This is a genomic window from Streptomyces sp. NPDC005496, from assembly GCF_042872045.1.
Classification (GTDB): domain Bacteria; phylum Actinomycetota; class Actinomycetes; order Streptomycetales; family Streptomycetaceae; genus Streptomyces.
Window position 1 is genome coordinate 1 of the sequence record NZ_JBIAJQ010000013.1, and the last position, 55,850, is coordinate 55,850.

Consider the following 55,850-nt stretch of genomic DNA (forward strand, 5'->3'; position numbering starts at 1 on the left):
GGGTTGCGGCCGGGGGCCGGGCCCCGCGCGGGGGCGCGGCCGCGCCCCGCCCCCCCCCCCCCGCCGCCGGCCCCCCCCCCCCCGCCCGGGGGGGGGGGGGGGGGGGGCGGCCCCCCCCCGCCCCCCCCCCGCGGCCCGCTTTCGTTCCGCTCCCCCGACACGCGGGGTGCTCTACAGCCGCTGGCCGCGCAGCAGGAACCACGCCGCCACGGCCGTGGCGAGCAGTACCGCCGCGCCCACGCCCGACGCGAGCGCCAGTCCCTCGACGAAGGCGCCCCGGGCCGAGGACAGCATGGCCTCGGCGGTGTCGGCCGGCAGTCCGGCCGCCGCCTCGACGGCGCCGCCGAGGGATTCACGCGCCGCCTCAGGGGTGCCCGCGGGACCGGCGAAGTCCCGGTAGACGCCGGTCACGATCGAGCCGAGCACGGCGATGCCGAGGGCCGCGCCGAGTTCGTACGCCGTCTCGGAGACCGCGGACGCCGCGCCCGCCTGCTCCTTGGGCACGCTGGAGAGGATCACGTCGGCGGTGACGGTGAACGAGAAGCCCGCGCCGATGCCGACGACCAGGAGCGCGGCGCCGATCAGCGGGTAGCCGGTGGACTCGCCGAGCAGGGTGAGCACCGCGAGCGCCGCGCCCACGGCGGCCAGACCGCCGGAGACGACCGCGCGCACCGAGAAGCGCCGGGCGACCGTGCCCGCGATCAGTCCCGCCGCGACCGCCCCGACCGCGGCCGGGATCTCGGCGAGCCCCGCCTCGAACGGCGCCCGGCCCTGCACGAGTTGCAGGTACTGCGAGAGGAAGAAGACCAGCCCGGACAGTCCGAGGATGGTCAGCAGGTCGGCCAGCACGGCCCCGGAGAACCCGCGGTGGCGGAACAGCCGCATGTCCAGCAGGGGTGCGGGCAGCGTGAGTTGGCGGCGCACGAAGCCGAGGAGTGCGGCGGCGCCCAGCAGGCCGACGCCCGACGACGTCCAGGTGGGCCCGTGCGTGGCGGCCTCCTTGACGGCGTACACGATGCCGATCATGCCGACCAGCGAGAGGACGACGCTGATCAGGTCCCAGGGACCCGGGTCGGGGTTGCGCGACTCGGGCAGCAGCTTGATGCCGACGAGGACGAGCACCGCCATCACGGGCAGGTTGATGAGGAAGACCGAGCCCCACCAGAAGTGTTCGAGCAGGAAACCGCCGACCACCGGGCCGACCGCGGTGCCGGCGGAGGCGGTGGCGCCCCAGATGCCGACGGCGAGACTGCGTTCGCGCGGGTCGTGGAAGAGGTTGCGGATCAGGGCGAGCGTGGCCGGCATCAGGGTCGCGCCCGCGACACCGAGGAGGGCCCGCGCCAGGATCATCATCTCCGGTGACGTGGCGTAGGCGTTGAGCACCGAGATCGCGCCGAACGCCGTGGCGCCGACGAGCAGCAGGCGCTTCCTGCCGATGCGGTCGCCGAGGCTGCCCATGGAGACGAGCAGGCCGGCGATGACGAAGGAGTAGACGTCGCCGATCCAGAGCAGCTGGGTGCCGGAGGGCTGCAGGTCCTCGCTGATGTAGGGCGTGGCGAGGCCGAGGACGGTCGCGTCGACGGCCACCAGCAGCACAGCGAGGACGAGGACGGAGAGGGCGAGCCAGCGCCTGGGGCGCCGCTCCACCTCCGCCGCGACGGTCCGCTGGTCGGTGCTGGTCATGGTTCCACTCTCCGTAGTGCGCCGCCGAGCAGCAGCTCGACGATCATGAATTGGAAGTCGTTGGCGGCCACCCGGCCGTCCATCACGGCCCAGGCACCCGAGCCGATCAGCCCGTAGAGGGCCTCGGTGAGCCAGGCGGGGGTGAGGTCGATGCGGAACTCGCCGCTGTCCTGGCCGCGCCGGAACAGCGCGGCGATGCGGGCGTCGAGCCGGGCCCAGCCCTCGTGCTGGGTGTCCCCCTCGAACAGCTGGTTCTCGGTGACCAGGAACGCCAGCAGGCCGGCCGCCGGCTCGATCTCCCGCACCAGCCGGCGTACGGCCTCGCTGGCGGGCCCCTCGTCCAGCCGGGCCGCGTCGAGCGCCGCCTCGCACTCCCGGATGCCCAGGTCCTCCAGCGCGCGGACCAGGGCGTCGCGCCCGGCGAACTGGCGGTGCAGCGTGGCACGGCTGATCCCGGCCGCCTTGGCGACCTCGTCCATGGTGGAGGTGGCTTTGCGGGTCAGCAGGGCTGCGGCGCTGCGGAGTACGTGGTCACGGTCGACGGCCATGAGACAAGGGTAGACCATATGAGACAATTTTGTCTCACTGGAGGCATGCGGAGCTCACCGTCGCGGGGTGCGGCGGTGAGTCCGGTGCTCAGTGCCAGGGCAGTTGGGCGCGGCGCTCCCAGTAGGCGTACGGGTCCTCGGCGAGCGCGTCCAGCCGGGCGGACTGTCCCTCGTCGAGGGTGACGACGGCCGCGTGCAGGTTGGAGGCGAGCTGGCCGGTGGTGGCCGCGCCGGACAGGACGACGTCGGCCCAGGGCCGGTGCAGAACGGCGGCGAGGGCGACGGCGTCGGCGGTCAGCCCCGTCTCCCGAGCGATGTCCTGGACCGCGCCCGGCGCGTGCGGGGCGGCCAGGCGCCCGTTCGCCATGCCCTCCTTGACGATCACTGCGAGCCCCGCGGCGTGCGCCTCGGCGAGCGCGGGCCCGGCCGAGGTCTCCAGCACGTTGTACGTGGCCTGGACGGTCCGGAAGAGGGGCTCGCCCTCCACCGTGACGGCGAGCGCGGCGCGGATGGCGTCGGCCTGGGCGGGCCCGCTGGTCGAGAACCCGACGGACAGGCCCCCGGCCGCGGCCTCGGCGAGCCGCGCGTGCAGTTCCTTGTCGGTGAGGGCCGGGCTGTCCGGGGTCACCGAGTGGATCTGGTAGAGGTCGAGGCGGTCGCCCAGCAGCGCGGCGGTCTCGGCGCGCTGCCTCTCGTAGGTGGCGAGACCGTGGTCCTTGACCTCGTGCGCCTCGGCGTCGGTGCGCCAGCCGGCCGTGTAGGTGTAGCCCCACTTGCTGCCGACGACGACGTCGTCGACCTCGGGACGGGCGCGCAGCCAGTCGGCGAGGAACTCCTCGGAGCGGCCGTAGGAGCGGGCCGCGTCGAAGTAGCGCACGCCCTGGGCGTACGCGGCGTCCAGGAGTTCGTGGGTGCGCTCGCGCAGGGCGTCGACGCTGCGCTCCGCCGGCAGGTCGTCCTCGCGGCCGAGGTTGATGTAGCCGGGGCGGCCGACGGCGGCGAGGCCCAGGCCGATGTGGGCGGTGGGCGTGGTCGCCGAGGCGAGTCGGGCGAAGGGCATCGCGGGCTCCGTTGGGGTCGGCTCCTTGACGGCTTGCGACCAACGTAACCCGCGACGCCCTCGCGGACGCGGGGTGCTACTTCTTCGCGGTGGCCCAGGCGTGCTGCGCGGCCAGGTCCGCCTTGACCTCGGCGAGCTGTACGGCGACCGCGCTCGGCGCCGTGCCGCCGCGGCCGTTGCGGGAGGCCAGCGCCCCCGGCACGTTCAGGACACCGCGCACCTCCGGCGTCAGGTGCGGGGAGATCTTCGCGAACTGCTCGTCGGTGAGCCCGTCGAGCTCGACGCCGTCGGCCTCGGCGACCTTCACGCACTCGCCGGCGACCTCGTGCGCGACGCGGAACGGCACGCCCTGCCGCACCAGCCACTCGGCGATGTCGGTGGCCAGCGAGAAGCCGGCCGGGGCCAGTTCCTCCATGCGCTCGCGGTTGACGGTCAGCGTGGCCATCATGCCGGTGAAGGCGGGCAGCAGGACCTCCAGCTGGTCGCAGGAGTCGAAGACCGGCTCCTTGTCCTCCTGGAGGTCGCGGTTGTACGCCAGCGGCAGGGCCTTGAGCGTGGCCATCAGGCCCGTCAGGTTGCCGATGAGGCGGCCCGACTTGCCGCGCGCCAGCTCCGCGATGTCCGGGTTCTTCTTCTGCGGCATGATCGACGAGCCGGTGGAGAAGGCGTCGTGGAGGGTGACGAAGGAGAACTCCTTCGTGTTCCAGATGATGATCTCCTCGGCGATGCGGGAGAGGTTGACGCCGATCATCGCGGTGATGAAGGCGAACTCGGCGACGAAGTCCCGGGAGGCGGTGCCGTCGATGGAGTTGCCGGAGCTGCCGTGCTCGAAGCCGAGGTCCGCGGCGACCGCCTCGGGGTCCAGGCCGAGGGAGGAACCCGCGAGCGCGCCCGAACCGTACGGCGACACGGCGGTCCGCTCGTCCCACTGGCGCAGCCGCTCGGCGTCCCGGGACAGGGACTGCACGTGGGCGAGCACGTGGTGGGCGAACAGCACCGGCTGGGCGTGCTGGAGGTGGGTGCGGCCGGGCATCGCCACGTCGGGGTGCGCCTCCGCGAGGCCGACCAGAGCGTCCTGGAGGTCGGCGATCAGGCCGCCGATGATCCGCGCGTGGTCGCGCAGGTACATCCGGAAGAGGGTCGCCACCTGGTCGTTGCGGGACCGGCCGGCGCGGAGCTTGCCGCCGAGGTCCGGGCCGAGGCGCTCCAGAAGGCCGCGTTCGAGGGCGGTGTGGACGTCCTCGTCGGCGATGGTTCCGACGAACTCGCCGGAGGCCACGTCCTGTTCGAGCCGGTCCAGTCCGTCCAGCATCCGTCCGAGCTCGTCGGCCGTGAGCAGGCCCGCCTTGTGGAGCACGCGCGCGTGGGCACGGGAACCGGCGATGTCGTAGGGCGCGAGCCGCCAGTCGAAGTGGACGGACGCGGACAGCTTCGCCAGGGCCTCGGCGGGACCGTCGGCGAAACGACCGCCCCAGAGCCGTACGTCACCGCTGTTGCTGCTCACTTGCTCTGCTCCTCAAGGCTGTGGGTGTGCCGCCGCCTCCTCGCGCGTGCGGGCGGGCGGTGGTCTTCACGCTGTCGGTCGGGCGAGGTCCCGCGTCGCGGCGAGCTTCGGCGACAGGGGTCTCCCGGTGCGCCGGCCGGGGGCGACGGTGGTGCCGGGGCCACCCGGGCGGGCGGTCGCGGCGCGCTCCGTCACGGTGTTCCCTTCGTCGCGCGAACCCTGTCATGCATGAGTATGCAGAACTCTGCATGATTCGTCAATCGAGCACCCAGGAGGGAACGCCGCGCCCTGGTGAACGACGCAACACGCTCTCTCGTATGCCTCATCGGGCGCAGGCGCCACGTTCACACCTCCCGTCGGCCGGGAAGACGGGGCTCCGGCGCCGACGGCTTCGCCACCGCCGTCGGATGCCACCGAGCCCCAGGGACCGGCTCCCTGGCCGCCCGCGCTCCCGAGGGCGCGGGCGCCGTGGCCGCCCCGTGCGCCGGCCGGGGCGGCCACGGAAGGGCCCGGCCCGCCACCACCGGCGCCGACGACCGCCGTTCGCACTCATCGGAGTCGACGCCCGCCACCACCCACGTCGGCACGTCACCGGCCCGAGCGGTCGCCTGACCCGCGGAAACGTAACCCTCAATTCCTTAGACAGGCAAAGGATCGTGCCCGATAATCGTTAGACATGGGAAAGACTTACGAACGCATAGACGGCAGACTGCGCACCTTCATCGAGGCGCAGCCCATCTTCTTCACCGCGACCGCGCCCCTGTCCGGGGACGGCACCGTCAACCTCTCGCCCAAGGGACTCACCGGCTCCTTCGCGGTGATCGACGAACTGACCGTCGCCTACCTGGACTTCGCCGGGAGCAACGCCGAGACCATCGCGCATCTGCGGGAGAACGGTCGCATCACCCTCATGTGGTGCGCCTTCCAGGGCCCGCCGAACATCGTGCGCGTGCACGGCCGGGGAGAGCCCGTCTTCCGCGACGACCCGCGCTTCCGGGAGCTGTTGGCGCACTTCCCGCACATCGACCCGGCGCAGCACGGCCTCCGCGCGGTCGTCGTGGTCACCGCCGCCCTGATCCGGGACACCTGCGGGTACGCCGTCCCCTTCATGTCGTACGACGAGGACCGTGATCTGCACGCCAAGCGCTTCGCCCGCGAGGACGACGCCTCGCTGGACGCGTACTTCCACAAGAAGGACCATGTGGCGACCAGCCTGGACGGCCTACCCGGGCTGCCGTTGCCGCTGCCCCCCAGTACCGTCTGAGCCATGCGCCTCGCTGCCGCCGCACTCGCGTCCGCGTCCCTGTTCGCCCTGGCCCCGAGCGGCCCGCCCGCGCTTCCGGAGCTGATGGCGGACACCGGCGGCGGCAGCCAGCTCATCACCGCCCGGGCCGCCCGGACCTCCGCCACGACCGGCACCGTCATCTGGTGGGAGCGGCGCCGCGGGCGCTGGGTCGAGGCCGGTTCCGCGCCGGCCCGCTTCGGCGCCGCCGGGCTGACCGAGGGCGCCTCGCGTCGGCAGGGCACGAACACGACCCCCACCGGCCTGTACGACCTGCCGTACGCGTTCGGGATCGAGGCCGCGCCCGGCGGGACGGCCACCCCCTACCGCCGGGTCCACCGGAACTCGTGGTGGTGCCAGGACAACAACTCCCGCGCCTACAACCGCTGGACCGAGCCCCGCCCCTCCGACTGCCGGGCCGCGGAGTCCGAGCACCTGATCTCCTACCGGGACCAGTACGCGTACGCCTTCGTCATCGGCTTCAACTACGAGCGCCCGGTGCGGGGGCGGGGCGCCGGCATCTTCCTCCACGTCGACGGGCGCGGGGCGACGGCGGGCTGCGTGTCCGTGCCAGCGTCGGCGATGCGGCGGATCCTGCGGTGGGCGGACCCGGAGCGGGAACCGCACATCGCGATCGGGACGGCGGGCGGGGCGACCGCGATCACGCGGTACTAGCGAGCCGTTCGGACGCCCCCGCGGGTGTGCCACGCGCCGGTCCTCGTACCGGACCGGCCCCCGGCGCCGCAGTTGGGCGCGGGACCTCTGAACGGACCGCCGTCGTGGGCCGTATCTCTGGGCCAGGGGGCCACTCCCCTCGCCCCGTCCCCACGGAGGAACACGGAGGAACCGTGTCCACGATCGCCGGTGGTCGCGCCGCGCGGCGCCAGACCATGCGCCGTATCCGCCCTCGACGCTCGCCCGCCGTCCCGTTGCTGATCGCCGTCTGGGCCGGTGCGGCCGGGGTGATCTGGCTGTGGTGGAGCAACACCCCGTCCATCGCGGACGGCAGCGGGAAGGTGCTCAACGCCGGCCGGATCACCGGGCTGCTCGCCGGGTACCTGATGGCGCTCGTGGTGCTGCAGATGGCCCGGGTGCCCGCGCTGGAGCGCCGCGTCGGCTCGGACCGGGTCGCCCGGTGGCACGCGATGAGCGGCCGCTACACGCTCTGCCTGGTCGTCGCCCACCTGGTGCTGATCATGTACGGGTACGCGCTCCAGGCCGGCCGCACCTTCACCGGGGTCGTCCAGCAGACCGTCGACTCGGTCCAGCAGCTGCCGGACATGGGCAAGGCGGCGATCGGCACGGGCCTGCTGCTGTTCATCGGGCTCATCTCGATCGGTCCGGTACGGCGCAGGATCCCGTACGACCTCTGGTACCACGTGCATCTGCTCACGTACGCGGCCGTGTTCCTGACGTTCTGGCACCAGCTGTCCACCGGCAACGAGTTCGCCGTCGAGCCCACCGCGAAGACCGTCTGGTACGGGCTGTACGGGTCGGTGACCGCCCTGGTCCTCTGGTACCGCGTCTTGGTGCCGGTCCGGCTGAACCTGCGGCACCGGATGCGCGTCGAGGCGGTCATCGAGGAGACGCCCGGCATCGTGTCGGTGCTGATCCGGGGCCGCCGGCTGCACCGCATGGGCGCCGAGGCGGGGCAGTTCTTCCGCTGGCGCTTCCTCGCGCCCGGCATGCGGCTCAGCTCGCACCCGTACTCCCTGTCGGCGGCGCCGCGCCCGGACATGCTGCGGATCACCGTGAAGGCGATCGGCGACCACAGCGCGGCGCTGCGCGATCTGGAGCCCGGCACCCGCGTCTGGGCCGAGGGACCCTACGGGGCGCTGACGGCGGCCCGGCGCAGCCGCGGCAAGGTGCTGCTGGTCGCGGGCGGCGTGGGCATCACCCCGATGCGGGCGCTGTTCGAGACGCTGCCCGGCGCGGCCGGCGACCTGACGCTGCTGTACCGGGCCAACAGCACGCAGGACCTGGCCCTCTGGGACGAGCTCGCGGCGATCGCCGAGGAGCGCGGGGCGCGGCTGATGTACGCGGTGAACAGCCCCGACGGGGAGCGCCCGGACATCTCCGCGGAGACCCTGCGGCGCAAGCTGCCGGACATCGAACGCCACGACGTCTTCCTGTGCGGCCCGCCCGGCTTCGCGCAGCAGGTGTACGAGGCACTGCGCGGCGCGGGGGTCCCCGCCCGCCGTATCCATCACGAGTCGTTCGAGATGTGAGCGACGGGAGTCAGGAGCGATGAAGAAGAGCCACCCCATTCGGCGCGTCGTGCTCGCCACCGCCGCCACCGTGTCCGGGATCGTCCTGCTGCTGTCGCTGAAGCCCGCGTCCGATCCGGCCGCCGCGTCGGCGGGCGGGGCGCCCCAGCAGTCGGTGGCGGGGCAGGAGTCGCCGCAGGGCGGCAGCTCCCAGCAGTCGTCGCAGGCCCGTACGGTCACCGGCGCTGTCGCCAGCACCCAGTACGGGCCCGTGCAGGTACGCCTCACCCTCGCCGGCGGCAAGATCACCAAGGCCGAGGCCGTCCAGGCACCCAGCGGCGGACGCAGCACCCAGGTCACCGACGCCGCCGTACCCCGCCTCAACCAGGAAGCGGTCGCCGCGGGCACCGCCGACATCGACACCGTCTCCGGCGCCACCTACACCAGCGCCGGATACAAGCAGTCTCTCCAGTCCGCCCTGGACAAGGCCGGATCCACCGGGAGCGGGGCTCCCGCGTCGAAGGCTCCCGCCGCGCAGGCCCGGACCGTCACCGGCGCTGTCGCCACCACCCAGTACGGGCCCGTCCAGGTACGCCTCACCCTCGCCGGCGGCAAGATCACGAAGGCCGAGGCCGTCCAGGCACCCAGCGGCGGACGCAGCACCCAGGTCACCGACGACGCCGTACCCCGCCTCAACGAACAGGCCGTCACCGCCGGAACCGCCGACATCGACACCGTCACCGGCGCCACCTACACCAGCGCCGGATACAAGCAGTCCCTCCAGTCCGCCCTGGACAAGGCCGGTGGCTGACACGGTGGCCGAGCCGGCACGGACCCCCGCCGTGGTGCGGCACGCGGAGGAGGTCATGGGGACCGTCTTCTCCTTCGACGTCCGCGGTGGGGAGCCCGCCGCCGTCGAGGCCGCGCTGCGCGAGGCCGTGGCCGGACTGCACTGGGTGGACGAGCTGTTCAGCACGTACCGCGAGGACAGCCAGGTCTCCCGGCTGGCCCGCGGGGAGCTGACGGAGGCGCGGTGCGATCCGGTGGTCGCCGAGGTGCTGGAGCTGGGCGCCGAGGCCGAGCGCGCGAGCCACGGCTGGTTCAGCCTGCGGTACGAGGGACGGCTCGACCCGACGGGGATCGTCAAGGGCTGGGCCGCCGAACGGGCCGCCCGGTGTCTCGCGGGGGCCGGGGCGAGCGGGGTGAGCGTCAACGGCGGCGGGGACGTGCAACTGCTCGGCGTGCCCGGACCCGAGCGGTCCTGGCGGGTCGGGGTGTCGGACCCGCTGCGGCCGGGCGGGCTGGCGGCCGTGATCTCCGCCGCCGCCGCGGACGAACTGGCCGTCGCCACCTCCGGCACCGCCGAGCGCGGCGACCACATCGTCGATCCCCGGACCGGCCGGTCCGCGGTCACCGACCTGGTCGCCGTCACGGCCGTGGCACCCCGCCTGACCTGGGCGGACTGCTGGGCCACGGCGGCATTCGCGATGGGCTCGCGGGAGGGCCTCGGCTGGCTGGAGTCCCTGCCGGACGTGGAGGCGCTGCTCGTCACGGCGGGCGACGAGGTGCGCTGCACCAGCGGGCTGGCCGGGCGCCTCGGGTGATCCCGGCCCCGCCGCCTCCCGTTCCGGCCCGGCGGCTGTCGCGCGTCGCGTCCGCCGGCCCCTCTCCCCTGAGTGCGAGCGGCCGGCGGCCCCGGAGTCTCCCGGCCCGGGCTCGGGCAGACGCCCCGCGTCTACTGCCCTCGGCGGCGGCGCCAGTAGTCGCGCGCGCTCGCCGACTGGGCCCACATGGCGAAGGCCGCAACTCCTGGGACCGCGATGATGAGAAGACCGTAGGCCCACTGGTTCATGGCTCCCCCTCCGTTCCGGCTGAGGACACCGGCTTCCTCGTCCGGGACGAGCACGCACCTCTGCCGGCGGGGATCGCCGTCGAGCCCCGTGCGAGCAACTGCCCCCGCTCGCGCCGCCCACGCGGGGCACGGCCGCGTCGCGAGGGGGCCGCCGGGTCAGTGCCCGTTCTGGGCCAGCCGCAGCAGATGGTCCGCCAGGGCCTGCCCGCCGCTCGGCTCCCGGCTGATCAGCATCAGCGTGTCGTCGCCCGCGATGGTGCCGAGGATGTCGTGCAGTTCGGCCTGGTCGATGGCCGAGGCGAGGAACTGCGCGGCACCGGGCGGAGTCCGCAGGACCACGAGGTTCGCGGACGCCTCCGCGGAGATCAGCAGCTCGGCCGAGAGCCGCCGCATCCGCTCCTCCTTCGCCGACTCGCCCAGCGGCGCGCGCGGGGTGCGGAATCCGCCCTCGCTCGGTACCGCGTAGATGAGGTCGCCGTCGTTGTTGCGGATCTTGACCGCGTTCAGCTCGTCCAGGTCCCGGGAGAGCGTCGCCTGGGTGACGGTCAGCCCGTCGTCCGCGAGAAGCTTCGCCAACTGGCTCTGCGAGCGCACCGGTTGCCGGTTGAGGATGTCCACGATCCGGCGGTGGCGTGCGGTGCGGGTCTGCGGCACGGCGGGCCCCGCGTGCTCGTGCTCGTGCTCGTGCTCCTGCGCCTGACTCATCGTCGTCTCATTCTCCGGATCGTCCGTCCCCGTCGAGGGCGTCGAGGACACCGGGCAGGGCCCGGAGGAACGCGTCCACGTCGTCCTCGCCGAGGTTCAGCGGGGGCATCAGCCGTACGACATCGGGGGCGGGCGCGTTCACCAGGAGGCCGGCGTCCTGAGCCGCCTGCTGCGCCTGGGACGCGAGCGGCTCGGTGAGCACGATACCCAGCAGCAGGCCGGCGCCCCGGACGTGGTCGATCAACGGGTGCCCGAGGGACTCGATTCCGTCCCGGAGCCTCTCGCCCGCGCGCTTGACGTTCTCCAGCAGTCCCTCGGACTCGATGGTGTCGAGCACGGCGAGTCCGGCGGCGCACACGACGGGGTTGCCGCCGAAGGTCGTGCCGTGCTGACCGGGCTTCAGCAGCTCGGCCGCGCGGCCGAAGGCGACGGTCGCGCCGAGCGGCAGTCCGCCGCCGAGGCCCTTCGCGAGGGTGACGACGTCCGGCAGGACGCCCTCGTGGGCCTGGTAGGCGAACCAGGAGCCGGTGCGGCCGATGCCGGTCTGCACCTCGTCGAGGACCAGCAGGCTGCCGGTGGCGGCGGTGATGGCGCGGGCGGCCTTCAGATAGCCGGGGGGCGGCACGACGACGCCGTTCTCGCCCTGGATCGGCTCGATGATCACGAGCGCGGTGTCCTCGGTGACCGCTTCGGCCAGGGCCTGCGCGTCACCGTACGGCACGTGGGTGACGTCGCCGGGGAGCGGCAGGAACGGTTCCCGCTTGCCGGGCTGGCCGGTGAGGGCGAGCGCGCCCATGGTCCGGCCGTGGAAGCCGCCGTCCGTCGCGACCATGTGCGGACGCCCGGTCAGCCGGCCGATCTTGAAGGCGCCCTCGTTGGCCTCGGCGCCCGAGTTGCAGAAGTAGACGCGGCCCTCCCGCCCGAAGAGCTGGAGCAGCCGTTCGGCGAGCGCGACGGGCGGCTCGGCGACGAAGAGGTTGGAGACGTGGCCGAGGGCGGCGATCTGGGTGCTCACGGCCTCGACGACCGCCGGGTGGGCGTGCCCGAGCGCGTTGACCGCGATCCCGCCGACGAAGTCGAGGTACTGGTTGCCGTCGGCGTCCCACAGCTTGGTGCCCGCCCCGCGGACGAGGGGCAGGCGCGGGGTGCCGTAGTTGTCCATGAGCGCGCCCTGCCAGCGCTGTGTCAGGTCCTCGTTGGCGGTCATACGGCGTCCCCCTCTTCCTCGTCCGGCACGACCATCGTGCCGATCCCCTCGTCGGTGAAGATCTCCAGCAGGATCGAGTGCTGGACCCGGCCGTCGATGACCCGGGCGGTGTTGACGCCGTTGCGTACGGCGTGCAGGCAGCCCTCCATCTTCGGCACCATGCCGCTGGCCAGCTCCGGGAGGAGTTTCTCCAGCTGGCTCGCGGTGAGCCGGCTGATCACCTCGTCGGAGTCCGGCCAGTCCTCGTAGAGGCCCTCGACGTCGGTCAGGACCATCAGGGTCTCGGCACCAAGAGCCGCAGCGAGTGCCGCAGCCGCCGTATCAGCATTGACGTTGTAGACATGTCCGTCGTCCTGGGAGCGGGCGATCGAGGAGACGACCGGGATCCGGCCGTCGGCGAGCAGTGCCTCGATCGCGCCCGTGTCGATCTCGGTGATCTCGCCGACCCGGCCGATGTCGACGGACTCACCGTCGATGCGCGGCCGGTGTCTGGTGGCGGTGATGGTGTGGGCGTCCTCGCCGGTCATCCCGACGGCGAACGGCCCGTGCTGGTTGAGCAGTCCGACCAGTTCGCGCTGCACCTGCCCGGCCAGCACCATGCGGACGACGTCCATCGCGTCCTCGGTGGTGACGCGCAGGCCCGCCTTGAACTCGCTGACGATGCCGTGCCGGTCGAGGGCGGCGCTGATCTGCGGTCCGCCGCCGTGCACGACGACGGGCTTGAGGCCGGCGTGCCGCAGGAACACCACGTCCTGGGCGAAGGCGGCCTTCAGCTCGTCGTCGATCATGGCGTTGCCGCCGAACTTGATGACGACGGTCCGGCCGTGGTGCCGGGTGAGCCAGGGCAGCGCCTCGATGAGGATCTGCGCCTTGGGCAGGGCGGTGTGCTTCCGCGTGGTGCTCATGAGGAGTACGCGCTGTTCTCGTGGACGTAGTCGGCGGTGAGGTCGTTGGTCCAGATGGTGGCGGTCGCGTCGCCCGCGGCGAGGTCGGCGACGACGTGCACCTCGCGGTAGCGCATGTCGACCAGTTCGCGGTCCTCGCCCACGCCGCCGTTCTTGCAGACCCACACGCCGTTGATGGCGACGTTCAGACGGTCCGGTTCGAAGGCGGCCCGGGTGGTGCCGATGGCGGACAGGACGCGGCCCCAGTTGGGGTCCTCGCCGTGGATGGCGCACTTGAGGAGGTTGTTGCGGGCGATGGAGCGGCCCACCTCGACGGCGTCCTCCTCGCTCGCCGCGTTCACGACCTCGACCTTGATGTCCTTGCTGGCGCCCTCGGCGTCCCGGATCAGCTGCTGGCCGAGGTCGTCGCAGACCGCCCGTACGGCTTCCGCGAACTCCTCGTAGGCGGGCGTGACTTGGGCGGCGCCGGACGCGAGCAGCAGCACGGTGTCGTTGGTGGACATGCAGCCGTCGGAGTCGACCCGGTCGAAGGTGACCCGGGTGGCGTCGCGGAGCGCCCGGTCCAGGGTCGCGGTGTCCACGTCGGCGTCCGTGGTCAGGACGACGAGCATGGTGGCGAGGCCGGGGGCGAGCATGCCGGCGCCCTTGGCCATGCCGCCGACGGTCCAGCCGTCGCCCTGGCGCACCGAGGTCTTGTGGACGGTGTCGGTCGTCTTGATGGCGATGGCGGCCTTCTCGCCGCCGTGCTCGGAGAGTTGGGCCGCGGCCAGCTCGACTCCCGGGAGGAGCTTGTCCATCGGCAGCAGCACGCCGATCAGACCGGTCGAGGCCACGGCGACCTCGCCCGCGTTCACGTCGAGCGTCTCGGCGACCTTCTCGGCGGTGGCGTGCGTGTCCTGGAAGCCCTGCGGTCCCGTACAGGCGTTGGCACCGCCGGAGTTGAGGACGACCGCGGAGACGAGTCCGCCCTTGAGGACCTGCTCGGACCAGAGGACCGGCGCGGCCTTCACGCGGTTGGAGGTGAAGACGCCCGCGGCGGCGAGGCGGGGCCCGTTGTTGACCACGAGGGCCAGGTCGGGGTTGCCGTTCTCCTTGATCCCGGCGGCGATGCCCGACGCCGTGAACCCTTGTGCTGCCGTGACGCTCACGGTGCGACTCCGATCGTGGAAAGACCCGTGTCCTCGGGAAGCCCGAGGGCGAGGTTCATGCTCTGGACGGCACCGCCCGCGGTGCCCTTGGTCAGGTTGTCGATGGCGCTGATCACGATGATCCGGTGCGCTGCGGCGTCGAACGCGACCTGGATCTGAACGGCGTTGGAACCGTGGACGGACGCCGTGGCGGGCCACTGCCCCTCGGGCAGCAGGTGCACGAACGGCTCGTCCGCGAACGCCTTCTCGTACGCGGCCCGTACGGACTCGGCGGTGACGCCGGGCAGGGCCTTGGCGCTGCACGTGGCGAGGATGCCGCGCGGCATCGGCGCGAGGGTCGGCGTGAAGGAGACCGAGACGGGCGAGCCCGCGGCCGCGCTCAGGTTCTGGATCATCTCGGGGGTGTGCCGGTGGCCGCCGCCGACGCCGTACGGCGACATGGAGCCCATGACCTCGCTGCCCAGCAGGTGCGCCTTGGGCGTCTTGCCGGCGCCGGAGGTGCCCGAGGCGGCGACGATCACGGCCTCGGTCTCGGCGAGCCCGGCCACGTACGCGGGGAAGAGCGCCAGTGAGACGGCCGTCGGGTAGCAGCCGGGCACCGCGATGCGCTTGGACCCCTCCAGCGCGGCGCGGGCACCCGGCAGTTCGGGGAGGCCGTACGGCCAGGTCCCGGCGTGCGCGGAGCCGTAGAAACGCTCCCAGTCCGCGGCGTCCTTGAGCCGGAAGTCGGCGCCCATGTCCACGACGAGGACGTCGGGACCGAGCCGCTCGGCGACGGCGGCGGACTGCCCGTGCGGCAGCGCGAGGAAGACGACGTCGTGGCCGGCGAGGACCTCGGGGGTGGTCTCCTGGAGGACGCGGTCGGCGAGGGGCAGCAGGTGCGGCTGCAGTGCGCCCAGGCGCTGGCCCGCGTTGGAGTTGCCGGTCAGAGCGCCGATCTCGATCCCGGGGTGGACCAGGAGCAGACGCAGCAGTTCCCCGCCCGCGTATCCGCTCGCTCCCGCCACTGCCGCACGTACCGCCATGAAACCCTCCTCTTGGATGGCATGACTATACGTTTCGCTGCACGTTTATGCAATCCGTTCCGGTGCACGCCGGCCGCGAGACGCACCGGGGCGCGGGAGCCGCCCGCCGGTTCCGCCAGCTCCCGTGGCACTGGGCGCCCGGTGGATTCCGTCGGCGATCACGCGCCGTATCTCGCACGCCTGCACGAGCCCGGCACCCTACGATCACCCGGGAGGGCAGCCGAAGGGGTGGAAATGCCGGAAGACGTGGGTGACGAAGACGGAGCGGCGGCGGCGGCGGTGCGGTTGTCGCACGGTGTGCCGCTCGGGGACGCGCTCGCCGTCGCGGACCCCGGCGCCTGGCTCGCGCTGGACGCGGGAGTGCGCGCGCTGCCCCGTCACCGGTTGCGGCACCTGTCCTGGTGGAACCGCTCCGCGTCGCAGCTCTCCGGCCGGCCCGGGCTCGACGAGTCCCGGCTGGCTCTCGCCCTCTGCCACTGGGACGGGCGGGTCCGTCAGGAGGCGGTGCACCAGGCGGCCGGGTACCCCGCGGTCTGCTGCCCCTGGTCGTGATCCGCTGCGCCGACTGGGCGGCCCCGGTCCGCGAGGCCGCCCGGCGGCTGCTGCGCGAGGCGCTGGACCTGGACGCGGCCCTCGCCCTCGCGCCGCTCGTCCTCCGTGTCGGCCGCCGCGACAGGGGTGCCTTCGGCGTCGACGTCCTCGGCGAGGCCCTGCGCCGGGCACCCCTGGATCGCCTCGAACCGCTCTTCGCCGACCACGACCGGGCCGTGCGGAGGTTCGCCTACGGGCCGGCCGTGGAGGGCCGGCTGATCGGCCCCGCCGAGCTGGCCCGCGTGGCGGCCGAGGACGAGGACACCGTGGTCCAGGATCTGTGCGCCTCGGCGGCGCTCACGGCCGTGGGGGACGAGGACGTGTACGAGGAGGTGCTGCTCCCCCTCTTGTCCGCGCGCAACCCGCGTACCCGCTCGGCCGGGGTCACCGCGCTGCGGCGGGCGGGGCGTCCGGCTGAGGCGGAGGCGTTCCTGGCTGACCGGTCGGCGCTGGTGCGTGCGTGCGCCCGCTACGTCGTACGGCAGCACGGAGGTGACCCGGCCGCCTGGTACCGGAAGCGGTGCGCGGCGCCGGAGGGTCTCGGTCCGCCGCCCGGTGCGGTCAGCGGGCTCGCCGAGTGCGGGGAGGGCGCGGACGCCGGCCTGCTGTGGCCGCTGCTCGCGCACCCGGCGGACGGGGTGCGGGCGCGGGCGGTGGCGGGGCTGCGGGCGCTGGACCGGGTGGACACGCACCGCTTGCGCCCGCTCCTCGACGACCCGGCCCCCGGGGTCGTCCGCGAGACGGCCGTCGCTTTGCTGCCCTACGTGGCGGAAATCCCCGCCGACCTGCTGCTGGAACGCACCGGTTCCGCATGGCCTCGGCACGTCCGCATCGGTGCGCTGCGACTGCTCGACGCGCTGGGCGGCCTCGCGGCGCTGCGGGCGGCGGTCGGTCTGCTGGAGGATCCGGACGAGACGGTACGCACCCGGGCCGGGCGGTCCGTACAGGGCTGGCGGCCGTCCGCGCACCTCCGGTTCCGTGACCCGGAGGTGGGCGAACTCCTGCAAAGAAGCCGCCACTTGATGAGCGAGGCCGCGCTCCGCCGCCGCAAGTGGGAGGCCGGGGTTGGCAGTTGAGTACGGCCACCGGGCGCACCAGGGCCGTCAGCCTCATCACCGGGTGACGCGGGAGACCGGCGGGGACGCGACCGCCGACGGCGCCTGCGGGGACCGAGACCTCTGAAGTCCCGTTCCGTCAAGGCCTGTCAGGCAGGGGCCGGGGGTTCCGCGCCGGGTCCCGCGTGCAGCCAGACCCGGAGGGGGCCGACGGGTTCGAAGCCGTGGCGGAGGGCGGCCGTGAGGTCGTCGCCGTGCTCGTAGCCGACCACCGGCAGGCCGGGATGCAGCCGGTGCAGCGCCTCCAGGACGAACGGCCAGGCCGCGTCCGGGCCGCCCTCCTCGGCGAAGACGTTGGAGACACCGACCACCTGCTCACTCCGGCCGGCCACCGCGCCGGCGGTCACCCGGCCGTCCGGTGAGACCCCGGCCAGCACGTGGACGGCGGGGTCGTCGAGGAGTCCGGGACGGAACACGTCCGCATGCCCGTCGCCGTCGTCCCAGGCCAGCGCCCAGGCGCGCAGGGTGGCCGGGTCGCGGACCACGTGCCACACGGGGCCCGCGACGGGCTCTGCCGGGGCCGTCGCCGGGCGGTGGATCCACTGCGCCTCGAACAGCACCCGGAAGCCCGCGGCGCCGAGGTCGAGGTCGGCGAAGGAGTCCTTGACGGAGGCGCCGGGCGCCGTGGTGTCGATCCGGGCCGTGAGCGCCTCCGGGTCGGCGCCCGGCACCAGGGTCACGGCATCCGGGTAGTACGGCGGCGTACGGGACGGTGAGGCCCACGCCTGTGCGGTGAACTCGCCCGCCAGGCCGTGCGCCCGGCTCATGGCCGCGCACCACTCGGCGTTGTTGCGGGCGGCGGACTCGGCGAGCAGCGGTTTCGGCATCGTCACAAGGGCGGATCCTCGCCCGTTCCGGCCGGACCCGTCCAAGGGTTTTCGGGGACGCCCGGGGTCCCGGGCTTGCCGGTTCACTGGCCGGGGCGACTGGCGGACGGCTTGCGGGTTCACTGTCCGGGGCCCTCGGCGTACGGGACCGGCCAGTTCAATGGCGGCGACGCTCGGCTTGCGGGGCTTGCGTGTTCACTGTCCAGGACACCCGGCGAACGGGACCGGCCGATTCTCTGGCCGGCGCCCTCGGCGTGCGGGACCGTCCGACCCTCTGGTCGGGACACCCGGCTTACGCGGCTTGCCAGTTCACTGTCCGGGCCCCGCGTGCGTCCCGGTGGCGTCCGAGATCACGGGCGCCCGGTGACCAGCCGCGTACGCCACGCCTCATGGCGGCCCCGTGCCCCGAACGCCGGGATCGTACGGCCCACGGTCCCGGCCCGCCGTCGGTGGCGGGCCGGGGCCGTGGGGTCAGGCGTCCAGGACGGCCAGGTCGACCTCGCGGAGGCGGTCCGGTTCCGCGATCACCTCGATCTCGGTGATCCCGCCGTCGGTGACCGTGAAGGCGAGCACGAGGCGAAGCCGTCCGAGCGGAGCCATCGCGAGGCCGACGCGTCCGCCGACCAGCGCCGGCTCGGTGGCCAGGGCGCGCTCCATGGCGGCCATCGCGCCCTTGGCCACGACCTGCGCGCCGCTGACGACGATCGGCTCCGGGCTGGGGATGACGGCCTTGTCGGCCCGGAGCACCACATCGGGGTGGAGCAGGCTGACCAGCGCGTCGAAGTCGCCGCCCCGGGTGGCGGCGAGGAACGCCCCGACCACTTCGCGCTGACGGGCGAGATCGGCCGCGGGAACCGTGCCGCCGCCCCTGACCCGGCGGCGCGCACGGCTGGCGAGCTGCCGCGTCGCGGCCGGCGAACGCTCGATCATCGGGGCGATCTCGTCGAAGGGCACGGAGAACATGTCGTGCAGCACGAAGGCGAGACGCTCGGCGGGCGCCAGTGTGTCGAGCACCACCAGCATCGCGAGCCCCACCGAGTCGGCCAGTTCCGCCTCCCGCACGGGGTCGCCCCCGGACTCCGGCTGGACGACCGGGTGCGCCACCTGCCCGTCGAGGGGGTCCTCGCGGCGGTGTTCACGCGACCGCAGCATGTTCAGGCAGACCCGGGCCACCACCGTGGTGAGCCATCCGCCGAAGTTCTCGACCTTCGTGACATCGGCGCGGCCGGCCCGCAGCCAGGCCTCCTGGAGGGCGTCGTCGGCCTCGCTGAGCGAGCCGAGCATCCGGTACGCCACCGACCGCAGATGGGAGCGCCGCTCCTCGAAGCGCTCCGTCAGCGATTCGTGTCCGTCCACCGTGTCACATTCCTTCGTCGCCGGGTGTCAGAGCAGTAGATCCGCACAGCGCAGTCGAAAGTACCGGGAGAACGGCTCCCGGACCGAACAGTTCAGGAGTTGCCATGACGACCTCCCCGATCCTGGTCACCGGCGGTACGGGCAACCTGGGGCGCCACGTCGTCCCGATGCTGAGGGCGGCCGGCCGCGAGGTACGGGTGCTGAACCGCAGCGGCGGCGCGTCCGGCGACGGCGTCGAGTACGTCGCCGTCGACCTGCTCACCGGCGAGGGCCTCGACGCGGCGCTCGCCGGGGTGGAGACCGTGCTGCACCTGGCGGGCGGCAACAAGGGCGACGACAAGGTGGCCCGGAACCTGGTGGGGGCCGCGCGGCGCGCCGGAGTGAAGCACCTCGTCCACATCTCGGTCATCGGGGCGGACACCGTGCCCCTGGGCTGGTTCAGGACCCAGCGGGCGGCCGAGACGGCGATCATGGACTCGGGTGTGCCGTGGACGATGCTGCGGGCGGCCCAGTTCCACGACCTCGTCCTCATGATGGCGGAGAAGATGGCGCGCATGCCGGTCGTGCCGGTGCCCGGCGGGCTGCGGTTGCAGCCCGTGGACTCGCGCGAGGTGGCGGCCCGGCTGGCGGAGCTGACGCTCGATCAGCCAGCCGGTCTGGTGCCCGACTTGGCGGGTCCGAAGGTGTACCCGCTCGGCGACCTGCTGCGCGGCTATCTTGGCGCGCGCGGCAAGCGCCGCCCGCTGATGCCGGTGCGGATGCCCGGGAAGGCGGGCCGGGCCTACCGCGCGGGCGAGAACCTCGCGCTGCGGGGCAACGACGTGGGCGAGCGGACCTGGGAGGCCTTCCTCGCCGAGCGAGTGGGCTGACACCGCGGGACCGGGCTCCGCGACGGGAACGCGAGCCACCTCGCCCCGGGACTGACGCGGACGCGCGCCTCTCCGGGCGGCACATACGCAGTCACCTCACCCCGGCCCGGGACCGACGGGAACGCACTCCACCCCGGCCCGCCGCCGTCTGGCGGCCGGCCGGCGCCCTGCCACCCGACGGCACCCGGAGGGCCACGCCGACTTCCACAGCTACCACGTCCCGCCGAGTGGTTCGATGGCACGGACGTCGACCAGCACTTCGAACGGCAAGATAGGGAGGGGGCGGAAGCGCGGTAACAGGGGTTCACCCCCTCGCGCCGTGCCGCCGGTACGCGGGTCGGATGTGACGGAGAGCGGGACGGGATGGGCGAGTTCAGGCCGGTGGCCGACGTGCTGGCGTTTCTGGCCGGAAGCTGGCGGGTGGAGCGCCGGGTGGTGGACCTCGCGGCGGGCACCGAGGGACGGTTCACGGGCACGACGGTCTTCTCGCCCCTGGAGGACGGCGGGGACGGTCTCCTGCACCACGAGTCCGGCACCTTCGTGTGGCAGGGCACGCCCCGGCCCGCGGAGCGGACGCTGTGGTTCCTGCCCGGGGGCCGGGCGGGCACCGCGGACGTACGGTTCTCCGACGGACGCCCCTTCCACGACCTCGACCTGTCCACGGGCCGCCATGTCGCCGTCCATCCCTGCGCGGCGGATCACTACCGGGGCGAGTTCACGGTCGACGACGCCGGTCGCTGGCGCACGGTGTGGCGGGTGGGCGGCCCCGCCAAGGACCTCGTCCTGACCACCGACTACGTCCGGCCGGACCAGGACACCCTCGGCCAGGGCCACGGTCACTGACCCCGGGCTGCCGCGACCGGAGCTACGACACGTACGGCCGGCAGGGCTTCAGACGCGTTGCAGTCCGGACTCAAGACGCAGGTTCCATCGTCCGTTGTGCCCGGTCAGGGTGACCGTCGACAGGGGGCGGACGTCGATGTTCCAGTACGTCGCCGGCTGGGCCTTCAGGGCGTAGACGAGCGCGGCCCGCACCACCGAGGGTTCGGCGACTGCGACGATGCGGCTGCCGTCGTCGGCGGGCCGGGTGTCGAGCCAGCCGCCCACCCGGGAGATGAAGGACATCAGGGACTCGCCGCCGTGCGGGGCGGAGCGCGGATCGGCGAGCCAGGAGTCGACTGCCTCGGGTTCGCGCGCCATCGCCTCGCCCAGGGTGAAGCCGCGCCAGCGCCCCATGTCGCAGTCCCGCAGCGCGAGCTGCACCAGCGGCGCGTAGCCGAGCGCGTCGCCGGTCGCCCTGCTGCGCGGGGTGGGCGAGCAGTAGCGCAGCTCCGCCGCGGCGAGCGGCACCAGCTCGTGCGCGGCACGCTGCACCTCGTCCCAGCCGGCCTGGTCCAGCGGCCGGTCGTCCTCGAAACGCTCGGCGAGCAGCGAGGAGCTGCGCGCGGCAGCGACGAAGGTGACCCGAAGATGCATGCGGCGATGGTGAAGTGCGAAAGTCCGCAGGTCAATAGGTGTAACTGAGGGTACTGACGAGAACACGCCACTCTCCCGGGGGCGGTCGGGGCGCCCTCGTGGAGCCACCTCGGCGCCCGGCACGGGTCCGCCGGCCGGAGGGGACCTACAGCACTTCGTCGCAGGCCGCCCGCAGCCGTCGTACGCCCTCGGCGATCTCGCCCGTGCCCGCGACGGCCGCGAAGCTCAACCGGACGTGTCCGGCGGGCGGTTCGGCGCTGAAGTAGGGACGACCGGGCGTCACGGCCACGCCCGCACGGAGGGCGCCCGCGACGAGCGCGGCCTCGTCCGCGCCGTCGGGCAGGCGCAGCCAGAGCTGGTAGCCGCCCAACGGGATGTGCGGCAGGGCGAGTTCGGGCAGGTGCAGGCGCAGCGCTGACGTCATGGTGTCCCGGCGGGTCTTCAACTCGGCGGAAACGGACCGCAGATGGCGGGGCCAGGCCGGGGAGCCCACGAGTTCCAGTGCCGCCTCCTGGAGGGGCCGCGGCACGAAGAAGGTGTCGACGACCTGAATCGCGCGCAGTCGCTCCAGGACCGGGCCGCGGGCGGCGAGCGCGCTCACCCGGAAGCTCGGCGAGGTCGCCTTGGTCAGCGAGCAGACGTGCACCACGACCCCGTCGGTGTCGTCGGCGGCGAGCGGCCGCGGCAGCGGTCCCGCGTCCTCGTGGACCAGCCGCCGCACGAAGTCGTCCTCGACGACGAACGCCCCCGCCGCGCGGGCGATGCGCAGCACCTCACCGCGGCGCTCGGGTGCGAGCACGGCGCCGGTCGGGTTCTGGAAGAGCGGCTGGCAGACGAAGACCCGGGCGCCGGTCGCCCGGAACGCGTCGGCCAGCAGCGCGGGCTGCACCCCGTCCCGGTCCACCGGCACCGGCACGGGTCGCAGGCCGGCGGCGCGGGCGATGGCGAGCATGCCCGGATACGTGGGCGATTCGACGAGGACAGGGGCGCCGGGCGGCGCGAGCGCGCGCAGGGCGGTGGTGAGGCCCGACTGGCCACCCGCGGTGATCAGGACCTCCGCCGCGGAGACGGCTCCGCCGATGCCCCGGGCGAACCACTCCCGCAGCTCGGTGAGGCCCTCGACGGGCGGTCGCGCCCATGCGCCGGGCCGCCGTCCCGCCCGTGACAGGGCCGCGCCCATGGCCCGCTCGGGCTGCAACGAGGGGTGGAGGTAGCCGCCGTTGAACTCGATCACGCCGGGCGGCGGCGCGGCCAGCGACACCAGCACGCCGGAGGCGTCCACGGTGCGCGGGACGAGTTCGGTGGCGGCGTCGGCGCTGAGCGACACGGTCTGCCAGGCGGTGTCCCCGCCGGCGGCGGGGGCGGTGCGCGGCTGCGCCCGGAAGGCCCCGGCTCCCGGCCGCGTGACCACCAGTCCCTCGGCGGCCAGCTGCGCCAGCGCCCGCGAGACGGTCACGGGACTGACCCGGAACCGCTCCACCAGGGCCCGGCTCGACGGCAGCTTTCCACCGGGAGAGTAGCGGTCGAGCTCGCTCCGCAGCCTGCTCGCCAGATCACCCACACTGCTACGCTCTTGCATGACAGCACAGGATAGCGCTACTGCCCCGACATCGATAGCGGTCAGCACCCCCGGCGACACCGAGACCGGCACACTCGGCGCAGCTCGCGGCGCGGGCCCGGAGCACCGGAGCACCACACCCGGCCACGGCGACGCTCGCGCCGACGCCCGCACCGGCACCTTGCTGGCCGCCCTCGGCGTGACGGCGTTCTCGCTCACCTTCCCCGCCACGGCCTGGGGCCTGGAGGGGTTCGGCCCCTGGTCGCTGGTCGCCGTCCGCAGCGTCCTCGCGGCGCTGGTCGCGGGCGGCTGCCTGCTGGCGCTGCGGGTGCCGCCGCCCGGCCGCCGACACTGGGCGGGGCTCGCGGTCGTCGCCGGAGGCGTCGTGCTCGGGTTCCCGCTGCTGACGACGCTCGCGCTGGAGACGGCCACCACCTCGCACGCGGCCGTCGTGGTCGGACTGCTGCCGCTGACGACCGCGCTGCTCTCCGCGCTCCGCACCGGGGCGCGGCCCTCCCGCACCTTCTGGGCCGCCGCGCTCGCCGGGGCGGCCGCCGTGATCGCGTTCACCGTGCAGCAGAGCGGCGGCACCCTGACCGGCGCGGACGCGTACCTCTTCGGCGCGCTGCTGGTCTGCGCGGCCGGATACACCGAGGGGGGCCGGCTGGCCCGGCTGATGCCGGGCTGGCAGGTCATCGGCTGGGCGCTGGTCCTGTGCCTGCCGCTCTCCGTCCCCGGCGCCCTGGTCGCGCTGTCGTACGAACCCGTGCGGCTCACCGGGCACAGCGTGACCGGGCTGCTGTGGGTGGCGGCCGGTTCACAGTTCCTCGGGCTGGTCGTCTGGTACCGCGGCATGGCCGCCATCGGCGTCCCCAAGGCCAGCCAGTTGCAGCTGGCACAGCCGCTGCTCACACTGGTGTGGTCGGTGCTGCTCCTCGGCGAGCACCTCACACCGGCCGCGCCGCTGACGGCCGCGGCCGTCCTGGTCTGCATCGCGGTCACCCAGCGGACGCGGGGTTGACCGCCGCGCACGGGCCGGTCCAACCGGCCCCGACGGCCGTAGACTTGCGGCATGGACCGCTACTCCCGCACGTGACGAGGAGGCCCTCACATGCGTGCAACCGTGGGCGACCAGCTGGTGACGCACGGCAGGATCGTCGGCCAGCACGACAAGGTCGCAGAGATCACCGAGGTCATGGGTACGGAGGGCACCCCTCCCTACCGGGTGCGCTTCCAGGACGGGCACGAGGCAGTGATGTCCCCGGGACCCGACTCCGAGATCCGGCACAAGGACTCCATGAACTGACCGGCGGCGCGGCGCCGCGCCGGTCCGCTGCCGGCGCCTTCGGCGCCGGGCCGATCCGGTCCTGCGCCGGGCTCTCGACGTAGGTGCCGTTCCCGTCTGCGTCGCTTCCGCCGGCGCCGGACCGGCCGCTCCCGCGGCGCCGCCCGCATCGACCGTCACCGCGCCCGGGAGGCCCGGGCCCGGCCGCCGTCATGCCGGGATCCGCGGTCCCCCCACCCGCCGGACCTCCCTACCCCGGCGGCTCCGCCGGGCGCCCGTAGTGGTCGGCGACCACCCGGGCCATCGCGCCGATCCGGTCCACCGCCACCTCCTTCGCCGAGAAGAAGACGTGCCCGCGCACCTGCGGAAGCCCGGCGGCGAAGGCGAGGTGCCGGGACAGCTCGGCCGGGTCCTGCCAGGCGGCGGGCTGCGCCGGGTCACCGGCCTTGTAGAGCGCCTCCCCCATGTACAGCCGCACGCCGCTGCCCCTGACGACCTCCGCCCACCAGGGCACGAGCTTCGCGTAGTCGGCGGCGGCGAAGCCGATGTTCCAGTACACCTGCGGGCAGATGTAGTCGATCCAGCGCCTGCGCACCCAGCCGCGGGTGTCCGCGTACAGGTCGTCGTACGTCTGCACCCCGGCGCGGGTGTCCGAGCCGAGCGGGTCGGTCGCCGCGTTGCGCCAGACGGCGAAGGGGCTGATCCCGAACCGGGTCCCGGGCCGGACCCGCCGGATGCCGGCGGCCGTCTCCCGCACGAGCAGGTCGATGTTGTGGCGCCGCCAGGCCGCCCGGTCCGGGAAGCCCGCGCCGTGGGCCGCGTACGCCGCGTCGTCGTCGAAGACCTGGCCCGCGACCGGATAGGGGTAGAAGTAGTCGTCCCAGTGCACGGCGTCGACCGGGTACCGGCGCACCGCGTCGAGCATCGCGTCCTGCACGAACGCCCGGACCTCCGGCAGCCCGGGGTTGTAGTGGAGCCGGCCGCCGTACGGCACGACCCAGTCGGGGTGCAGCCGGGCCGGATGCGAGGCGACGAGCCGCGACGGGTCGGTGTGGTTGGCGATCCGGTACGGGTTGAACCAGGCGTGCAGTTCGAGCCCGCGCGCGTGCGCCTCGGCGACCGCCGTACCGAGCGGGTCCCAGCCGGGGTCCCGGCCCTGGACGCCGGTGAGGTACTGCGACCACGGCTCGTACGTCGAGGGCCACAACGCGTCGGCGGTCGGGCGCACTTGGAGGATCACGGCGTTGAGGCGGCGGCTCACCGCCGTGTCGAGGTGGGTGAGGAGTTCGGCGCGCTGCTCGGCGGCGGTGAGGCCGGCCCGGGAGGGCCAGTCGCGGTTGGCGACCGTCGCCAGCCACATGCCGCGCATCTCGCACGCGGCCCGCGCCTCCGCGCCGGGACCGGCGGTGTCCCGCGCGCGGGGGACGGCTCCGGCGTCCCCGGCCGCCGGCAGACCCGCCAGTGTTGCCCACGCGGCCACCGCGAACGCCCGGCGTGACACCCGTCCCATCCGTCCACCCCCATACGCTGCGGATCCGCTCGGTCACGGATCGTCCCGGCGCCCAGCATGCCCGACCCGGACGATCGATCACCGGGACTTCCGGAGTAACGTGCTCGATCGGAGCAGGCACCGAACAACGGGGGTCCTGCGGGCCCGATGATCAGCGAAAGGGACGATGTGACCGACATCGAACGCGTCGGAGTGGTGGGCTGCGGCCAGATGGGGGCGGGCATCGCCGAGGTGTGCGCCCGTGCCGGCCTTGACGTCAAGGTCGCCGAGACCACCGGCGAGGCGTTGGAGATTGGCCGTACCCGCCTTTTCAACTCCCTCTCCAAGGCGGCCGACCGCGGAAAGATCTCCGCGGAGGAGCTGCAGGCGACCCAGGACCGGCTCACCTTCACCACCGACCTCGGCGAGTTCGCCGACCGTGACCTCGTGATCGAGGCCGTCGTCGAGAACGAGCAGGTCAAGACCGAGATCTTCCAGATCCTCGACCAGGTGGTGACCCGGCAGGACGCGATCCTCGCCTCCAACACCTCCTCGATCCCGCTGGTGAAGCTGGCGGTCGCCACCTCGCGTCCCGACCAGGTCATCGGCATCCACTTCTTCAACCCGGCTCCGGTGCAGCAGCTCGTCGAGCTGATCCCGGCGCTGACCACCTCCGAGGGGACGCTCAGCCGGGCGCAGGCGCTCGTCGAGAAGGCCCTCGGCAAGCACGCGATCCGCGCCCAGGACCGCTCGGGCTTCGTGGTCAACGCGCTGCTGATCCCGTACCTGCTGTCGGCGATCCGGATGTTCGAGTCGGGCATCGCGAGCCGCGAGGACATCGACAACGGCATGGAGCTGGGCTGCGCCCACCCGATGGGCCCGCTGAAGCTGTCCGACCTGATCGGCCTGGACACGGTGGCCTCGGTCGCGTACTCGATGTACGAGGAGTACAAGGAGCCGCTGTACGCCGCTCCCCCGCTGCTCCAGCGCATGGTCGACGCGGGCCGCCTCGGCCGCAAGACGGGCTCCGGGTTCTACACGTACTCCTGAGTCCGGCACCCGGACCTCGGCCGCCGTCGCCTGCGGCCCGTCCGCCGGCCGGACGGCGAGCGCCCGAACCGGCCACGTACGTCCCCGTATTCGGTCACGGCGGCCTGATGACTGCGGCCGTCGACCGCTTTCGGCCACGCTCCGTGACATAGGGGCGTCCGCGGGCCCGGCTCTCTTCCGAGGGCCGGGCCCGTTCCATTCACACACCGTGTGCGCGCCGGGCCCGCATATGCCCCTCGCACACGCTCCCCACGCACCCACCAGGCGAGTTGACTTTCCGTGCACATGTAAGGGATGTGATGACTACGGAAAGGAGCGGTTCTGTGACCGTCGACCCCGAGCATCCCGTGGTCCAAGGGGAACTCGCAGAGTTACGGCGCCGTCTCGACGTGGCACACGCGCGCGTCGAGGGAGGGCTGGCTCTGCTCAGCCACCGCGTCGAACAGACCGCCAAGGAGCTCGACGACCTGAGCGCACGGGTCGTCGCTCTGGAACACACCCGCTGGCCCTTGCCCGCGGTGGCGGCCGTCACGGCCGTGGGCGCCCTCGTCGTGGCGATCTGGCAGGCTCTCGGGCACTAGCCGTCCAGGGCCCGTCCAGGACGCCGGGGGCGATCAGGGCAAGGCGTCCTGCCCGAGCCTGAGGTGGTGCAGGAGAAGCAGCGCGGCTGCCATGTTGGCGGCCGGGACCTCGCCGCGGGCGACCATGTCCGGGACGAGTTTCAAGGGAACCCATTCCCGGCGGTCCGACTCGAAGTCGTCCACGGGATGCCCGATGTACGTGCCTTCGTCCGCCCAGTAGATGTGGTGCCTGGCGTCGGTGAGCCCGTTGCAGGGCTCGACGGTCATCAGCGGGCGCAGGGGTCCCGGCCGCCAGCCGGTCTCCTCCTCCAGTTCGCGGGCCGCCGCGACGGCGATGTCCTCGCCGTCCTCGACGACCCCCGCCGCCAGTTCCCATCCCCAGCTGTCGGTGATGAACCGGTGCCGCCACAGCAGCAGGACCTCGTTGGCCTCGTTCACCACCGTGGCCACCGCCACCGGCCGCAGCCGTATCAGGAAGTGATCGAGATGCCGGCCGTCCGGCAGCTCGACATCTGCGAGATTGACGCTGAACCAGCGGTTTGCATACACAGTTTGTTCGTTTCGTTTCGTCCACTGCACGGTTCTGCCACCTTCCGCCGAGTAGATGGCAATATCGCAGCAGGAGCGTCGTGGTAGCAGGCTCACGGCGGTCCGCTCGCAGCGCAGCGGCAGGCGCGGTGGTGCGCACGGGGACGGACGCACGGCCGCCCCGGCTCGGTGGGGTGCTCCCCGGTGATCTCTCCCGCGGACGCGAAGACGGGTCCGCCCGGGTCCTCTACAGCGGTACGCGCAGCGCCCCGTCGATGAGCTCGGCGGCTTCGGACGTACCCGCGCAACCGCTGGTCACCAGGTGTTCGCGTACCGCCCTCAGTCTGTCGCGCAGTCGCTGCGACTCCATCCCCCGCGCCTGCTCCGCCATCTGGACGGCGGTCGCGACCGCCTTGTCCGCGTTCCCCTGGCGCAGCTCGATCTGGCTGAGCATGGCGAGGCGGTGCACCCGGCCCCGGTCGTGCGCCGGTGTGTCCACCGCCGCCGCCGCGTGCTCGGCCGCCGCCACCAGGTCCCCGAGGCTGAGCAGCGCCTCCGCCACCTGTACGTTCACCAGGCCCGGCTGGACATAGCCGGTCTCGTCCGGCTCGTAGCCCCGCCGGATGCGCTCGGCCGCCTGCTCGGCACGCCGGATGCAGGACAACGCGCTGCTGCCGTCGCCGAGATGGGCGTACGCCTTGGCCTGCATCGCGTAGAGGTCGGAGGCGAGGGCCGGGGTGATGTGCCGGCCCGCGGCACGCAGCGCGGCCTCGGCGAAGGCGACGGACTGCCGGTACTCCCGCATGAACAGCGACTGGTTGACGAGCAGCGCTATGACGTAGGCCCCAAGCCCCCTGTCCCCGCTGGCCTTCGCCAGGCGCAGTGCCTGGTGGAAGTAGCGCTGGGCCAGTCCGTGCGCGTCGGAGTCGTAGGCGCAGATGCCCGCGATGGCGACCAACCCGCCGGTGGCGCGGTGGAGTTGGCGGCCGGTCTCGTCGGTGTAGCTGCCGCGCAGCAGGGGCGCGGTCTCGGAGTTGAGGAAGCCGACGATCCGGGTGCGCGTCGCGATCCCGCCCGCCTTGCGGTACATCTGCTCGTAGTGCGCGCGGGCCGCCCGGAGCATCTCGATGTCGGCCATCTTGACGCGATGGCGGCCGCCCCGGGAGACGTCGACGTCCTCGGGCGGGTTCTCCCACTCCCACACGGGCATCACGGCGGGCGTGCCGGTGACGGCCGGGGCGCCGAGGATGTGCGGACGCTGCTGCTCGTCGGAGCGCCACAGTGCCGTGGCCCGCTCGACGAAACCGGAGAGCGAGGTGCCGTGCGGCACGGAGGGCTCACCCGGTACGCCGAGGCCGATGTCGTCGAGGGTGACCGGCCGGTGCAGGCGCCCCGCGAGTACCTCGCAGATCAGGTCCGGTACCTGGCCGCGCGGGCGCTGCCCCTTCAACCACCGCGCCACAGCGGTGTGTTCGTAGCGCAGGGCGAGGCCGCGCGCCCGGCCCGCCTGGTTCACGTGCGCGGCCAGTCCCGCGTGCGAGATCCCCGCCTCGTCGAGGATCGCGTCGAGCAGGGTGTTGGGCTGCATGGAGGCCCTCCGGTGGCTCGGTGCCGACAGCGTAGTGCGGTCGGCTTCACACGGGGTGTGAAGGGAATGCCCGAATCCGCGGAGTACACGCGCTGTCGCGGAGCGTTTCGGGCCGGTTGACTGAAATGCCTCGCAAGAGGCCGGTCGGGCCGCCGGCTCCCCCTCGTACAGTGCGGCGGCCCGGCTCCCGCGCCGTCCGCCCGGCCGCCTGCCCGACACTCCGTGGCGGGGCGGACGGCGCGCCGACCTCACACGACGGGGTGCGCGCGCTGCCCCACGCGCTCGCCGTGCGGCTGGACGGGCCGGCGGGCGTTGCGGAGCACGAGCAGGGCGACGTCGTCGGCGGGGGTGCCGCCGGTGTGGCGCAGCAGCCGGGAGAAGACGGTGCTGAGGACGGTTTGGGGTGAGAGGGGGTGCGTACGGAGGGATTCGGTGAGCGCGGCGGACAGCGAGAAGAACCGGCCACGGGTGTCCCGCGCGTCCTCGACCCCGTCCGTGTGCAGGACGAGCGCCTCCCCGGGCAGGAGACGGCCGTGCCGGACCGGCGCCAGATCGGCGGGGAGCGGGAACGGGCCGAGCGGTGGCAGGGGTTCACCGCACGAGAGCGGCTCGACACGGGCGGGCCCGCCGACCGGCCCCGAGTCGCCGCGCAGGAGATACGGCCAGGGATGACCGCAGTTGAGGACGCTCATCTCGCCGTCGCAGCCGATCTCCAGGAGCAGCACGGTGACGAACTCCTCGGCGACCGGGTTGTCCGGTTCCGCGCCGACGGCGGGGTGTTCGGCCCGCGCCCGCTCCCGCAGGTGCCGGGCCAGGGCGCGGTCGAGCCGGGTCAGCACCCGGGCGAGGTCCGGTTCGTCGTACGCGGCCTCGCGGAAGCTGCCGAGGACGGCGGCGACGGTGGCGATGGCGGCGAGGCCGTGCCCGCGGACGTCGCCGATCACGGCCCGCACCCCGTACTCGGTGGCGACCACCTCGTACAGGTCTCCGCCGACCACGGCGCCGCGGTCGGCGGAGAGCTGCGCCACGGCGATGTCGAGGCCGCCGATCCGCGGTGGCAGCGGACGCAGCAGGACGCTCTGCGCGGCCCCGGCCACCTTGCGGATCTGCCGGAGTTCCCGCAGCAGCGTCTGCCGGACGTGGACGATGAGCCCGGTGCCGACCGCGAAGAACACGGCGCTGGTGACGATGCGGGCACCGAGCCCGTTCTGCTGGGCCAGCGGGCAGGCCAGTTTGTACGTGATGGCGCCGGCGCCCCACAGGGTCGGAAGCCCCAGCGACAGGGCGCGGCGGAGGGGCTGCCGGTCGGCCCGGCGCACCGCGCGGGCGAGCCGCCTCCGTAACACTCCCCCGTGGCCGCCGGACTGGACGGCCGCCCCGGCAGACGGCCGGAAACGCCTGCGAGGCCACACCCTGCGGACAGCCCCAGCCTTGGTACGGATCATGCCGACGGCCCCCCATCAGGCCCTGACTGCGCAGAATGGCCCGCGACGTCCGCCGACGCCTCCTGGGCCGGTCCGATTCTGTCGACCGCATGCCCCGAACGGACCAGATCGCCCGGAGTTGTCACCCGAACGAGTGAGGGGCACATCCGGCAATCCGGACGTGCCCCTCATTCGTCACCTCAGGGGTCACCTCAGGCGACCCGGGACGCTCACGCCCCGCGCAGCACCGCCCCGGTGCGGTCCGCCGCCAGGGCGACGGCCGCGTCACGGGCCGCGGAGGCCTCGTCGACGGTCAGGGTGCGGTCGGCGGCCCGGAAGCGCAGCGCGTAGGCCAGGGACTTCTTGCCCTCGCCGAGCTGCTCGCTCTCGTAGACGTCGAACAGCCGGATGGACTCGAGGAGTTCACCGGCGCCGTCACGCAGCGCTGCCTCCACGTCCGCGTGCGGGACGAACTTGTCGACGACCAGCGCGACGTCCTGGGTGGCGACCGGGAACGCCGAGATGTGCGGGCCCTTCGGCAGGCCCGCGCTCGCCTGCTCCAGCGCGTCCAGGTCGAGCTCCGCCGCGCAGGTGCGCGCGGGCAGCCCCAGCGCCTTGACGACCCGGGGGTGCAACTCACCGGCGTGGCCGATGACGCGCTCGGCGCCGTCGATCACCACGGCGAGCTCGGCGCAGCGGCCCGGGTGCCACGGCCCGTACTGACCGGTGCGCACGAGCAGTTCGGTGCCCGACTCCCGTGCCAGCGTGCGCGCCGCCTCGATCGCGTCGGCCCAGTCGGCCGGCCGGCCCTTGCCCCACCAGCCGGCCTGCTCGCGGGCGCCCGCGAGGACGACGGCGGCGTGCCGGGGCTGGACGGGGAGCGCGGCGGTCAGCGACGCGATCTCCTCGTCGGTGGGACGGCGGTCGACGGGCAGCCGGACCGCGATGCGCTGCTCCTCGCGCGGCTGGAAGACCAGGCCGGTCTCGAACAGCGCGAGGTCGTGGCTGCCCCGGCCGTCGTTGCGGCGCAGGGCCGCGAGCAGGCCCGGCAGCAGCGTCGTACGGAGGGCGGGCTCCTCGTCGGAGAGCGGGTTGGCCAGCTTGACGACCCGGCGCTTAGGGTCGTCGGCCTCCAGTCCGAGCTGGTCGAAGACGTGCTCGCCGAGGAACGGGTAGTTCAGCGCCTCGACGTAGCCGGCGCCGGCCAGCGCGCGGCCGAACCGGCGGTGCAGCCGCTGCCGGTCGGTCAGGCCCCGGCCCGCGGGGGGCTTGGGCAGGGTGGAGGGCAGGTTCTCGTAGCCCTCCAGCCGGATGACCTCTTCGGCCAGGTCGTTCGGGTCCGTGAGGTCGGGCCGCCACGAGGGCACGGTGACGATCAGCTCGTCCTGCCCGTACACGTCGCAGCCGACCTCCTGGAGGCGGCGTACGACGGTCTCGCGGCCGTACTCGACACCCGCGACCCGGTCCGGGTGGTTCGCCGGGAGGGTGATGGTGTGCGGCGCGGAGGGCGCGACGACCTGGGTGACCCCGGCGTCGGCGGTGCCGCCGGCGAGGAGGACCAGCAGGTCGACGGTGCGCTGGGCGGCGGCCGCGGCGGCCTCCGGGTCGACCCCGCGCTCGAAGCGCCGGGACGCCTCGGACGCCAGCTTGTGCCGGCGCGCGGTGCGGGCGATCGAGATCGCGTCGAAGTGCGCGGCCTCGACGACGACCTCGGTGGTGGTGCCCTCGGTGTCGTCGATCTCGGTGTCGGCACCGCCCATGACACCCGCGAGGCCGATCGGCCCGCGGTCGTCGGTGATGACGAGGTCACCGGAGTCGAGCGTGCGCTGCACGCCGTCGAGCGTGGTGAGCTTCTCGCCCTGCTCGGCCCGGCGCACGCCGATCGCGCCCTGGACACGGGAGCGGTCGTACGCGTGCAGGGGCTGGCCGAGCTCCAGCATCACGTAGTTGGTGATGTCGACGGCGAGCGAGATCGGGCGCATGCCGGCCTTCTGCAGACGGCGCTGCAGCCAGATCGGGGAGCGCGCCTCGGGGTCGAGGCCGGTGACGGTGCGGGCGGTGAAGCGGTCGCAGCCCTGCGGGTCCGAGACGCGCACCGGGTGGCCGAAGGCGTTCGGGGCCGGCACGTCGAGCAGCGCCGGGTCGCGCAGCGGCAGGCCGTACGCGATGGCGGCCTCGCGGGCCACTCCGCGCATCGACAGGCAGTAGCCGCGGTCGGGCGTGACGGCGATGTCGAGGACCTCGTCGACGAGTTCGAGCAGCTCGACGGCGTCGGTACCGGGCTCGTACTCCGGCGGCAGCACGATGATGCCGTGCGAACCGTCGTCGCCCATGCCCAGCTCGTCGCCCGAGCAGATCATGCCGTGCGAGGTGCGGCCGTAGGTCTTGCGCGCGGCGATCGCGAAGTCGCCGGGCAGGACGGCGCCGGGCAGCACCACGACGACCTTGTCGCCGACGGAGAAGTTACGGGCGCCGCAGACGATCTCCTGGGGCTCACCGGTGCCGTTGGCCTGGCCGACGTCGACGGTGCAGAAGCGGATGGGCTTCTTGAAGCCCTCCAGCTCCTCGATGGTCAGCACCTGGCCGACGACGAGGGGGCCCTTGAGGTCGGCGCCGAGCCGCTCGACCCTCTCGACCTCCAGGCCGGCGGCGACGAGCTTGGCCTGCACGTCGCGGCCGGTCTCGGTGGCCGGCAGGTCGACGTACTCCCGCAGCCAGGAAAGCGGGACCCGCATCAGATCTCCATCCCGAACGGCCGGGTGAACCGGACGTCACCCTCGACCATGTCTCGCATGTCTTCGACGTTGTGGCGGAACATCAGCATCCGCTCGATGCCGAACCCGAAGGCGAATCCGCTGTACTTCTCCGGGTCCACGCCGCAGGCGACGAGGACGCGCGGGTTGACCATGCCGCAGCCGCCGAGCTCGATCCAGCCCTCGCTGGAGCAGGTGCGGCAGGGCCGGTCGGGGTTGCCGACGGACGCGCCCCGGCAGACGTAGCAGAGCATGTCCATCTCGGCGGACGGCTCGGTGAAGGGGAAGTAGTTCGGGCGCAGCCGGGTCTTCATGTCGGCGCCGAAGAGCGACTGGACCATGTGGTCCAGGGTCCCCTTGAGGTCGGCCATGGTCAGGCCCTCGTCCACGGCCAGCAGCTCGATCTGGTGGAAGACCGGGGTGTGCGTGGCGTCCAGCTCGTCCGTGCGGTACACGCGGCCGGGGCACACGACGTAGACGGGGGGCTCACGGTCGAGCATGGCGCGGGCCTGCACCGGCGAGGTGTGCGTCCGCAGCACGACACCGGACTCGTCGCCCGAGCCGCCCGCGGGGCCCTGGACGAAGAAGGTGTCCTGCATCTGCCGGGCCGGGTGGTCGGGCGTGAAGTTCAGGGCGTCGAAGTTGAACCACTCCGCCTCGACCTCGGGGCCCTCCGCGATCTCGTATCCCATGGACACGAAGACGTCCGCGACCCGCTCCATGAACGTGGTCAGCGGGTGGCGCGCGCCCGCCGGTACGCGGTCGTACGGCAGCGTGACGTCCACCGCCTCCTCGACCAGGACCCGGGTGTCGCGCTCGGCCTCCAGCTCGGTCTGGCGGGCGGCGAGCGCCTTGCTCACGGCGCCGCGGGCCTGGCCGACGCGCTTGCCGGCCTCGGCCTTGGCGTGCGGGGGCAGAGCGCCGATCTCGCGGTTGGCGAGGGCCAGCGGCGAGGTGCCGCCGGTGTGGGCGACCTTGGCCTCCTGGAGCGCGTCGAGGTCGCCGGCGGCCGCGAAGGCGGCGAGCGCCTCGTCCCGCATGCGCTCGATCTCTTCCGGTTTCAAGGCCTCGACCTCTACAGGGTCGTACGACTTATTCGGTGCCGACATCTCTTCCCGTGCTTCCGGTTGGCTGGCGGATGGTCCCCGTCCCGACTCGGGGGACGCATCGTCCCTGAAACGGGGACGCAAAGGTGCCAAAGGCCGAGTCTAACGGGGGTGGGAGCCTCGCCCCGACTGGGCGTCCGGGCGGGCTCGGGTACGACGGCGCCCGTGGGGCCCGCTCGGCGCTACAGGAGGTACGCCGGGGTGCCCACGGGCAACGTAAATCGGAACTCGGCGCCGCCGCCGGGGGCGCGGCCGACCGTGATGGTGCCGCCGTGGGCCTCGACGATGCCCTTGACGATGTAGAGCCCGAGCCCGGTGCCGCCGCGCTTGCTGCCCCGCCAGAAGCGGGTGAAGACGCGGTTCATGGACTCCTCCGGGATGCCGGTGCCCTCGTCGCTCACGGTGACCGACGTGGCTGCGTTCGCCGTGCCGTCGTCGTCCGCGCGGTCGCGCGGGGACGCCGAGGGCGTGACGTCGATGGTGACGGTTCCCTCGCCGTGGCGCACCGCATTTTCCAGGAGGTTGCTCAGCACCTGGTCGACCTTGTCGGGGTCCGCCCACAGCTCGGGGAGCGGATGCTCGATCCGCAGCAGGAAGCGGTCGGCGGGCTGGCCCGCGGCGACGTACGCCTGGATGTGGCGGCCGACGGCGGCGCCGATGTCGACGGGCTGGCGGCGCACCTCCAGGCGCCCGGAGTCGATGCGGGAGATGTCGAGCAGCTCGGCGATGAGCCGGGTGACGCGGTCCGCGTCGGCGTCGACGGTCTCCAGCATCAGCTTCTTCTGGTCGTCGGTGAAGCGCTCCCACTTGGCGAGCAGGGTCGCGGTGAACCCCTTGACGGAGGTGAGAGGCGAGCGCAGTTCGTGGGCGACGGTGGCGATCAGCTCGGCGTGGCTGCGCTCGGTGCGGCGGCGGGCCTCGGTGTCGCGCAGGGAGACGATCACGCGGCGGACGGGACCGGTGGGCCGGGTGCGCACGTAGCGGGCGGAGACGAGCACCTCGCGGCCGCCGGGCAGCAGCAGGTTCCGCTCGGGCTGGCCGACCCGGATCGCGAGGCCGCCGTACGGGTCGGTGAGCTGCCACCAGCGGCGGCCTTCGAGGTCCTCCAGCGGGAGCGCCCGCTCCAGCCGGCGCCCGAGGGCCTCGGCGGCGGGCACCGCGGTGATCCGGGCGGCCGCGGCGTTGAAGCAGATCACGCGGCCGTGCTCGTCGGCGACGACGAGTCCGTCCGGCAGGTCGTCCGGGTCGATGCCCGGCTCGGCTCCGAGTTCGGCGAGATCACCGTGCCGGGCCGCGGGCGTGCCCCGCACGTCCCGTGCCCCCGGTGCTCTCCTCGTGCCGACACCCATCCCCGTACCCCACCTCTCGTCTGGCGCAGTGGGCCCCCGAGCCCGTCACCCTACTAGCTCTCGGTGACGGAGCGGCACCCTCCGGAGGCGCGCTGTGCACGGGCGGACGCGTAGAGACATACGGCGGCGGCGGTCGCGAGGTTCAGGCTCTCGGCCTTTCCGTGGATCGGGACGCGCACGACGGCGTCCGTGAGCGCGCGGGTCTCCTCCGGGAGCCCCCAGGCCTCGTTGCCGAAGACCCAGGCGGTGGGTCCGCCCATGGTGCCCTTGTCCAGCTCGTCGTCGAGGTCGTCCTGCCCGGCCCCGTCGGCGGCGAGGATGCGCACCCCGGCGTCCCTGAGTCCCTGGACGGCCCGCTCCACGGGCACGCCCACCGCGACGGGCAGGTGGAACAGCGAGCCGACCGAGGCCCGTACGGCCTTGGGGTTGTAGAGGTCGACGGAGGCGTCGGTGAGCACGACGGCCTCGGCGCCGGCCGCGTCGGCGCAGCGCAGGACGGTCCCGGCGTTGCCCGGGTCGCGGACGTGGGCCAGGACGGCGACGAGCTTCGGCCGGGCCGCGAGGATGTCCTCGAAGGGGGTGTCCAGGAACCGGCAGACGCCGACGAGCCCCTGCGGGGTGACGGTGGTGGAGATGTCCGCGATCACGTCCTCGTCGGCGAGGTGCACCCGGGCGCCCGCGGCCCGGGCGTCGCCGACGATGTCGGCGTACCGCTCGGCCGCCTCGACGGTGGCGAAGAGCTCCACGAGGGTGGCGTCGCCGCCGGCCCGGTGCGCGGCCGCCTCGCGCACGGCCTGCGGCCCCTCGGCGAGGAACAGCCGGTCCTTGCCCCGGAAGTTCCGCCTGGCCAGCCGCCGGGCGGCGGACACGCGCGGCGAGCGCGGGGAGATCGTCTCGGGGGCGGCGGGCATGGGTTCACCTTCGGGGTTCACGGCACGACAGGGAGGGTGGCGGAGTCTCACCGGCGCGACGGGTCCGCCTGCCCGGGACAGCCGGGGCGTCGTCCCGGCGCGGGGGCGGTGCGGGGCTGGTGCGCCCGGGCGGGGGGCTCCGGACGCAAGCGGACCCGCAGGCCGTGACGGCCTGCGGGTCCGATGCACTACCGGTTCGAGCCGGCGTCGAGCGTCAGGCGGCCTTCGGCGCGTTGACGTCCGAGGGAAGCGCCTTCTGGGCGACCTCGACGAGCGCGGCGAACGCGTTGGCGTCGTTGACGGCCAGCTCCGCGAGGATCTTGCGGTCCACCTCGATGTTGGCGGCCTTCAGACCCTGGATGAAGCGGTTGTAGGTGATGCCGTTGGCGCGGGCAGCGGCGTTGATGCGCTGGATCCACAGCTGACGGAAGTCGCCCTTGCGCTTCTTGCGGTCGTTGTAGTTGTAGACCAGCGAGTGGGTGACCTGCTCCTTGGCCTTGCGGTACAGGCGCGAACGCTGACCGCGGTAGCCGGAGGCCGCCTCGAGGATCGCCCGGCGCTTCTTGTGGGCGTTGACTGCCCGCTTGACGCGTGCCACTTGTTTAACTCCTTGTAGCGGGGCCGTGGATGTGGTCACACGGCCCGAAATCGATGGGGTCCCGGTCCAGACGTACGGCGCGTGGGCGCCGCCGCGTCACTTGCCGAGAAGCTTCTTGATCTTCTTGGCGTCGCCCGGGGCCATCTCGGCGTTGCCGGTGAGGCGGCGCGTCAGGCGCGACGACTTGTGCTCGAGCAGGTGGCGCTTGCCGGCACGCTCGCGGAGCACCTTGCCGGAGCCGGTGATCTTGAAGCGCTTGCTGGCACCGCTGTGCGACTTGTTCTTCGGCATAGCGCCGTTCTCTCCTCGTCAGTGGCGTTCCGGTGCCCGGTCGTGAAACCGGGCACGTCGGAACGTCATGTGTATGGGTTGGCATCCCTGGACCGCGTCCCGGGGCTCCCGGACTCTCGTCCTGGGGGCTCCGGGGCCGTCGCCCCGGGGATCAGGCCTCGGCGGACGCCTCGGCCGGTGCCTCGGCGGTCTCGGCGCCGGCGGTGGTGTCCTCACCGTCGGCGTCGCTCTCCGCGGCGTTCTGCGACTTGCCCGGGTTGGCCTTCGCTTCCGCCTTGCGAGCCGCCTGGGCCTCACGGGCCTCGGCCATCGCCTCGGTCTTCTTCTTGTGCGGACCGAGAACCATGATCATGTTTCGGCCGTCCTGCTTCGGGCTCGACTCGACGAACCCGAGGTCCTCGACGTCCGAAGCGAGACGCTGGAGCAGTCGGTAGCCGAGCTCCGGCCGGGACTGCTCGCGACCACGGAACATGATCGTGATCTTGACCTTGTCGCCCTGCTTGAGGAACCGGACGACGTGACCCTTCTTCGTGTCATAGTCGTGCGGGTCGATCTTCGGCCGGAGCTTCATCTCCTTGATGACCGTGTGCGCCTGGTTCTTGCGCGCCTCACGGGCCTTCATGGCCGACTCGTACTTGAACTTCCCGTAGTCCATGAGCTTGCAGACGGGCGGGCGAGCTGTCGCCGCCACCTCGACCAGGTCGAGGTCGTACTCCTGAGCAAGCTCAAGGGCCTTGGCAAGCGGAACAATCCCGACCTGCTCGCCGCTAGGACCGACAAGTCGCACTTCGGGAACGCGAATCCGGTCGTTGATGCGGGGCTCGGCGCTGATGGATCCTCCTCGGTAGCACCACACGGCGGTCTGGCGGACAGCCGCGTATGTCTCTGATGACACTTCGACCAACCGCCGTGGGGCATGAAAAATGCCCCGGACGGGACACAGGCGGGGCTCCAAGGGTTACCGGAGCACCGCCGCGGTCGACCGCGGGGCGCACTTCGGGCGACTCCATCGTCCGTACGGAACGATGGGGACCGCCTGACCGGGTGACCCGCCGTCCCGGAGGACAGTCGGGTGGGAGATCGGAGCCTCCACTTGTGGGCCGGAGCACAGGAGTGTCCGACCGGTCGTTACACAAGGTTAGCAGCTTCGGCCGGGCGCGGCTAACCGAGGCGGTCCGGGCCGCCCGCCGCGGCATCGGCGGGCGCCGGAGCGGGCGGGACGGGGCTGGGTGGGGAACCGCGCCGCCGTGGACCTATCGTGGGTGCCATGAGTGACACCCCTCCCCAGAACCCCGACTTCGACACCATGACCCGCGACATCGCCGAGGTCCCCGCGGTCGAGGTGATCGTGACGGTCGCCGTCAACCTGATGAGCGCCGCCGCCGTGAAGCTCGGTCTGACGGAGGAGGGCGAGGAGCACAAGGACCTGGACGAGGCCCGCAAGCTGGTGCACGCGCTGGCCGGGCTGCTCGACGCGAGCACCACCGAGATCAGCTCCTTCCACGCGGCTCCGCTGCGCGACGGCCTGAAGTCGCTCCAGCTGGCGTTCCGCGAGGCCTCCCTCGTCCCGGACGAGCCGGGACAGGGCCCGGGCGAGAAGTACACGGGCCCGGTCTACGGCTGACTCACACCTCGCGTACGTACAGGGGCTCGCCCGGCGGCGTCGCCTCGGCCGGCAGCAGTGCCAGGTCGAGGCCGCGCACCAGGCGGGCCCTCAGTGTCTCGTCGCCCGCCAGCCGCCCGGCGATCGCGCGGACGGTCTCGGCGGGCGCCGCGGACGGGTCGAGGACCAGGGCGAGGGTGCCGTCCGCCCGGCCCGGGCCGAGATGGGCGCGGAGCACGGCGGGCTCGGCCGCGAGGGCCGTCCGCACGGCCTCGGCGACGGCCGGGTCGCGCAGGGGGTCCGTGCTGGTCCGTCCCTCGGCGAGCGCGAGCAGCGCGGGGCCGGTCAGCTCGTAGGGCACCGGCCCGGCCAGGTCCAGCAGCAGTGTGTCCGCCTTCTCGTGCGCCACGGCCTGCAGGGCCTGGTGCAGCGGTACGGCGACGGGGCGTGCCTGCGGGTCCCAGCGGGCGAGGGATTCCGTGGAGGTGAACGCGGGCAGGGCCGTGCGGTCGCCGGCCTTCAGGGTCGGCACCGCCATGTCGCTGGTCTTCTCGTGGCGCAGTCCGTTCTCGTCCTCCTCCACCTCGCCGAGCACGGCGACGACGGGCACCAGCAGCCGGGCGCCCTTGAGTGCCTCCAGGACCGGGGACTCCGCGCCGCGGTCCTCCGCCCAGGCCGCGAGTGCCGCGCTGAGCCGGGGATCGGCGGAGCCGTCGTCGTCGGGGAAGCCGGAGTCGGGAATGTTCTTGTTCGCCACGGTCACCGACCCTATCGGTGGGCCGCCGGCGCGCTTCCGCGGCCCTGGAAACCCGGTGTTCACACCCCTCACCGGTTTCTCAGGATTCCCTTACACACATCTGACGTCCCGCTGACGGTACGCACAGTCGGCGCGGCCAGCATCGCGGGCATGAGGTCTCCCCGCTCCCGCCCTCGTGCCCGTGCGCCCCGGCGCGTCCTGCTGTACGCCGCGGTGGCCTCCGCCGTGGTCGTCGGCGCCACGGGGGCCGGGACCGCCTACGTGAAGGCCGGGGCGCACGCGGGCACCGGCGCCGTATCGTCCCCGGCGGTGGCCCCGGCGTCGGCGGCGGCCGGTGAGGAGGCGTCGGTGGAACCCGTGGCGGAGCCCTCCGCGGACCGGGACGCGCTGCTGGCCGCGGCCATGCGGGCGGTGAGCGTCGAGGAGGGTGCCGACGTGTCGGTGGCCGTGCTGGACCTGGAGTCCGGTGAGAGCGCGGCGTACCGGGACGGCACCTTCGACACGGCCAGCATCGTGAAGGTGGACATCCTGGCGGCGCTGCTGCTCCAAGTCCAGGACGCCGGACGGCGGTTGACCCCGACGGAGCGGGCGTACGCCGCCGCGATGATCGAGCACAGCGACAACGCGTCCGCGACGGCGCTGTGGGACGCGATCGGCGGAGCGGCCGGGCTGGACGCGGCGAACGAGCGCCTCGGGCTGACCGGGACGACGGGCGGGGACGGCGGGCTGTGGGGGCTGACCCGGACCACGGCGGCCGACCAACTCGTACTGCTCCGGCAGGTGTTCGGGGACGACTCGGAGCTGAGCGACGCGTCGCGGACGTATCTCCGGAAGCTGATGGGCTCGATAGCCGTCGGCCAGGACTGGGGTGTCTCGGCGGCCGCCTCCTCCACCTCCGGGTCGGGCTGGGCGCTCAAGAACGGGTGGCTGCCGCGTGGTTCGACGGGGCGATGGGACATCAACAGCATCGGGCGGATCACAGCCGGCGGGCAGGAGTACCTGGTGGCGGTGCTGTCGGACGGCAACACCACGAAGGAGAAGGGCGTTTCGCTGGTCGAGGCCGCGGCGAAGGCGGCGGTCTCGGCGCTCCGGGAGACGGGCGCGTAGCGCGTACGGTGTCCGCTCGGGCCCTAGGGCCTGTCGTTTGGATCAGGTCGGCCGTGACAGACGGTTCGTCCCGGCCGACCCGAGCGGGGTCTGGTGCGTGCAGCTGCAAGGCGGAGGAGGGAGTCGAAGCGATGGGGGTCCCCCCGCTCGAGCGGAGCCGAGAGTGGGGGAGTCGGCGACCGACGACAACGCCGCAGATGTGCGTGCCAGACCCCGCGACACCGACCTGATCCAAACGACAGGCCCTAGGAGTCGTACCCGTGGGTGGTCCTGCGGCCGCGCCACAGGACGACCGCGGCGGCGAGCAGCACCGCGCCGAGGCCGCCGGCGAGCGGTCCCGCCCAGCCGGAGGAGTCGTCGTCCTCGGCGGCGTCGGGGCCCGGGCCGAAGTACCGCTGTCCGTACGCCGCCGAGCGCAGCCCCTCCGGTTTCAGCCGGCCGCCGGCCTCGATGGCGGCGGCGGGGTCGATGAAGCCGAAGCCGCGGGAGTCGTCGCGGCCGCCGTCGGGCGCGTTGCGGGCGGTGTCCTCCAGGAGCTGCTTGATCTGGGCGGGGGCGAGCCCGGGATGGGCGGCCTTGACCAGCGCGGCGGCTCCGGAGACGAACGCCGAGGCGGCGCTGGTGCCCCAGCCCTCGTAGTACCTGTCGTCGGGGTCCGCGATCACGACGTCGACGCCGGGGGCGCTGACGGTGGCGTACCAGCGGCGGGTGGAGAACGGGGCGCGGGTGCCGACCCGGTCGACGGCGGTGGCCGCGATCACGCCGGGGTAGGCGGCCGGGTACGAGATGTGGTCGCCCTTCTCGCCACCGTTGCCGGCCGAGGCCACCACCACGGCGCCCTTCTTCAGCGCGTACTGCACCGCCTCGTCCTCGGCGGGCTCGGGGTGGGCGGACTTGGAGTCGTCGCCGAGGGAGAGGTTGATGACGTCGGCGCCGTGGTCGGCGGCCCAGCGGATGCCCTCGGCGAGGGCGTTGCCGCGGGTGTTGCGGGCCTTGCCGCGGGCGGAGTCGCCGTCTTCGAGGATGACGCGGACGGGGAGGATCTTCGCCTCGGGAGCGATGCCCATCACGCCGTCGCCGTTGCCCGCGCCGTGTCCGTGGCCGGCGATGATGCCGGCCATGGCGGTGCCGTGCCGGGCCCAGGCCCGGTCGCCGCGGCGGGCGCCGAAGCCGACCATGTCCTTGCCGGTGAGCACGTTGCCCGCCAGATCCGGGTGCCGGGCGTCGACGCCGGTGTCGAGGACGGCGACGGTGATCCCGGCGCCCTTGGTCGTGCGCCAGGCCTGCTCGGTGTGCAGGGCGTCGAGGGCCCACTGCTGGGCCCGTATGCCGTCGGCGTGGGCGCCGGTGGACGGCAGCAGGGCCAGCGAGCCGGCGAGGAGCAGGGTGAGGAGGCGGCCGGAGGCGCGGTTCACGACGGCCTCCTGGTGACCGTGGTGACCTTCTTGCGCAGGGCGCGCTCGACGCGGTCGGCGAGGCCCTGCGCCTCGTGGCCGAGGCCGGCCTGGGCGGGGGCCGTGGTGGCCCCGGACCGGGTGGCGTCGGGCGCGGGCTGCGGGGTGGCGACGGTGCGGCCGTCGGCGAATCCGGAGACCGCGTAGACGACGACGGGGGCGTCGGTGAGCACCGACACCGTCCAGGAGGCGCGCTGCCGGTCGCCGAAGCCCTCGGCCGGGGTGCCCTTCGCGGCGTACGGGCGGGGCATCAGGTCGGTGCGCCGGTCCAGGCGCTCCCGCCGGAAGCGGTTCTCCAGGGAGGTCATGCCCGCGGCGTCGGCCTTCGTGAACAGCAGCCCGACGGTGGTGACGTGGCTGCGGGTGGCGTCCGTGTAGGTGGCGCGCAGGAGCCGCAGGCAGCCGACGGGGGCGAGGGCCTTGCGCAGCAGCGGGTCGAAGGCGTCCTTGCAGCCGCTGTCGGGGGCGACGGCTATCCGGGTCCACGTGCGGTCGGCGCCGCCGGGTCCCGCGCCGTCGCCGTCGACGGTGGGCGGGAAGAGCGCGTCGACGGGGATGCCGTGCCAGAGGTTCCCGGCGGCCGCGAACGCGCCCGGCGATCCGGCCTCCGCAGCGCTGTCCCCGGTCAGCCAGCTCCCGGTCGCGGCACCGCCGATGAGCCCGAGCCCGAGGACGACGCAGGCGAGGGCCGTGAGGGTCCGGGGCCGAGTGCGGCCCTGCGGGCGCGCGGTGTCGTCGTACGTCTCGGGCTCCCCGAACGACACGTGGGGGCGCCCCTGCGCGGGGTCCGGACGGCGGGCGGCGGGAACGGCCCCGGACGGGGCGGCAGCGTCGCCGGGCCCCTGGTCGCGCAGGGGACGCAGGCGCCGGGTGGTCTCGCCGGGGGCGTCCTCGGGTACGGCGGTACGCCGGGGCGGCGCGGCGGGGGCCGCCGGCATGCCGTTCCGGCGGAGGCGGGGGTCGCTCCCGGCGGCGGCCGAGGGGGGTGCGTCGGGGAAGCGTGCGGAGGCCGGCGGAGGGGGCGGGGTGGTCGGGGTGCCGGTCGACGCGGTCTCCGGACGGCTCCGCGGCGCCCGCGGTCCGTCGGCGGAGGCGGGCCGACGGGCGGCGGTGTCTCCCGCGGACGTCCTCCCGGAGGCGGGCGCCCGGTACGGGGACCCCGGGGCGGGCGCCGGGCGCCTGCCGGGACCGGACGGGTCTCCCGGCGCGGGCGCGGGTCGGTGGCCCGGCCCGGGTCCGGACGGGTCTCCGGGGGCGGGGGCGGGTCGGTGGCCCGGCTCGGCGGTCCCGCCCGAGGCGGGTGCCGGGGTGCGGGGACGGTAGGGAGGCGGGGGCGGGGTCGCCGCCGTGCCGGGGCGGCGCGGGGCGCCGGGGCGAGAGGAGGGCATCGGCGGGACGGCGGAGTCCGCGCCGGGCGTCGGCGCCGGGGTGTCGTCCGCGGTGAAGTCCTCGCCGGGAGGCGCCGGCAAGCGGGGCGGCGACGGCGGGCGCGGCGGAATGGACGCGCGGCGCGCTTCCGTGCTCATGCACCCCCCGTTCCTCGTCCCGGGCCATCGGCCCGCGGCGGAGATCGTGCGGGTCGCTTCACACGTGCCGGGAGGAGCCCGTCCGGCACGGTCAGGCATACCCGTGCGGACGCACCGTCACCCCGGCCGCGACCGGCCCGGGCAAGGCCGTTCCTCCCTGCGTGCGCGTCACTCTACGGGTTGACGCGGGCCCGGCGGGAACCAGTCCGCAGGCCCGGGGCATCTGCCCGGAACGTCCCCCTACCCTGCGGTAATCCTGTCTGGCAGGCTTCCTGCATGACCGTCCGCGCCGCAGACCGGGCCCGCTACGACCGGGCCACCGCTCACCTCGACGCCCCCGTCGCGATCGTGGACCTGGAGGCCTTCGACGCGAACGCCGACGACCTCGTCCGCCGGGCGGCGGGCAAACCGATCCGTGTCGCCAGCAAGTCCGTGCGCTGCCGCGGCCTCCTCGAACGGGTCCTGGCACGGGACGGATTCGCGGGCCTCATGTCGTTCACGCTGGCCGAGTCCCTGTGGCTCGCGCGCTCCGGCTTCGACGACGTCCTGCTCGCCTACCCCTCGGCCGACCGGAAGGGCTACGCCGAACTGGCCGGCGATCCGAAGCTCGCGGGAGCCGTCACCGTCATGGTCGACGACCCCGCACAGCTCGACCTGATCGACGCCGCGCGGCAGGGCGGCACCGAAGTCGTCCGGGTCTGCCTGGAGTTGGACACCTCGTTCAAGCTGCTCGGCGGCCGGGTCCGGGTCGGGGCACGCCGCTCGCCGCTGTACTCGGCCGCCCAGGTCGCCGAGATGGCCCGCGCGGTGGTCCGGCGGCCCGGCTTCGAGCTCGTGGGGATCATGGCGTACGAGGGGCACATCGCCGGGGTCGGCGACTCGCTCGCCGGGCGGCCGGTGCGGTCGCGCGCCATCCGGCTCATGCAGGCCGCGGCCCGCAGGGAACTCGCGGAGCGGCGCGCCGACGTGGTGCGGGCGGTGCGGGCCGTCGCGCCCGGCCTGGAGTTCGTCAACGGCGGCGGCACGGGCAGCGTGCAGCACACCGCGGCCGAGGACGCGGTGACCGAGATCGCGGCGGGGTCGGGACTGTACGTGCCGCGTCTCTTCGACAACTACACGTCGTTCAGCGGTCGTCCGGCCGCCCTGTTCGCGCAGCCGGTGGTCCGCAGGCCGGGCGTCGGGATCGTCACGGTGCTGGGCGGCGGCTATCCGGCGTCGGGTGCCCCCGGCGCCGACCGGCTGCCGGTCCCGTACCTGCCCGAGGGGCTGCGGTACGACCCCCAGGAGGGACCCGGCGAGGTGCAGACGCCTCTGCTGGGCTCGCCCGCGGACGATCTGCTCATCGGCGACAAGGTGTGGTTCCGGCACGCCAAGGCCGGCGAACTGTGCGAGCGGTTCGCGGAGTTGCACCTCGTGGAGGGCGACTCCGTGACGGCGACCGTCCCGACGTACCGCGGGGAAGGGCAGACCTTCCTCTGACCTGACGCGACTTGGTGATGCGACTAGGCGTCATGTGACTTGGCGTGATGTGACTTGGCGTGATCTGGGCCCGGGCGCGACCCCGGCTCGGACCGGCTCTGTCCGGCACGGCCAGGGCTGGTCAACTCGGCGTACCCAACGGGCACTTGACTAGACCCGCCGAGCCCTACCGGCCCGGTCCGATGCTGCTGCCCACTCCCCCGCCGGTGTCCGCGTCCCCGACCGGCCGGATTCCCCTGGTGATCTCGTCCATGTCGGAGACGGGCGGTCCCTCGTCCCCGGCGTCGAAGGCGAAGCGGACGATGACCGGCGACTGGGAGCCGGTGCTGGAGGGGAAGGCCAGCGACTCCACGTAGCCGCCGGGGCCCACGCCGGTCCTGACCCGCCAGCGCACGAAGTACCCGGCCCGGCCCGCGACGGCGACCGAACCGGCCTTCACCAGCTCGTGCGACGTGATGCCGCGGAACGGGCGCTTGTCCAACTGGTCGCGGTCGTAGGCGTTGTTCGCCGCTTCCTCGATGTCGTTCTCCGCGAGCGCCTTGGGCGACTTCTCGTCGTTGGAGGTGACCGTGCGCGAGACGACGCGGCCGTGCCGGCACAGACCGGGGTCGCCGGGGCAGTCGTAGGTGCCCGGGGTGGTCATGACGACGTCGTCCTCGGACACGTTCTCGGCCTTCACCCAGCCGTCCACCAACGGCAGGGTGATGCCGTTGAGTTCGTCCACGACGACGGTCGGGTCACCGGCCGTGCTCGCGGAAGGGCTCGGGGAGGTGCCGGTGGGGGCGGGGGTGGGCGAGGCGCTGCCCGGCGCGGTCCTGCTCTGCGTCCCGCCGCCGTCGTCGTCCCGGCCGAGGAGCACGGCGCCCGTCACGATCGAGGCGACCAGGACGGCCCCCGCCGCCGTGAGCGCGACGACCCGGCCACGGCGCGAGCCGCCGCCCGGGGCCGGCAGCGGCTCGGGGAGGGCCTCCGGCTGACGCCGGTGGTCGGTCCACGCGGTCCCGTCCCACCAGCGCTCGGTGAGCGGGTAGGACGGGTCGCGGTACCAGCCGGGCGGGGGCGTCATGCTCATCCCGGCACTCTAGGACGTGACGCGGACACCGGTACACGGGGCTCAGTGGACGGTGTCCTCCTGGTCGGGCACGACCGAGCCGTCGTCCCGCAGGACGGGTCCGCGGCTGCCGTCCGGCCCGTTGTACGCGCTCGTCGAGCACGGGTAGGGGTCCGGCTTCGGCGGAAGGGGGTCGATGAACATCGGGTTCACCACCCAGCGCCCGTCGGCGTCGTCGTACGCCCGGCACATGACCTCGCTCTTGTTGCGGTTGAGGACGAGGTGCGCGCCGGTGGCGTCGCCGACGAAGGTGACGTCGGTGTCGGCGTCCCCGCCGGCGACGGCCGGGCGGTGCCGCCGGTCCTGGCGCTCCCAGGCCGCGGCGCCCTCGACGCCGTAGATCTCCTGGTTGATCCAGCAGCGCTTGCCGTCGATGTACGGGATGGCCTCGCCCCGGTTCTCCGGTACGTCGCCGCAGCCCTGGTTCCAGGTGGTGATCCGCCCGTGCCGGTCGAGGACGGACCGGATGGCGATGGTGTGCCGAGCGTCGACGCCGACGCCGCGCGACCAGACCTCGGTGACGGGTTCGGAGCCGGCGGAGACGATGTAGACGTCGAATCCGGCGCGGCGCAGGGTGCGGATCAGGTCGCGCTGCTGGTCGTAGTAGCGGACGTAGGCCGGGACGGTGTGGGTGCCCAGGGTGCGGGTCGCGCCGACGGGTGCCGCGAGCGCCTCGGCGCGGGCCCTGCGGGCGTACGAGGAGAGTTCGGCGACGGTGTGCCCGGCGAACAGCTGGGGCACCCAGGCGTACTGGGGCACGGTGCGCCGGTGGTTCCAGTGCCCGGCGAAGGCGGCGGCGCCGCTCATGGTCCTGCCGCCCTCGCGGATCTCCAGGATCTCGTCGGTGCAGCGGGGCCGGGTGGAGGTCGGCAGGGGCGCGCCCACCGGCACGTCGGTGCCGCAGGCCTCGGTGAGGGCGCTGTCGGCCGCGTCGGTGAGCCACGCGCTGGTGTCGTGCCAGCTCTCCGGGCGCAGGATCCGGTCGTGCCGCAGGGCCCAGGAGATGGTGGCGTCGGTGACGTCGTTCTTGGTGACCGTGTTGTCCCAGTCGAAGGCGGCGACGGGGTGGCCGCCCCGCCCGGCGCAGCTGCCCCGCTCGTCGACGACCTGCTGGAGGTGGGCGCGGTTGTCGCCGTACCAGGGCAGGTGCCGGGAGAGCTGCGGGCAGGCGGGACGCGGGTCGGCCGGTGCCGCGCCGGCGGCGGGCGCTGCCGCCAGCGCGGCGGCCGCGACCATGGTCCACGCGAGGACGTGTCGGTATCGCATGGAATGTGGACCGTACACCGGCCGGGCGGCCCGGTCAGAGAGGCGTGACGTACGCGCCCGAGATACCGCCGTCGACCAGGAAGTCGGTGGCGTTCACGAAGGAGGAGTCGTCGCTGGCGAGGAACGCGACCGCCGCGGCGATCTCGTCCGCCTCGGCGAAGCGTCCGACGGGGATGTGCACGAGCCGGCGCGCGGCCCGCTCCGGGTCCTTCGCGAACAACTCCTGCAGCAGAGGGGTGTTGACCGGGCCTGGGCACAGGGCGTTCACCCGGATGCCCTCGCGGGCGAACTGCACGCCCAGTTCGCGGGACATGGCGAGGACGCCGCCCTTGGACGCGGTGTAGGAGATCTGCGAGGTGGCCGCGCCCATCCGGGCCACGAAGGACGCCGTGTTGATGATGGAGCCCTTGCCCTGGCGGCGCATGTAGGGGATGGCCGCCTTGCAGCAGAGGTAGACGGAGGTGAGGTTGACCTCCTGGACCCGCTTCCAGGCCTCCAGGCCGGTCTCCAGGATGGAGTCGTCGTCCGGCGGGGAGATGCCCGCGTTGTTGAAGGCGATGTCGACCGAGCCGTAGGTGTCGAACGCGGCCCGGAACAGCGCCTCCACCTCGTCGGGGTCGGTGACGTCGGTCTTCACGAAGATCCCGCCGGTCTCCTCGGCGGCCGCCTTGCCGCGGGTCTCGTCGATGTCGCCGCAGACGACGTGGGCGCCCTCGGAGGCGAGCCGGCGCGCGGTGGCGAGTCCGATGCCGCTGCCGGCGCCGGTGACGACGGCGGTACGGCCGACGAGACGGCGGCAGACGGGTGCGTCAGTCGATGCGGTCACTGTGCGGGGCCCTCCGTGCTGATGAAGACGTTCTTCGTCTCGGTGAAGGCGGTGAGGGCGTCGGGGCCGAGTTCACGGCCGATCCCCGACTGCTTGAAACCGCCGAAGGGAGTCCAGTAGCGGACGCTGGAGTGGGAGTTGACGGACAGATTGCCGGCGCGGACGGCCTGCGAGACGCGCAGCGCCCGTCCGACGTCCCGCGTCCAGACGGAGCCCGCCAGGCCGTAGTCGGTGGCGTTGGCGAGGCGTACCGCGTCGACCTCGTCCTCGAAGGGCAGGACGACGGCGACCGGTCCGAAGACCTCCTCGACGGCCACCCGGGCGTCCGCGGCCACGCCGGTGAGGACGGTCGGCGGGAACCAGAAGCCGGGGCCCTCGGGCGCCTTGCCACGGATGCCGGGGGCGTCGGCGGGGACGTAGGAGCGCACGCGGTCCAGCTGCGTCCGGGAGATCAGCGGGCCCATCGCGGTCTGCTCGTCGGCCGGGTCGCCGACGGTCACGGATTCGACGGCTGGGGCGAGGAGTTCGAGGAACCGGTCGTACACGGAGCGCTGCACGAGGATGCGGGTGCGGGCGCAGCAGTCCTGGCCGGAGTTGTCGAGGAAGGACATGGGAGCGGCGGCCGCGGCGGCCTCGATGTCGGCGTCGGCGAAGACGATGTTGGGGCTCTTGCCGCCGAGTTCGAGGGTGACGCGCTTGAGGCGGGCGGCTCCCTTGGCCAGCACCTGTTTGCCCACGGCCGTCGACCCGGTGAAGACGACCTTGGCGACGCCCGGGTGCTCGACGAGTGCGTTGCCCGCGACCGGGCCCCTGCCGGGGAGGACCTGGAAGAGATGCTCGGGCAGGCCCGCCTCCAGGGCGAGTTCGGCAAGCCGCAGGGCGGTGAGGGGGGTGGTCTCGGCGGGCTTGAGGACGACCGCGTTGCCCGCCGCGAGCGCGGGAGCCGTGCCCCAGGCGGCGATCGGCATCGGGAAGTTCCACGGCGCGATGACCGCGACGACGCCGAGCGGTTCGAGGATCGTGACGTCCAGGCCGCCGGGCACCGGGATCTGACGGCCGGTCAGCCGCTCCACTCCCCCGGCCGCGTAGTCGAGGAGGTCGCGGACGTTGCCCGCCTCCCAGCGGGCGTTGCCGATGACGTGACCGGCCTCGCGGACCTCCAGCCGGGCCAGTTCCTCGAGACGGCCGTCGACGACCGCCGCGAACCGGCGCAGGAGGCGCGCCCGTTCGCCCGGCGCTAGGGCCGCCCAGCGGGTCTGGGCGCGGGTGGCCCGCGCGACGGCCGCGTCGACGTCCTCGGCGGTGGCGGCCGGGACGGTGGCGACGACCTCGGCGGTCGCGGGGTTCAGGACCTTCAGCGTGTCGCCGGCGCCGTGGCCCGCGTGCTGGTCGGACGTGTGGGACAAGGCGGGCCTCACATGCGTTCGAAGGAGCGGCGCAGCTCCCAGTCGGTCACCGCGGCGTCGAAGGCGTCCAGCTCGACCCGCGCCATGTTGCGGTAGTGCGCGACGACCTCGTCGCCGAAGGCGGCGCGGGCGATGGGGCTGTTCTCCCAGAGCTCGGCGGCCTCGCGCAGGGTGGTGGGGACATGGTCGTAGTCGGCCGCGTACGCGTTGCCCGCGCAGGGCTCCGGCAGCTCCAGTTCGTGCTCGACGCCGTACAGGCCGGCCGCGACGAGTCCGGCGACGGCCAGGTGCGGGTTGACGTCCCCGCCGGGCAGCCGGTTCTCGAAGCGCAGCGAGCGGCCGTGACCGACGACGCGCAGGGCGCAGGTGCGGTTGTCGTGGCCCCAGGCGACGGCGGTCGGCGCGAAGGAGCCGGGCTGGAACCGCTTGTACGAGTTGATGTTGGGGGCGTAGAGCAGCGAGAAGTCCCGGAGCGCGGCGAGCTGGCCGGCGAGGAAGTGCCGCATGAGGGGCGACATCCCGCCGGGCCCGTCGCCCGCCATGGCGTTGGCGCCGTCCTGGTCGGCGAGCGAGAGGTGGATGTGGCAGGAGTTGCCCTCGCGCTCGTTGTACTTGGCCATGAAGGTGAGGGAGACGCCTTCCTGGGCGGCGATCTCCTTGGCCCCGGTCTTGTAGACGGCGTGCTGGTCGCAGGTGACGAGCGCCTCGTCGTACCGGAAGACGATCTCGTGCTGGCCTGGATTGCACTCGCCCTTGGCGGACTCGACGGTCAGCCCGGCGGCCTGCATCTCGTTGCGGATGCGGCGCAGCAGGGGTTCGATGCGGCCGGTGCCGAGGACCGAGTAGTCGATGTTGTACTGGTTGGCGGGTGTCAGTCCCCGGTAGTGCGCGTCCCAGGCCTGCTCGTAGGTGTCCTTGAAGACGATGAACTCCAGCTCCGTGCCGACCTGGGCCGTGTAGCCGAGTCCGGCCAGCCGCTCCAGCTGGCGGCGCAGGATCTGGCGCGGTGCCGCGACCACCGGGGAGCCGTCCTCCCAGGCGAGGTCCGCGATGAGCAGGGCGGTTCCCTCGTTCCAGGGGACCCGGCGCAGGGTGCCGAGGTCCGGGTGCATGGCGAAGTCGCCGTAGCCCCGGTCCCAGGAGGACATGCCGTAGCCCTCGACCGTGTTCATCTCGGTGTCGACGGCGAGCAGGTAGTTGCAGCCCTCGGTGCCGTGCTCCAGGACCTCGTCGAGGAAGAAGCGGGCGGCGAACCGCTTGCCCTGGAGCCGCCCCTGCATGTCGGGGAAGGCCAGGACGACCGTGTCGATCTCACCGCCCGCGACGAGGGCGTGCAGCTCCTCGACGGCGAGCGGGGGTGTGCGGTCTGCCACGGGAAGGGCCTCCTTCGGTCAGCCGGAAGCCATAAGGTATTGCGGAGAACCATTGCTTGGGAAGGGGGCACGACCGGATGCCGCAGACGGATTCCGGCGGTGACGCGGGGGGGTTCGCGGACCGGCTGACGCCGGTGCTGCGGCCGGTGCGGGCGGGCAACGGCTTCGAGGAGGCGCTCGAACAGATCCTCCAGGTCGTCCGGCTCGGCCTGGTGCCCGGCGGCGAGCGGCTGCCGGCCGAGCGGGAGCTGGCGGAGCGGCTGGGCATCAGCCGGGTGACGCTGCGCGAGGTGCTGAAGGTGCTCCAGGACGAGGGGCTGGTCGAGTCGAGGCGCGGCCGGTACGGCGGCACGTTCGTACGGGCGCGCGCCGACGCGGCCGGCGAGGACGAGCTGCGCCGCCGCAGCCGGGCGGTCGACATCGAGGACGTGCTGCGCTTCCGGGAGGTCCTTGAGGTGGGCGCGGCCGGGCTGTGCGCGACTCACGGCCTCACCGCGGAGCAGGCGGCCCGGCTGCGCGGGGCGCTGGCGGGCACGCACGACGCCCCGCTGGCGGAGTACCGGCGGCTGGACACCCTGCTGCACCTCACGCTCGCCGAGCTGTCCGGTTCCCCCTCGCTCACGGCCCGGTACGCGGCCGTACGGGCGAGTCTCAACGACCTGCTCGACTGCATCCCCCTGCTGGTGCGCAACCTTGAGCACTCGCAGCGCCAGCACATCGCCCTGGTCGAGGCCGTGCTGGACGGGGACGCGGACGCGGCCCGGGAGATCATGCGCGAGCACTGCGCGGGGACGGCGGCCCTGCTGCGCGGCTTCCTCACGTGATCCACCGGAACCCCGCCAGGACTTGCTTTACCTCCGTCCGTCCCGCAAAGGTATGAACGTGCTCCATTGAATCCCGGAGCATGCGTCCCCTCCGTGCGGGAAGGCCCCGCCGCACCACGGCACGAGGAGAGCAGCGTGGGCAGACCGCTGATCGGTGTGAGTACGTACTACGAGACCGGCGTGCGCTGGGGCGTGTGGACGCTCGACGCCGTACTGCTGCCGGACGGCTATCCGCGTCTGGTGCGGCAGGCGGGCGGGCTCGCCGTCATGCTGCCGCCGGACGATCCGGCCTACGCCGCGCAGACCGTCGCCCGTCTGGACGGGGTGGTCGTGGCGGGCGGCCCGGACGTCGACCCCGCGCGCTACGGCGCCGAGCGCTCCCCGCTCACGGGGCCGCCCGCGCCTGCCCGGGACGCCTGGGAACTCGCCCTGATCGAGGCCGGGTTGGCGTCCGGGACCCCTTTGCTGGGGATCTGCCGGGGGATGCAGCTGCTGAACGTCGCCCTCGGCGGCACCCTCGTGCAGCACCTGGAAGGGCACGTGAAGGACGTCGGCGTCTTCGGGGAGCACGAGGTGTGGCCCGTGCCCGGGACGCGCTACGCGGACGCCGTACCCGAGCCCGCTTCCGTACCGGCCTACCACCACCAGGCGGTGGAGCGCCTCGCCGAGGGCCTGATCGCCTCGGCCCACGCGGACGACGGGACGATCGAGGCGGTCGAACTCCCCGGCGGTTCCTGGGCGCTCGGGGTGCAGTGGCACCCGGAGATGGGCGAGGACCCCCGCGTGATGCGGGCCCTGGTGCGGGCCGCGTCCGCGTGAGCGACGGGCGCCGAGCCGGACCGTCCGCGACGCCCGAGACGGCCGGTGGCGCCACCCCTGACGAGGAAGGACGCCACGGCCGTTTCCGTGCTGCGGCGGACGCGGCCCGTCAGGCGCGTCCGCTCGCCCTGCCGCCGCGCGCCCCGTGCGCCACGGCCCGGACGGCGGCGAGCACCGGCGCGGCGAGCACGACGCCGCCCCCGGGGCCACCGGCAGCCGGTCCGACGGGAGCTTCGTGGGGCCGGGGACGCCGCTCGGCGGTCCTTGGGCGGCGGGGCTCCGGAGACCCCCTAGGCGCGGCTCCGGGTCAGGGTCAGCAGGTCCCTCGCCGGGCCCGTCGGGCGGTGGCCCGTGGGCCAGACCGCGCGCAGCGACCGGTGCAGCCGCACGTCGGCCAGCGGGATGCCGACCAGGCGGTGGGAGGACAGCTCCTCACCGAGGGCGAGTTCGCTCAGCACAGCCGGGCCCGCGCCGCTCACCGCCGCCGCCTTGACCGCCGTGGTCGAGGACAGTTCGAGCAGCGGCAGGGCCAGCCCGCCCAGCGCCGCGTCGAGGACCTGGCGGGTGCCCGAGCCCTTCTCACGGAGGATGAGAGGCGTCGCCGCCAGCTCCGACGCCGCGAGCGGGGCACGCCGCCGCGCCCAGGGATGGCTCGGCGCGACCACCACGATGAGGTCGTCGTGCGCGATGACCACCGAGTCCAGCCCGGCCGGAGCCGCCAGCCCCTCCACAAACCCGAGGTCGGCCTCGTCGGCCAGCAGCCGTTCGGCGACCGCCGCCGAGTTGCCCGCGAGCAGCGACACCGCCGTGTCGGGACGCTGGGCGCGCAGCGCGATCAGCCAGCCCGGCAGCAGGTACTCGGCGATCGTCATGCTCGCCGCCACCCGCAGCCGCGAGTCACGGCGGCCCCGCAGCGCCTGCGCGCCCGCGTCGAACGCCTCCGCCGCCTCGACGATCCGCCGCGCCCAGTCGGTGACCAGCACCCCGGCGTCGGTCAGGCGCGAGCCGCGCGGCGAGCGGTCCACCAGGGCGACGCCGAGCTGCCGCTCCATGGATCGGATCCGGCTGCTGGCGGCCGGCTGCGTGATGCCCACCTCACGGGCGGCCCGCCCGAGGCTGCCCAGCCGCGCCACGGCCAGCAGCAGCTCCAGCGCGCCGAGGTCGGGCACCCGGTGCGCGATGCCGGCCGCTTGCGCCGTCCCGCCCGCCGACTGCGGCTCCTCAGCCATCTCCACCACGCCCACGCTCCTCGCCCATAAACCCAGCTTATGCCCTCATAGACGCATAGTCCCTGGTGGGGGGCCGGTCCCGGCGGCACCGTGGACCCATGGTCACCGCAGCCCAGCCCCTCGCGCTCCTCCCCGCCGCCGAGTCCCGCCGCCCGCGGGCGGTCGCCGTCCGGCACCTCGGGCCGAACTGGTACGCGTGCGTGATGGGGACGGCGATCGTGGCCACGGCGGGCGCGGGGCTCCCCGGGGACGTCCCCGGACTGCGGACCGCCTGCACGGGTGTCTGGGCGCTCTCGCTGATCGCGCTCGCCGTCCTGCTCGGCGCCCGGGCCCTGCACTGGGTCCACCACCGCGACCAGGCTCGCGCGCACCTCCTCGACCCCGCGATGGCGCCGTTCTACGGCTGCCTGGCGATGGCCCTGGTCGCGGTGGGCGGCGGCGCGCTCGTCGTCGGCGAGGACTGGATCGGCACCGGCGCGGCGCTCGCCCTGGACGCCGTGCTGTTCACCGCCGGTACGGCCGTCGGTCTGGCCGCGGCCGTGGCGGTGCCGTACCTGATGGTGACCCGGCACCGGGCCGCCCCCGGCACGGCCACACCGGTGTGGCTGCTGCCCGTCGTCGCGCCGATGGTGTCCGCCGCCGCGGGCCCGCTCCTCGTGCCCCACCTACCGCCCGGGCAGGCCCGGGAGAGCCTCCTGTTCGCCTGCGTCGCGATGTTCGGCCTGAGCCTGCTGGCCACCGCCCTGCTGCTCCCGCTGGTCTTCGCCCGCCTGCTGTCCGCCGGTCCGCTCCCGCTCGCCCTGACCCCGACCCTGTTCCTGGTCCTCGGCCCGCTCGGCCAGTCCACGACCGCCGCCGACAAGTTCGCCCGGTACGCCCCCGGTGCCGTCCCCGTCCCGTACGAGCGGGGCCTCGGGGTCCTCGCGGTGCTGTACGGCGTCCCGGTCATGGGCTTCGCCCTGCTCTGGCTGTGCCTGGCCGGCGCGATGGTGCTGCGGGCGCGGCGCCGGGGCATGCGGTTCACCATGACCTGGTGGGCGTTCACCTTCCCGGTGGGGACGTGCGTCACGGGCGCCGAGGGGCTCGCCCGGCGCACCGGGCTGCTCGCGTTCGACGCCCTCGCCGTCGCCCTGTACGCGCTGCTCGTGGCGGCCTGGGCGGTGGCGGCCGTCCGGACGGGCCGCGGGCTGGTCAGCGGC

51 protein-coding genes and 1 pseudogene (2 of these 52 only partly in view) are annotated in these 55,850 nt (G+C 73.6%); 18 read left to right on the top strand and 34 right to left on the bottom strand.

The annotated features are described in order from the left end of the window. Window positions 1-171 precede the first annotated feature (171 nt). From ACFYQQ_RS32785 to argH, 4 genes are all read right to left on the bottom strand, one after another. Window positions 172-1,683: an MFS transporter gene (locus tag ACFYQQ_RS32785; protein ID WP_356175367.1), complete on the bottom strand. Its 1,512-nt coding sequence runs from the start codon at window positions 1,681-1,683 to the stop codon at window positions 172-174. Further along, entirely contained in the window at window positions 1,680-2,231 is a 552-nt protein-coding gene (locus tag ACFYQQ_RS32790) for a helix-turn-helix domain-containing protein (protein ID WP_356175364.1), read from the bottom strand. Before ACFYQQ_RS32790 ends, ACFYQQ_RS32785 begins: the two co-directional genes overlap by 4 nt. An 88-nt stretch (window positions 2,232-2,319) precedes the next feature. Next, window positions 2,320-3,291 (bottom strand): aldo/keto reductase, encoded by a 972-nt coding sequence (locus ACFYQQ_RS32795; RefSeq protein ID WP_388906252.1) that lies wholly within the window; start codon window positions 3,289-3,291, stop codon window positions 2,320-2,322. A 76-nt stretch (window positions 3,292-3,367) separates the two neighbouring features. Then, window positions 3,368-4,795, bottom strand: coding sequence for an argininosuccinate lyase (argH, locus tag ACFYQQ_RS32800; RefSeq protein WP_355794211.1), 1,428 nt, complete (start codon window positions 4,793-4,795; stop codon window positions 3,368-3,370). A 676-nt stretch (window positions 4,796-5,471) separates the two neighbouring features. Here argH and ACFYQQ_RS32805 point away from each other — a divergent pair. The 5 genes from ACFYQQ_RS32805 (at window position 5,472) to ACFYQQ_RS32825 (ending at window position 9,888) form a co-directional block, all read left to right on the top strand. Continuing rightward, complete coding sequence (locus ACFYQQ_RS32805) at window positions 5,472-6,059, top strand: pyridoxamine 5'-phosphate oxidase family protein (protein ID WP_388906255.1); 588 nt, start codon at window positions 5,472-5,474, stop codon at window positions 6,057-6,059. Window positions 6,060-6,062: 3 nt separating this feature from the next. Then, on the top strand, window positions 6,063-6,752 hold the full coding sequence (locus ACFYQQ_RS32810) for a L,D-transpeptidase (RefSeq protein ID WP_388906258.1): 690 nt from the start codon (window positions 6,063-6,065) through the stop codon (window positions 6,750-6,752). Between the two features lie 215 nt (window positions 6,753-6,967). Then, window positions 6,968-8,305 carry a ferredoxin reductase family protein gene (locus tag ACFYQQ_RS32815; RefSeq protein ID WP_355790659.1) on the top strand — a complete coding sequence of 446 codons (1,338 nt, stop codon included), beginning with the start codon at window positions 6,968-6,970 and terminating at the stop codon, window positions 8,303-8,305. A gap of 19 nt (window positions 8,306-8,324) precedes the next feature. Next, window positions 8,325-9,095 carry an FMN-binding protein gene (locus ACFYQQ_RS32820; RefSeq protein WP_355790652.1) on the top strand — a complete coding sequence of 257 codons (771 nt, stop codon included), beginning with the start codon at window positions 8,325-8,327 and terminating at the stop codon, window positions 9,093-9,095. Beyond that, the gene (locus ACFYQQ_RS32825; RefSeq protein WP_388906261.1) at window positions 9,088-9,888 is read left to right on the top strand and encodes an FAD:protein FMN transferase; all 801 of its coding nucleotides are present in this window, start codon (window positions 9,088-9,090) and stop codon (window positions 9,886-9,888) included. The genes ACFYQQ_RS32820 and ACFYQQ_RS32825 overlap by 8 nt, the downstream gene beginning before the upstream one ends. Before the next feature lie 404 nt (window positions 9,889-10,292). Here the strand turns inward: ACFYQQ_RS32825 and ACFYQQ_RS32830 are convergent, their stop codons facing one another. Genes ACFYQQ_RS32830 through argC form a run of 5 tightly spaced genes read right to left on the bottom strand, consistent with a single transcriptional unit; the run spans window position 10,293 to window position 15,126 of the window. Next, on the bottom strand, window positions 10,293-10,841 hold the full coding sequence (locus ACFYQQ_RS32830) for an arginine repressor (RefSeq protein WP_356175347.1): 549 nt from the start codon (window positions 10,839-10,841) through the stop codon (window positions 10,293-10,295). 7 nt (window positions 10,842-10,848) lie between these two features. Beyond that, on the bottom strand, window positions 10,849-12,048 hold the full coding sequence (locus tag ACFYQQ_RS32835) for an acetylornithine transaminase (RefSeq protein ID WP_356175344.1): 1,200 nt from the start codon (window positions 12,046-12,048) through the stop codon (window positions 10,849-10,851). Then, window positions 12,045-12,953, bottom strand: a complete 909-nt coding sequence (gene argB, locus ACFYQQ_RS32840) for an acetylglutamate kinase (RefSeq protein WP_355788741.1) — start codon at window positions 12,951-12,953, stop codon at window positions 12,045-12,047. Before argB ends, ACFYQQ_RS32835 begins: the two co-directional genes overlap by 4 nt. Continuing rightward, on the bottom strand, window positions 12,950-14,101 hold the full coding sequence (argJ, locus tag ACFYQQ_RS32845; protein WP_356175341.1) for a bifunctional glutamate N-acetyltransferase/amino-acid acetyltransferase ArgJ: 1,152 nt from the start codon (window positions 14,099-14,101) through the stop codon (window positions 12,950-12,952). Before argJ ends, argB begins: the two co-directional genes overlap by 4 nt. Beyond that, window positions 14,098-15,126 (bottom strand): N-acetyl-gamma-glutamyl-phosphate reductase, encoded by a 1,029-nt coding sequence (gene argC, locus ACFYQQ_RS32850; protein ID WP_355788735.1) that lies wholly within the window; start codon window positions 15,124-15,126, stop codon window positions 14,098-14,100. Before argC ends, argJ begins: the two co-directional genes overlap by 4 nt. A 234-nt stretch (window positions 15,127-15,360) precedes the next feature. Between argC and ACFYQQ_RS32855 the strand changes: the two are divergent. Beyond that, window positions 15,361-16,793 (top strand): annotated as a pseudogene (locus ACFYQQ_RS32855) (hypothetical protein). A 128-nt stretch (window positions 16,794-16,921) separates the two neighbouring features. On the opposite strand, the gene ACFYQQ_RS32860 reads toward ACFYQQ_RS32855, so the two are convergent. Both ACFYQQ_RS32860 and ACFYQQ_RS32865 read right to left on the bottom strand, forming a co-directional pair. Next, window positions 16,922-17,659, bottom strand: a complete 738-nt coding sequence (locus ACFYQQ_RS32860; protein WP_355786730.1) for a hypothetical protein — start codon at window positions 17,657-17,659, stop codon at window positions 16,922-16,924. A gap of 471 nt (window positions 17,660-18,130) precedes the next feature. Next, on the bottom strand, window positions 18,131-19,015 hold the full coding sequence (locus ACFYQQ_RS32865) for a sigma-70 family RNA polymerase sigma factor (protein WP_356175333.1): 885 nt from the start codon (window positions 19,013-19,015) through the stop codon (window positions 18,131-18,133). 104 nt (window positions 19,016-19,119) lie between these two features. On the opposite strand from ACFYQQ_RS32865, the gene ACFYQQ_RS32870 reads away from it, so the two are divergent. Both ACFYQQ_RS32870 and ACFYQQ_RS32875 read left to right on the top strand, forming a co-directional pair. Next, complete coding sequence (locus tag ACFYQQ_RS32870; RefSeq protein WP_355789243.1) at window positions 19,120-19,884, top strand: NAD(P)H-binding protein; 765 nt, start codon at window positions 19,120-19,122, stop codon at window positions 19,882-19,884. Between the two features lie 363 nt (window positions 19,885-20,247). Then, window positions 20,248-20,727: a DUF6314 family protein gene (locus tag ACFYQQ_RS32875; protein ID WP_355789246.1), complete on the top strand. Its 480-nt coding sequence runs from the start codon at window positions 20,248-20,250 to the stop codon at window positions 20,725-20,727. 48 nt (window positions 20,728-20,775) lie between these two features. Here the strand turns inward: ACFYQQ_RS32875 and ACFYQQ_RS32880 are convergent, their stop codons facing one another. Together ACFYQQ_RS32880 and ACFYQQ_RS32885 are read right to left on the bottom strand one after the other, a co-directional pair. Beyond that, complete coding sequence (locus ACFYQQ_RS32880) at window positions 20,776-21,360, bottom strand: histidine phosphatase family protein (protein ID WP_355789248.1); 585 nt, start codon at window positions 21,358-21,360, stop codon at window positions 20,776-20,778. Window positions 21,361-21,505: 145 nt separating this feature from the next. Beyond that, window positions 21,506-22,939, bottom strand: a complete 1,434-nt coding sequence (locus ACFYQQ_RS32885; protein WP_355789251.1) for a PLP-dependent aminotransferase family protein — start codon at window positions 22,937-22,939, stop codon at window positions 21,506-21,508. Between ACFYQQ_RS32885 and ACFYQQ_RS32890 the strand changes: the two genes are divergently transcribed. Continuing rightward, complete coding sequence (locus tag ACFYQQ_RS32890; RefSeq protein WP_356244473.1) at window positions 22,938-23,939, top strand: DMT family transporter; 1,002 nt, start codon at window positions 22,938-22,940, stop codon at window positions 23,937-23,939. The two genes, ACFYQQ_RS32885 and ACFYQQ_RS32890, sit on opposite strands and share 2 nt — an antisense overlap. 90 nt (window positions 23,940-24,029) lie before the next feature. Next, entirely contained in the window at window positions 24,030-24,224 is a 195-nt protein-coding gene (locus ACFYQQ_RS32895) for a DUF1918 domain-containing protein (RefSeq protein ID WP_356175321.1), read from the top strand. Between the two features lie 229 nt (window positions 24,225-24,453). On the opposite strand, the gene ACFYQQ_RS32900 is transcribed toward ACFYQQ_RS32895, so the two are convergent. Beyond that, window positions 24,454-25,713 (bottom strand): family 10 glycosylhydrolase, encoded by a 1,260-nt coding sequence (locus ACFYQQ_RS32900; RefSeq protein ID WP_355785232.1) that lies wholly within the window; start codon window positions 25,711-25,713, stop codon window positions 24,454-24,456. Window positions 25,714-25,860: 147 nt separating this feature from the next. On the opposite strand from ACFYQQ_RS32900, the gene ACFYQQ_RS32905 reads away from it, so the two are divergent. Both ACFYQQ_RS32905 and ACFYQQ_RS32910 read left to right on the top strand, forming a co-directional pair. After that, window positions 25,861-26,742: a 3-hydroxybutyryl-CoA dehydrogenase gene (locus ACFYQQ_RS32905; RefSeq protein ID WP_355785238.1), complete on the top strand. Its 882-nt coding sequence runs from the start codon at window positions 25,861-25,863 to the stop codon at window positions 26,740-26,742. 323 nt (window positions 26,743-27,065) lie between these two features. Beyond that, the gene (locus ACFYQQ_RS32910; protein WP_355785241.1) at window positions 27,066-27,323 is read left to right on the top strand and encodes a hypothetical protein; all 258 of its coding nucleotides are present in this window, start codon (window positions 27,066-27,068) and stop codon (window positions 27,321-27,323) included. 33 nt (window positions 27,324-27,356) lie between these two features. Here ACFYQQ_RS32910 and ACFYQQ_RS32915 read toward each other — a convergent pair whose 3' ends face one another. The 10 genes from ACFYQQ_RS32915 to infC form a co-directional block, all read right to left on the bottom strand. Beyond that, entirely contained in the window at window positions 27,357-27,902 is a 546-nt protein-coding gene (locus ACFYQQ_RS32915) for an NUDIX hydrolase (protein ID WP_355785243.1), read from the bottom strand. 196 nt (window positions 27,903-28,098) lie between these two features. Next, window positions 28,099-29,439, bottom strand: a complete 1,341-nt coding sequence (locus tag ACFYQQ_RS32920; RefSeq protein WP_355785246.1) for a transcriptional regulator — start codon at window positions 29,437-29,439, stop codon at window positions 28,099-28,101. Between the two features lie 248 nt (window positions 29,440-29,687). Continuing rightward, entirely contained in the window at window positions 29,688-30,785 is a 1,098-nt protein-coding gene (locus ACFYQQ_RS32925) for a PP2C family protein-serine/threonine phosphatase (protein ID WP_388906272.1), read from the bottom strand. A gap of 308 nt (window positions 30,786-31,093) precedes the next feature. Next, window positions 31,094-33,598 carry a phenylalanine--tRNA ligase subunit beta gene (gene pheT / locus ACFYQQ_RS32930; RefSeq protein WP_356175310.1) on the bottom strand — a complete coding sequence of 835 codons (2,505 nt, stop codon included), beginning with the start codon at window positions 33,596-33,598 and terminating at the stop codon, window positions 31,094-31,096. Beyond that, window positions 33,598-34,725 (bottom strand): phenylalanine--tRNA ligase subunit alpha, encoded by a 1,128-nt coding sequence (pheS, locus tag ACFYQQ_RS32935; RefSeq protein WP_356175307.1) that lies wholly within the window; start codon window positions 34,723-34,725, stop codon window positions 33,598-33,600. Before pheS ends, pheT begins: the two co-directional genes overlap by 1 nt. Before the next feature lie 179 nt (window positions 34,726-34,904). Continuing rightward, complete coding sequence (locus ACFYQQ_RS32940; RefSeq protein WP_356175304.1) at window positions 34,905-36,071, bottom strand: ATP-binding protein; 1,167 nt, start codon at window positions 36,069-36,071, stop codon at window positions 34,905-34,907. A 53-nt stretch (window positions 36,072-36,124) separates the two neighbouring features. Next, entirely contained in the window at window positions 36,125-36,982 is an 858-nt protein-coding gene (locus ACFYQQ_RS32945) for an RNA methyltransferase (RefSeq protein WP_356175301.1), read from the bottom strand. Window positions 36,983-37,196: 214 nt separating this feature from the next. Next, the gene (rplT, locus tag ACFYQQ_RS32950) at window positions 37,197-37,580 is read right to left on the bottom strand and encodes a 50S ribosomal protein L20 (RefSeq protein ID WP_030356289.1); all 384 of its coding nucleotides are present in this window, start codon (window positions 37,578-37,580) and stop codon (window positions 37,197-37,199) included. A gap of 96 nt (window positions 37,581-37,676) precedes the next feature. Continuing rightward, the gene (gene rpmI / locus ACFYQQ_RS32955; protein ID WP_003947156.1) at window positions 37,677-37,871 is read right to left on the bottom strand and encodes a 50S ribosomal protein L35; all 195 of its coding nucleotides are present in this window, start codon (window positions 37,869-37,871) and stop codon (window positions 37,677-37,679) included. Between the two features lie 151 nt (window positions 37,872-38,022). Then, on the bottom strand, window positions 38,023-38,727 hold the full coding sequence (gene infC, locus ACFYQQ_RS32960) for a translation initiation factor IF-3 (protein WP_355794573.1): 705 nt from the start codon (window positions 38,725-38,727) through the stop codon (window positions 38,023-38,025). 411 nt (window positions 38,728-39,138) lie between these two features. Between infC and ACFYQQ_RS32965 the strand changes: the two genes are divergently transcribed. Next, window positions 39,139-39,495 carry a DUF1844 domain-containing protein gene (locus tag ACFYQQ_RS32965; RefSeq protein WP_356175298.1) on the top strand — a complete coding sequence of 119 codons (357 nt, stop codon included), beginning with the start codon at window positions 39,139-39,141 and terminating at the stop codon, window positions 39,493-39,495. A gap of 1 nt (window position 39,496) precedes the next feature. Here the strand turns inward: ACFYQQ_RS32965 and ACFYQQ_RS32970 are convergent, their stop codons facing one another. Next, window positions 39,497-40,231 (bottom strand): SseB family protein, encoded by a 735-nt coding sequence (locus tag ACFYQQ_RS32970; protein ID WP_356175295.1) that lies wholly within the window; start codon window positions 40,229-40,231, stop codon window positions 39,497-39,499. 150 nt (window positions 40,232-40,381) lie between these two features. Between ACFYQQ_RS32970 and ACFYQQ_RS32975 the strand changes: the two genes are divergently transcribed. Then, the gene (locus tag ACFYQQ_RS32975; protein WP_388906279.1) at window positions 40,382-41,338 is read left to right on the top strand and encodes a serine hydrolase; all 957 of its coding nucleotides are present in this window, start codon (window positions 40,382-40,384) and stop codon (window positions 41,336-41,338) included. Between the two features lie 245 nt (window positions 41,339-41,583). Here ACFYQQ_RS32975 and mycP read toward each other — a convergent pair whose 3' ends face one another. Both mycP and ACFYQQ_RS32985 read right to left on the bottom strand, forming a co-directional pair. Then, the gene (gene mycP / locus ACFYQQ_RS32980; RefSeq protein WP_355795320.1) at window positions 41,584-42,753 is read right to left on the bottom strand and encodes a type VII secretion-associated serine protease mycosin; all 1,170 of its coding nucleotides are present in this window, start codon (window positions 42,751-42,753) and stop codon (window positions 41,584-41,586) included. Further along, complete coding sequence (locus ACFYQQ_RS32985; protein ID WP_356244289.1) at window positions 42,750-43,730, bottom strand: hypothetical protein; 981 nt, start codon at window positions 43,728-43,730, stop codon at window positions 42,750-42,752. The genes mycP and ACFYQQ_RS32985 overlap by 4 nt, the downstream gene beginning before the upstream one ends. A gap of 864 nt (window positions 43,731-44,594) precedes the next feature. Here ACFYQQ_RS32985 and ACFYQQ_RS32990 point away from each other — a divergent pair. Beyond that, the gene (locus tag ACFYQQ_RS32990; protein WP_388906283.1) at window positions 44,595-45,797 is read left to right on the top strand and encodes an amino acid deaminase/aldolase; all 1,203 of its coding nucleotides are present in this window, start codon (window positions 44,595-44,597) and stop codon (window positions 45,795-45,797) included. Between the two features lie 166 nt (window positions 45,798-45,963). On the opposite strand, the gene ACFYQQ_RS32995 is transcribed toward ACFYQQ_RS32990, so the two are convergent. The 5 genes from ACFYQQ_RS32995 to ACFYQQ_RS33015 are packed head-to-tail and all read right to left on the bottom strand — an operon-like array spanning window position 45,964 to window position 51,779. Then, the gene (locus ACFYQQ_RS32995) at window positions 45,964-46,869 is read right to left on the bottom strand and encodes a DUF2510 domain-containing protein (RefSeq protein ID WP_388906286.1); all 906 of its coding nucleotides are present in this window, start codon (window positions 46,867-46,869) and stop codon (window positions 45,964-45,966) included. Between the two features lie 42 nt (window positions 46,870-46,911). Continuing rightward, window positions 46,912-48,174, bottom strand: a complete 1,263-nt coding sequence (locus ACFYQQ_RS33000) for a haloacid dehalogenase-like hydrolase (RefSeq protein WP_356244281.1) — start codon at window positions 48,172-48,174, stop codon at window positions 46,912-46,914. 34 nt (window positions 48,175-48,208) lie between these two features. Then, a complete protein-coding gene (locus ACFYQQ_RS33005; protein ID WP_356172605.1) occupies window positions 48,209-49,000 on the bottom strand; it encodes a 3-oxoacyl-ACP reductase in 792 nt (263 codons plus the stop codon). Beyond that, a complete protein-coding gene (locus ACFYQQ_RS33010) occupies window positions 48,997-50,406 on the bottom strand; it encodes an aldehyde dehydrogenase family protein (protein ID WP_355786105.1) in 1,410 nt (469 codons plus the stop codon). Before ACFYQQ_RS33010 ends, ACFYQQ_RS33005 begins: the two co-directional genes overlap by 4 nt. 8 nt (window positions 50,407-50,414) lie before the next feature. After that, window positions 50,415-51,779 (bottom strand): glutamine synthetase family protein, encoded by a 1,365-nt coding sequence (locus tag ACFYQQ_RS33015; protein ID WP_355786107.1) that lies wholly within the window; start codon window positions 51,777-51,779, stop codon window positions 50,415-50,417. Window positions 51,780-51,856: 77 nt separating this feature from the next. On the opposite strand from ACFYQQ_RS33015, the gene ACFYQQ_RS33020 reads away from it, so the two are divergent. Together ACFYQQ_RS33020 and ACFYQQ_RS33025 are read left to right on the top strand one after the other, a co-directional pair. Then, window positions 51,857-52,603 carry an FCD domain-containing protein gene (locus ACFYQQ_RS33020; RefSeq protein ID WP_355786110.1) on the top strand — a complete coding sequence of 249 codons (747 nt, stop codon included), beginning with the start codon at window positions 51,857-51,859 and terminating at the stop codon, window positions 52,601-52,603. Window positions 52,604-52,738: 135 nt separating this feature from the next. Beyond that, window positions 52,739-53,422, top strand: a complete 684-nt coding sequence (locus ACFYQQ_RS33025; RefSeq protein ID WP_388906292.1) for a gamma-glutamyl-gamma-aminobutyrate hydrolase family protein — start codon at window positions 52,739-52,741, stop codon at window positions 53,420-53,422. Window positions 53,423-53,712: 290 nt separating this feature from the next. Here ACFYQQ_RS33025 and ACFYQQ_RS33030 read toward each other — a convergent pair whose 3' ends face one another. Then, a complete protein-coding gene (locus ACFYQQ_RS33030; RefSeq protein ID WP_356172624.1) occupies window positions 53,713-54,651 on the bottom strand; it encodes a LysR family transcriptional regulator in 939 nt (312 codons plus the stop codon). Between the two features lie 98 nt (window positions 54,652-54,749). Here ACFYQQ_RS33030 and ACFYQQ_RS33035 point away from each other — a divergent pair, with 98 nt between their 5' ends. Further along, window positions 54,750-55,850 carry the 5' portion of a TDT family transporter gene (locus ACFYQQ_RS33035; RefSeq protein ID WP_388906295.1) on the top strand. 27 nt of this gene lie beyond the right edge of the window, so only the first 1,101 of its 1,128 coding nucleotides appear in the window; the start codon lies at window positions 54,750-54,752; the stop codon falls past the right edge of the window. Then, a protein-coding gene (locus tag ACFYQQ_RS33040) for a helical backbone metal receptor (RefSeq protein ID WP_388906298.1) crosses the window boundary here: on the bottom strand, window positions 55,843-55,850 show its end. The gene runs 763 nt beyond the window's last position; 8 of the gene's 771 nt are visible here — the last part of the coding sequence; its start codon lies beyond the right edge, outside the window; its stop codon occupies window positions 55,843-55,845. The genes ACFYQQ_RS33035 and ACFYQQ_RS33040 overlap by 35 nt on opposite strands.

Bases quoted from the DNA above. Each gene is read 5' to 3' on its own strand.
- rpmI (WP_003947156.1), bottom strand. From the start codon at position 37,871: ATGCCGAAGAACAAGTCGCACAGCGGTGCCAGCAAGCGCTTCAAGATC.
- argB (WP_355788741.1), bottom strand. From the start codon at position 12,953: ATGAGCACCACGCGGAAGCACACCGCCCTGCCCAAGGCGCAGATCCTC.
- ACFYQQ_RS33000 (WP_356244281.1), bottom strand. From the start codon at position 48,174: ATGCGATACCGACACGTCCTCGCGTGGACCATGGTCGCGGCCGCCGCG.
- ACFYQQ_RS32870 (WP_355789243.1), top strand. From the start codon at position 19,120: ATGACGACCTCCCCGATCCTGGTCACCGGCGGTACGGGCAACCTGGGG.
- ACFYQQ_RS32905 (WP_355785238.1), top strand. From the start codon at position 25,861: ATGATCAGCGAAAGGGACGATGTGACCGACATCGAACGCGTCGGAGTG.
- ACFYQQ_RS32995 (WP_388906286.1), bottom strand. From the start codon at position 46,869: ATGAGCATGACGCCCCCGCCCGGCTGGTACCGCGACCCGTCCTACCCG.
- ACFYQQ_RS32895 (WP_356175321.1), top strand. From the start codon at position 24,030: ATGCGTGCAACCGTGGGCGACCAGCTGGTGACGCACGGCAGGATCGTC.
- ACFYQQ_RS32900 (WP_355785232.1), bottom strand. From the start codon at position 25,713: ATGGGACGGGTGTCACGCCGGGCGTTCGCGGTGGCCGCGTGGGCAACA.
- ACFYQQ_RS32920 (WP_355785246.1), bottom strand. From the start codon at position 29,439: ATGCAGCCCAACACCCTGCTCGACGCGATCCTCGACGAGGCGGGGATC.
- ACFYQQ_RS32815 (WP_355790659.1), top strand. From the start codon at position 6,968: ATGCGCCGTATCCGCCCTCGACGCTCGCCCGCCGTCCCGTTGCTGATC.
- pheT (WP_356175310.1), bottom strand. From the start codon at position 33,598: ATGCGGGTCCCGCTTTCCTGGCTGCGGGAGTACGTCGACCTGCCGGCC.
- ACFYQQ_RS32860 (WP_355786730.1), bottom strand. From the start codon at position 17,659: ATGCCGAAACCGCTGCTCGCCGAGTCCGCCGCCCGCAACAACGCCGAG.
- ACFYQQ_RS32975 (WP_388906279.1), top strand. From the start codon at position 40,382: ATGAGGTCTCCCCGCTCCCGCCCTCGTGCCCGTGCGCCCCGGCGCGTC.
- ACFYQQ_RS32830 (WP_356175347.1), bottom strand. From the start codon at position 10,841: ATGAGTCAGGCGCAGGAGCACGAGCACGAGCACGAGCACGCGGGGCCC.
- ACFYQQ_RS32890 (WP_356244473.1), top strand. From the start codon at position 22,938: ATGACAGCACAGGATAGCGCTACTGCCCCGACATCGATAGCGGTCAGC.
- ACFYQQ_RS32875 (WP_355789246.1), top strand. From the start codon at position 20,248: ATGGGCGAGTTCAGGCCGGTGGCCGACGTGCTGGCGTTTCTGGCCGGA.
- ACFYQQ_RS32965 (WP_356175298.1), top strand. From the start codon at position 39,139: ATGAGTGACACCCCTCCCCAGAACCCCGACTTCGACACCATGACCCGC.
- ACFYQQ_RS32810 (WP_388906258.1), top strand. From the start codon at position 6,063: ATGCGCCTCGCTGCCGCCGCACTCGCGTCCGCGTCCCTGTTCGCCCTG.
- ACFYQQ_RS32945 (WP_356175301.1), bottom strand. From the start codon at position 36,982: ATGCCCGCCGCCCCCGAGACGATCTCCCCGCGCTCGCCGCGCGTGTCC.
- ACFYQQ_RS33030 (WP_356172624.1), bottom strand. From the start codon at position 54,651: ATGGCTGAGGAGCCGCAGTCGGCGGGCGGGACGGCGCAAGCGGCCGGC.
- ACFYQQ_RS32795 (WP_388906252.1), bottom strand. From the start codon at position 3,291: ATGCCCTTCGCCCGACTCGCCTCGGCGACCACGCCCACCGCCCACATC.
- ACFYQQ_RS33020 (WP_355786110.1), top strand. From the start codon at position 51,857: ATGCCGCAGACGGATTCCGGCGGTGACGCGGGGGGGTTCGCGGACCGG.
- ACFYQQ_RS32790 (WP_356175364.1), bottom strand. From the start codon at position 2,231: ATGGCCGTCGACCGTGACCACGTACTCCGCAGCGCCGCAGCCCTGCTG.
- argC (WP_355788735.1), bottom strand. From the start codon at position 15,126: ATGGCGGTACGTGCGGCAGTGGCGGGAGCGAGCGGATACGCGGGCGGG.
- ACFYQQ_RS32835 (WP_356175344.1), bottom strand. From the start codon at position 12,048: ATGACCGCCAACGAGGACCTGACACAGCGCTGGCAGGGCGCGCTCATG.
- ACFYQQ_RS32885 (WP_355789251.1), bottom strand. From the start codon at position 22,939: ATGCAAGAGCGTAGCAGTGTGGGTGATCTGGCGAGCAGGCTGCGGAGC.
- ACFYQQ_RS32820 (WP_355790652.1), top strand. From the start codon at position 8,325: ATGAAGAAGAGCCACCCCATTCGGCGCGTCGTGCTCGCCACCGCCGCC.
- ACFYQQ_RS32880 (WP_355789248.1), bottom strand. From the start codon at position 21,360: ATGCATCTTCGGGTCACCTTCGTCGCTGCCGCGCGCAGCTCCTCGCTG.
- ACFYQQ_RS32940 (WP_356175304.1), bottom strand. From the start codon at position 36,071: ATGGGTGTCGGCACGAGGAGAGCACCGGGGGCACGGGACGTGCGGGGC.
- ACFYQQ_RS32985 (WP_356244289.1), bottom strand. From the start codon at position 43,730: ATGCCGGCGGCCCCCGCCGCGCCGCCCCGGCGTACCGCCGTACCCGAG.
- pheS (WP_356175307.1), bottom strand. From the start codon at position 34,725: ATGTCGGCACCGAATAAGTCGTACGACCCTGTAGAGGTCGAGGCCTTG.
- ACFYQQ_RS32990 (WP_388906283.1), top strand. From the start codon at position 44,595: ATGACCGTCCGCGCCGCAGACCGGGCCCGCTACGACCGGGCCACCGCT.
- ACFYQQ_RS32805 (WP_388906255.1), top strand. From the start codon at position 5,472: ATGGGAAAGACTTACGAACGCATAGACGGCAGACTGCGCACCTTCATC.
- ACFYQQ_RS32785 (WP_356175367.1), bottom strand. From the start codon at position 1,683: ATGACCAGCACCGACCAGCGGACCGTCGCGGCGGAGGTGGAGCGGCGC.